This is a genomic window from Streptomyces sp. NPDC008092 (assembly GCF_042957285.1).
Lineage (GTDB): Bacteria > Actinomycetota > Actinomycetes > Streptomycetales > Streptomycetaceae > Streptomyces.
In genome coordinates, this window is the sequence record NZ_JBIBHY010000003.1 from 280,086 (window position 1) to 333,862 (window position 53,777).

General features: G+C 69.2%; 65 protein-coding genes and 1 pseudogene (2 of these 66 cut by a window edge). 40 read left to right on the top strand and 26 right to left on the bottom strand.

Annotated features, from left to right (window positions below; all coding sequences use genetic code 11):
* Positions 1-2,513, top strand: partial view of a DNA-directed RNA polymerase subunit beta' gene (locus tag ACFZB3_RS10475; RefSeq protein WP_391372773.1) — the 3' portion only. The gene continues 1,387 nt to the left of window position 1, outside the view; 2,513 of the gene's 3,900 nt are visible here — the last part of the coding sequence; the start codon falls outside the window, past its left edge; it ends in the stop codon at positions 2,511-2,513.
* A 61-nt stretch (positions 2,514-2,574) separates the two neighbouring features.
* On the opposite strand, the gene ACFZB3_RS10480 is transcribed toward ACFZB3_RS10475, so the two are convergent.
* The 8 genes from ACFZB3_RS10480 to ACFZB3_RS10515 form a co-directional block, all read right to left on the bottom strand.
* A complete protein-coding gene (locus ACFZB3_RS10480; protein ID WP_391372775.1) occupies positions 2,575-2,838 on the bottom strand; it encodes a hypothetical protein in 264 nt (87 codons plus the stop codon).
* Positions 2,825-3,052, bottom strand: a complete 228-nt coding sequence (locus tag ACFZB3_RS10485; protein WP_391372777.1) for a hypothetical protein — start codon at positions 3,050-3,052, stop codon at positions 2,825-2,827. Before ACFZB3_RS10485 ends, ACFZB3_RS10480 begins: the two co-directional genes overlap by 14 nt.
* A gap of 27 nt (positions 3,053-3,079) precedes the next feature.
* Positions 3,080-3,946, bottom strand: a complete 867-nt coding sequence (locus ACFZB3_RS10490; RefSeq protein ID WP_391372780.1) for a peptidoglycan-binding protein — start codon at positions 3,944-3,946, stop codon at positions 3,080-3,082.
* 166 nt (positions 3,947-4,112) lie between these two features.
* On the bottom strand, positions 4,113-4,397 hold the full coding sequence (locus ACFZB3_RS10495; RefSeq protein ID WP_391372782.1) for a hypothetical protein: 285 nt from the start codon (positions 4,395-4,397) through the stop codon (positions 4,113-4,115).
* On the bottom strand, positions 4,390-6,753 hold the full coding sequence (locus ACFZB3_RS10500; protein WP_391372785.1) for a hypothetical protein: 2,364 nt from the start codon (positions 6,751-6,753) through the stop codon (positions 4,390-4,392). The genes ACFZB3_RS10495 and ACFZB3_RS10500 overlap by 8 nt, the downstream gene beginning before the upstream one ends.
* Positions 6,740-7,579 carry a hypothetical protein gene (locus ACFZB3_RS10505; protein ID WP_391372788.1) on the bottom strand — a complete coding sequence of 280 codons (840 nt, stop codon included), beginning with the start codon at positions 7,577-7,579 and terminating at the stop codon, positions 6,740-6,742. The genes ACFZB3_RS10500 and ACFZB3_RS10505 overlap by 14 nt, the downstream gene beginning before the upstream one ends.
* 127 nt (positions 7,580-7,706) lie before the next feature.
* Positions 7,707-8,717 carry a hypothetical protein gene (locus ACFZB3_RS10510; RefSeq protein WP_391372791.1) on the bottom strand — a complete coding sequence of 337 codons (1,011 nt, stop codon included), beginning with the start codon at positions 8,715-8,717 and terminating at the stop codon, positions 7,707-7,709.
* 127 nt (positions 8,718-8,844) lie between these two features.
* A complete protein-coding gene (locus tag ACFZB3_RS10515) occupies positions 8,845-9,519 on the bottom strand; it encodes a hypothetical protein (protein ID WP_391372794.1) in 675 nt (224 codons plus the stop codon).
* 41 nt (positions 9,520-9,560) lie between these two features.
* Here ACFZB3_RS10515 and ACFZB3_RS10520 point away from each other — a divergent pair, with 41 nt between their 5' ends.
* The gene (locus ACFZB3_RS10520; RefSeq protein WP_391372796.1) at positions 9,561-9,905 is read left to right on the top strand and encodes a hypothetical protein; all 345 of its coding nucleotides are present in this window, start codon (positions 9,561-9,563) and stop codon (positions 9,903-9,905) included.
* Positions 9,906-9,972: 67 nt separating this feature from the next.
* Complete coding sequence (locus tag ACFZB3_RS10525; RefSeq protein WP_391372798.1) at positions 9,973-10,617, top strand: VWA domain-containing protein; 645 nt, start codon at positions 9,973-9,975, stop codon at positions 10,615-10,617.
* An 8-nt stretch (positions 10,618-10,625) separates the two neighbouring features.
* Here the strand turns inward: ACFZB3_RS10525 and ACFZB3_RS10530 are convergent, their stop codons facing one another.
* The 7 genes from ACFZB3_RS10530 to ACFZB3_RS10560 form a co-directional block, all read right to left on the bottom strand.
* Positions 10,626-10,949 (bottom strand): hypothetical protein, encoded by a 324-nt coding sequence (locus tag ACFZB3_RS10530; protein WP_391372800.1) that lies wholly within the window; start codon positions 10,947-10,949, stop codon positions 10,626-10,628.
* A 118-nt stretch (positions 10,950-11,067) separates the two neighbouring features.
* Positions 11,068-11,718 carry a hypothetical protein gene (locus ACFZB3_RS10535; RefSeq protein WP_391372803.1) on the bottom strand — a complete coding sequence of 217 codons (651 nt, stop codon included), beginning with the start codon at positions 11,716-11,718 and terminating at the stop codon, positions 11,068-11,070.
* 41 nt (positions 11,719-11,759) lie between these two features.
* On the bottom strand, positions 11,760-12,101 hold the full coding sequence (locus ACFZB3_RS10540) for a hypothetical protein (RefSeq protein ID WP_391372806.1): 342 nt from the start codon (positions 12,099-12,101) through the stop codon (positions 11,760-11,762).
* Between the two features lie 65 nt (positions 12,102-12,166).
* Complete coding sequence (locus ACFZB3_RS10545; protein ID WP_391372809.1) at positions 12,167-12,454, bottom strand: hypothetical protein; 288 nt, start codon at positions 12,452-12,454, stop codon at positions 12,167-12,169.
* Positions 12,455-12,540: 86 nt separating this feature from the next.
* Positions 12,541-13,119: a phage tail protein gene (locus ACFZB3_RS10550; RefSeq protein ID WP_391372811.1), complete on the bottom strand. Its 579-nt coding sequence runs from the start codon at positions 13,117-13,119 to the stop codon at positions 12,541-12,543.
* A 157-nt stretch (positions 13,120-13,276) separates the two neighbouring features.
* The gene (locus ACFZB3_RS10555) at positions 13,277-13,684 is read right to left on the bottom strand and encodes a hypothetical protein (protein ID WP_351709121.1); all 408 of its coding nucleotides are present in this window, start codon (positions 13,682-13,684) and stop codon (positions 13,277-13,279) included.
* A 387-nt stretch (positions 13,685-14,071) separates the two neighbouring features.
* Positions 14,072-14,269 carry a hypothetical protein gene (locus ACFZB3_RS10560; RefSeq protein WP_391372814.1) on the bottom strand — a complete coding sequence of 66 codons (198 nt, stop codon included), beginning with the start codon at positions 14,267-14,269 and terminating at the stop codon, positions 14,072-14,074.
* Positions 14,270-14,672: 403 nt separating this feature from the next.
* Between ACFZB3_RS10560 and ACFZB3_RS10565 the strand changes: the two genes are divergently transcribed.
* Positions 14,673-15,458, top strand: a complete 786-nt coding sequence (locus ACFZB3_RS10565; protein WP_391372817.1) for a hypothetical protein — start codon at positions 14,673-14,675, stop codon at positions 15,456-15,458.
* 334 nt (positions 15,459-15,792) lie between these two features.
* Here the strand turns inward: ACFZB3_RS10565 and ACFZB3_RS10570 are convergent, their stop codons facing one another.
* Positions 15,793-16,263 (bottom strand): helix-turn-helix domain-containing protein, encoded by a 471-nt coding sequence (locus ACFZB3_RS10570; RefSeq protein ID WP_391372820.1) that lies wholly within the window; start codon positions 16,261-16,263, stop codon positions 15,793-15,795.
* Between the two features lie 334 nt (positions 16,264-16,597).
* Here ACFZB3_RS10570 and ACFZB3_RS10575 point away from each other — a divergent pair, with 334 nt between their 5' ends.
* From ACFZB3_RS10575 to ACFZB3_RS10585, 3 genes are read left to right on the top strand one after another with little or no spacing between them, the layout of a single operon-like run.
* On the top strand, positions 16,598-16,909 hold the full coding sequence (locus ACFZB3_RS10575; protein WP_391372823.1) for a WhiB family transcriptional regulator: 312 nt from the start codon (positions 16,598-16,600) through the stop codon (positions 16,907-16,909).
* Positions 16,902-17,612 carry a hypothetical protein gene (locus tag ACFZB3_RS10580; protein WP_391372827.1) on the top strand — a complete coding sequence of 237 codons (711 nt, stop codon included), beginning with the start codon at positions 16,902-16,904 and terminating at the stop codon, positions 17,610-17,612. Before ACFZB3_RS10575 ends, ACFZB3_RS10580 begins: the two co-directional genes overlap by 8 nt.
* Complete coding sequence (locus ACFZB3_RS10585) at positions 17,609-17,800, top strand: hypothetical protein (protein ID WP_391372830.1); 192 nt, start codon at positions 17,609-17,611, stop codon at positions 17,798-17,800. Before ACFZB3_RS10580 ends, ACFZB3_RS10585 begins: the two co-directional genes overlap by 4 nt.
* A gap of 84 nt (positions 17,801-17,884) precedes the next feature.
* On the opposite strand, the gene ACFZB3_RS10590 is transcribed toward ACFZB3_RS10585, so the two are convergent.
* Complete coding sequence (locus tag ACFZB3_RS10590; RefSeq protein WP_391372833.1) at positions 17,885-19,141, bottom strand: glycosyltransferase family 39 protein; 1,257 nt, start codon at positions 19,139-19,141, stop codon at positions 17,885-17,887.
* A 571-nt stretch (positions 19,142-19,712) separates the two neighbouring features.
* Here ACFZB3_RS10590 and rpsL point away from each other — a divergent pair.
* From rpsL to ACFZB3_RS10615, 5 genes are all read left to right on the top strand, one after another.
* On the top strand, positions 19,713-20,084 hold the full coding sequence (rpsL, locus tag ACFZB3_RS10595; protein ID WP_003948652.1) for a 30S ribosomal protein S12: 372 nt from the start codon (positions 19,713-19,715) through the stop codon (positions 20,082-20,084).
* A 2-nt stretch (positions 20,085-20,086) separates the two neighbouring features.
* Positions 20,087-20,557, top strand: coding sequence for a 30S ribosomal protein S7 (rpsG, locus tag ACFZB3_RS10600; protein WP_003992340.1), 471 nt, complete (start codon positions 20,087-20,089; stop codon positions 20,555-20,557).
* 39 nt (positions 20,558-20,596) lie between these two features.
* Positions 20,597-22,723: an elongation factor G gene (gene fusA, locus ACFZB3_RS10605; protein WP_391372836.1), complete on the top strand. Its 2,127-nt coding sequence runs from the start codon at positions 20,597-20,599 to the stop codon at positions 22,721-22,723.
* A gap of 170 nt (positions 22,724-22,893) precedes the next feature.
* Entirely contained in the window at positions 22,894-24,087 is a 1,194-nt protein-coding gene (tuf, locus tag ACFZB3_RS10610; protein ID WP_362601054.1) for an elongation factor Tu, read from the top strand.
* Positions 24,088-24,292: 205 nt separating this feature from the next.
* On the top strand, positions 24,293-27,382 hold the full coding sequence (locus ACFZB3_RS10615; RefSeq protein ID WP_391372840.1) for a glycosyl hydrolase 115 family protein: 3,090 nt from the start codon (positions 24,293-24,295) through the stop codon (positions 27,380-27,382).
* Positions 27,383-27,417: 35 nt separating this feature from the next.
* Here the strand turns inward: ACFZB3_RS10615 and ACFZB3_RS10620 are convergent, their stop codons facing one another.
* From ACFZB3_RS10620 to ACFZB3_RS10640, 5 genes are all read right to left on the bottom strand, one after another.
* Positions 27,418-28,803, bottom strand: a complete 1,386-nt coding sequence (locus tag ACFZB3_RS10620) for a S41 family peptidase (RefSeq protein ID WP_391372843.1) — start codon at positions 28,801-28,803, stop codon at positions 27,418-27,420.
* A gap of 109 nt (positions 28,804-28,912) precedes the next feature.
* Positions 28,913-29,758 (bottom strand): FkbM family methyltransferase, encoded by an 846-nt coding sequence (locus ACFZB3_RS10625; protein WP_391372846.1) that lies wholly within the window; start codon positions 29,756-29,758, stop codon positions 28,913-28,915.
* A gap of 133 nt (positions 29,759-29,891) precedes the next feature.
* Positions 29,892-30,788 (bottom strand): hypothetical protein, encoded by an 897-nt coding sequence (locus tag ACFZB3_RS10630; RefSeq protein ID WP_391372848.1) that lies wholly within the window; start codon positions 30,786-30,788, stop codon positions 29,892-29,894.
* 57 nt (positions 30,789-30,845) lie between these two features.
* Positions 30,846-31,637 (bottom strand): helix-turn-helix domain-containing protein, encoded by a 792-nt coding sequence (locus ACFZB3_RS10635; RefSeq protein ID WP_391372850.1) that lies wholly within the window; start codon positions 31,635-31,637, stop codon positions 30,846-30,848.
* Positions 31,638-31,974: 337 nt separating this feature from the next.
* Positions 31,975-32,358, bottom strand: coding sequence for an ATP-binding protein (locus ACFZB3_RS10640; protein ID WP_391372853.1), 384 nt, complete (start codon positions 32,356-32,358; stop codon positions 31,975-31,977).
* 80 nt (positions 32,359-32,438) lie between these two features.
* On the opposite strand from ACFZB3_RS10640, the pseudogene ACFZB3_RS10645 reads away from it, so the two are divergent.
* The 3 genes and pseudogenes from ACFZB3_RS10645 to ACFZB3_RS10655 form a co-directional block, all read left to right on the top strand.
* Positions 32,439-32,885: pseudogene (locus tag ACFZB3_RS10645) on the top strand (Scr1 family TA system antitoxin-like transcriptional regulator); the annotation flags it as partial.
* A complete protein-coding gene (locus ACFZB3_RS10650) occupies positions 32,885-33,151 on the top strand; it encodes a DUF397 domain-containing protein (RefSeq protein WP_391372856.1) in 267 nt (88 codons plus the stop codon). The pseudogene ACFZB3_RS10645 and the gene ACFZB3_RS10650, both read left to right, overlap by 1 nt.
* A gap of 590 nt (positions 33,152-33,741) precedes the next feature.
* Positions 33,742-34,293: a hypothetical protein gene (locus tag ACFZB3_RS10655; protein ID WP_391374013.1), complete on the top strand. Its 552-nt coding sequence runs from the start codon at positions 33,742-33,744 to the stop codon at positions 34,291-34,293.
* On the opposite strand, the gene ACFZB3_RS10660 is transcribed toward ACFZB3_RS10655, so the two are convergent.
* Positions 34,279-34,821 (bottom strand): isochorismatase family protein, encoded by a 543-nt coding sequence (locus tag ACFZB3_RS10660; protein ID WP_391372858.1) that lies wholly within the window; start codon positions 34,819-34,821, stop codon positions 34,279-34,281. The genes ACFZB3_RS10655 and ACFZB3_RS10660 overlap by 15 nt on opposite strands.
* A gap of 29 nt (positions 34,822-34,850) precedes the next feature.
* Entirely contained in the window at positions 34,851-35,201 is a 351-nt protein-coding gene (locus ACFZB3_RS10665) for a hypothetical protein (protein ID WP_391372860.1), read from the bottom strand.
* A 79-nt stretch (positions 35,202-35,280) separates the two neighbouring features.
* Here ACFZB3_RS10665 and ACFZB3_RS10670 point away from each other — a divergent pair, with 79 nt between their 5' ends.
* From ACFZB3_RS10670 to ACFZB3_RS10680, 3 genes are all read left to right on the top strand, one after another.
* Positions 35,281-35,928, top strand: coding sequence for a hypothetical protein (locus ACFZB3_RS10670; RefSeq protein ID WP_391374016.1), 648 nt, complete (start codon positions 35,281-35,283; stop codon positions 35,926-35,928).
* Positions 35,929-35,932: 4 nt separating this feature from the next.
* Positions 35,933-36,391 (top strand): hypothetical protein, encoded by a 459-nt coding sequence (locus ACFZB3_RS10675; protein WP_391372863.1) that lies wholly within the window; start codon positions 35,933-35,935, stop codon positions 36,389-36,391.
* Between the two features lie 781 nt (positions 36,392-37,172).
* Entirely contained in the window at positions 37,173-37,691 is a 519-nt protein-coding gene (locus ACFZB3_RS10680) for a hypothetical protein (RefSeq protein WP_391372866.1), read from the top strand.
* A gap of 232 nt (positions 37,692-37,923) precedes the next feature.
* Here the strand turns inward: ACFZB3_RS10680 and ACFZB3_RS10685 are convergent, their stop codons facing one another.
* Entirely contained in the window at positions 37,924-38,247 is a 324-nt protein-coding gene (locus ACFZB3_RS10685) for a transposase family protein (protein ID WP_391374018.1), read from the bottom strand.
* Between the two features lie 199 nt (positions 38,248-38,446).
* Positions 38,447-38,755: a hypothetical protein gene (locus ACFZB3_RS10690; RefSeq protein WP_391372869.1), complete on the bottom strand. Its 309-nt coding sequence runs from the start codon at positions 38,753-38,755 to the stop codon at positions 38,447-38,449.
* 189 nt (positions 38,756-38,944) lie between these two features.
* Between ACFZB3_RS10690 and ACFZB3_RS10695 the strand changes: the two genes are divergently transcribed.
* The 22 genes from ACFZB3_RS10695 to rpmD all read left to right on the top strand — a co-directional run.
* The gene (locus ACFZB3_RS10695; RefSeq protein ID WP_391372871.1) at positions 38,945-43,477 is read left to right on the top strand and encodes an RHS repeat-associated core domain-containing protein; all 4,533 of its coding nucleotides are present in this window, start codon (positions 38,945-38,947) and stop codon (positions 43,475-43,477) included.
* Positions 43,478-43,487: 10 nt separating this feature from the next.
* Entirely contained in the window at positions 43,488-44,102 is a 615-nt protein-coding gene (locus ACFZB3_RS10700; protein ID WP_391372874.1) for a hypothetical protein, read from the top strand.
* Between the two features lie 450 nt (positions 44,103-44,552).
* Positions 44,553-44,861, top strand: a complete 309-nt coding sequence (rpsJ, locus tag ACFZB3_RS10705; protein ID WP_003948644.1) for a 30S ribosomal protein S10 — start codon at positions 44,553-44,555, stop codon at positions 44,859-44,861.
* Between the two features lie 16 nt (positions 44,862-44,877).
* Positions 44,878-45,522, top strand: a complete 645-nt coding sequence (rplC, locus tag ACFZB3_RS10710; RefSeq protein WP_062706771.1) for a 50S ribosomal protein L3 — start codon at positions 44,878-44,880, stop codon at positions 45,520-45,522.
* A gap of 7 nt (positions 45,523-45,529) precedes the next feature.
* Positions 45,530-46,186, top strand: a complete 657-nt coding sequence (rplD, locus tag ACFZB3_RS10715) for a 50S ribosomal protein L4 (protein ID WP_391372876.1) — start codon at positions 45,530-45,532, stop codon at positions 46,184-46,186.
* On the top strand, positions 46,186-46,605 hold the full coding sequence (gene rplW, locus ACFZB3_RS10720; RefSeq protein WP_391372879.1) for a 50S ribosomal protein L23: 420 nt from the start codon (positions 46,186-46,188) through the stop codon (positions 46,603-46,605). The genes rplD and rplW overlap by 1 nt, the downstream gene beginning before the upstream one ends.
* A gap of 38 nt (positions 46,606-46,643) precedes the next feature.
* Positions 46,644-47,480, top strand: coding sequence for a 50S ribosomal protein L2 (gene rplB / locus ACFZB3_RS10725; protein WP_093499642.1), 837 nt, complete (start codon positions 46,644-46,646; stop codon positions 47,478-47,480).
* A 12-nt stretch (positions 47,481-47,492) separates the two neighbouring features.
* Complete coding sequence (rpsS, locus tag ACFZB3_RS10730) at positions 47,493-47,774, top strand: 30S ribosomal protein S19 (protein ID WP_003948639.1); 282 nt, start codon at positions 47,493-47,495, stop codon at positions 47,772-47,774.
* A 44-nt stretch (positions 47,775-47,818) separates the two neighbouring features.
* Positions 47,819-48,166, top strand: coding sequence for a 50S ribosomal protein L22 (rplV, locus tag ACFZB3_RS10735; protein WP_003974262.1), 348 nt, complete (start codon positions 47,819-47,821; stop codon positions 48,164-48,166).
* The gene (gene rpsC / locus ACFZB3_RS10740) at positions 48,166-48,993 is read left to right on the top strand and encodes a 30S ribosomal protein S3 (protein ID WP_093499641.1); all 828 of its coding nucleotides are present in this window, start codon (positions 48,166-48,168) and stop codon (positions 48,991-48,993) included. Before rplV ends, rpsC begins: the two co-directional genes overlap by 1 nt.
* A 5-nt stretch (positions 48,994-48,998) precedes the next feature.
* Positions 48,999-49,418 (top strand): 50S ribosomal protein L16, encoded by a 420-nt coding sequence (gene rplP / locus ACFZB3_RS10745; RefSeq protein ID WP_030788270.1) that lies wholly within the window; start codon positions 48,999-49,001, stop codon positions 49,416-49,418.
* A complete protein-coding gene (rpmC, locus tag ACFZB3_RS10750; protein WP_030174543.1) occupies positions 49,418-49,642 on the top strand; it encodes a 50S ribosomal protein L29 in 225 nt (74 codons plus the stop codon). The genes rplP and rpmC overlap by 1 nt, the downstream gene beginning before the upstream one ends.
* On the top strand, positions 49,642-49,929 hold the full coding sequence (gene rpsQ / locus ACFZB3_RS10755) for a 30S ribosomal protein S17 (RefSeq protein ID WP_391372884.1): 288 nt from the start codon (positions 49,642-49,644) through the stop codon (positions 49,927-49,929). Before rpmC ends, rpsQ begins: the two co-directional genes overlap by 1 nt.
* Positions 49,930-50,029: 100 nt before the next feature.
* Positions 50,030-50,398, top strand: coding sequence for a 50S ribosomal protein L14 (gene rplN / locus ACFZB3_RS10760; protein ID WP_003992364.1), 369 nt, complete (start codon positions 50,030-50,032; stop codon positions 50,396-50,398).
* 2 nt (positions 50,399-50,400) lie between these two features.
* Positions 50,401-50,724 carry a 50S ribosomal protein L24 gene (rplX, locus tag ACFZB3_RS10765; RefSeq protein ID WP_030967306.1) on the top strand — a complete coding sequence of 108 codons (324 nt, stop codon included), beginning with the start codon at positions 50,401-50,403 and terminating at the stop codon, positions 50,722-50,724.
* Positions 50,724-51,281, top strand: coding sequence for a 50S ribosomal protein L5 (rplE, locus tag ACFZB3_RS10770; RefSeq protein ID WP_123974794.1), 558 nt, complete (start codon positions 50,724-50,726; stop codon positions 51,279-51,281). The genes rplX and rplE overlap by 1 nt, the downstream gene beginning before the upstream one ends.
* 5 nt (positions 51,282-51,286) lie before the next feature.
* Positions 51,287-51,472, top strand: coding sequence for a type Z 30S ribosomal protein S14 (locus tag ACFZB3_RS10775; protein WP_003948630.1), 186 nt, complete (start codon positions 51,287-51,289; stop codon positions 51,470-51,472).
* A gap of 214 nt (positions 51,473-51,686) precedes the next feature.
* Positions 51,687-52,085, top strand: coding sequence for a 30S ribosomal protein S8 (gene rpsH, locus ACFZB3_RS10780; protein ID WP_089099428.1), 399 nt, complete (start codon positions 51,687-51,689; stop codon positions 52,083-52,085).
* 24 nt (positions 52,086-52,109) lie between these two features.
* Complete coding sequence (gene rplF / locus ACFZB3_RS10785) at positions 52,110-52,649, top strand: 50S ribosomal protein L6 (protein WP_089099427.1); 540 nt, start codon at positions 52,110-52,112, stop codon at positions 52,647-52,649.
* 3 nt (positions 52,650-52,652) lie between these two features.
* Positions 52,653-53,036: a 50S ribosomal protein L18 gene (gene rplR, locus ACFZB3_RS10790; protein WP_030860987.1), complete on the top strand. Its 384-nt coding sequence runs from the start codon at positions 52,653-52,655 to the stop codon at positions 53,034-53,036.
* Positions 53,037-53,072: 36 nt separating this feature from the next.
* Entirely contained in the window at positions 53,073-53,678 is a 606-nt protein-coding gene (rpsE, locus tag ACFZB3_RS10795; protein WP_019753099.1) for a 30S ribosomal protein S5, read from the top strand.
* Positions 53,678-53,777, top strand: partial view of a 50S ribosomal protein L30 gene (rpmD, locus tag ACFZB3_RS10800; protein ID WP_006376032.1) — the 5' portion only. 83 nt of this gene lie beyond the right edge of the window; the window shows 100 of its 183 coding nt (coding positions 1-100); it begins with the start codon at positions 53,678-53,680; its stop codon lies off the right edge, out of view. The genes rpsE and rpmD overlap by 1 nt, the downstream gene beginning before the upstream one ends.

Sequence of the window (53,777 nt, forward strand, 5' to 3'; positions counted from 1 at the left end):
TGAACCACGCGCAGAACATCAAGTCCGCCAAGCGCATGGTGGAGCGCGGCCGCACCGTCGTGTACGACGTCCTCGAAGAGGTCATCGCCGAGCACCCGGTGCTGCTGAACCGTGCGCCCACCCTGCACCGCCTCGGCATCCAGGCCTTCGAGCCGCAGCTGGTCGAGGGCAAGGCCATCCAGATCCACCCGCTCGTCTGCACCGCGTTCAACGCGGACTTCGACGGCGACCAGATGGCCGTGCACCTGCCGCTGTCCGCGGAGGCGCAGGCCGAGGCCCGCATCCTGATGCTGTCCTCGAACAACATCCTCAAGCCCGCCGACGGCCGTCCGGTGACGATGCCGACCCAGGACATGGTCCTCGGTCTGTTCTTCCTGACGACCGACAGCGAGATGCGCAACGTCAAGGGCGAGGGCCGTGCCTTCGGCTCGGCGGCCGAGGCGATCATGGCCTTCGACGCGGGCGAGCTCTCGCTCCAGTCGAAGATCGACATCCGCTTCCCGGTGGGCACCATCCCGCCGCGCGGCTGGACCCCGCCGGCCGCCGAAGAGGGCGAGCCGGAGTACCAGACCGGCGACAGCTTCCGGCTGCGGACCACGCTCGGCCGTGCGCTCTTCAACGAGCTGCTGCCCGAGGACTACCCGTTCGTCGACTACGAGGTCGGCAAGAAGCAGCTCTCCGAGATCGTCAACGACCTCGCCGAGCGGTACCCGAAGGTCATCGTGGCGGCGACGCTCGACAACCTGAAGGCGTCCGGCTTCTACTGGGCGACCCGTTCCGGTGTCACCGTCGCCATCTCCGACGTCGTCGTTCCCGAGGCGAAGAAGGCGATCGTCGCCGGGTACGAGGCCAAGGACGAGAAGGTCCAGAAGCAGTACGAGCGCGGTCTGATCACCAAGGACGAGCGCACGCAGGAGCTCATCCAGATCTGGACCCAGGCGACCAACGAGGTCGCCGAGGCGATGAACGAGAACTTCCCGAAGACCAACCCGATCTTCATGATGGTGAACTCGGGTGCACGAGGCAACATGATGCAGATGCGTCAGATCGCCGGTATGCGTGGTCTGGTGTCGAACGCCAAGAACGAGACGATCCCGCGTCCGATCAAGGCCTCCTTCCGTGAGGGCCTGTCGGTGCTGGAGTACTTCATCTCGACCCACGGTGCTCGAAAGGGTCTGGCGGACACCGCCCTGCGTACCGCCGACTCGGGTTACCTCACCCGTCGTCTGGTCGACGTCTCCCAGGACGTCATCATCCGCGAGGAGGACTGCGGCACCGAGCGCGGCCTCAAGCTGCACATCGCGGAGGTCGGCGCGGACGGCGTGCTGCGCAAGGCGGACAACGTCGAGACCAGCGTGTACGCACGTGCGCTGGCCGAGGACATCGTCGTCGACGGCGTGGTGCTGGCCCCGGCCAACACCGACCTCGGTGACGTCCTCATCGACGAACTGGTCGCCCGTGGCGTCTCCGAGGTCAAGACCCGCTCGGTCCTGACCTGCGAGTCCGCCGTCGGCACCTGCGCCATGTGCTACGGCCGTTCGCTGGCCACCGGCAAGCTGGTCGACATCGGTGAGGCGGTCGGCATCATCGCCGCCCAGTCCATCGGTGAGCCCGGTACCCAGCTGACGATGCGTACCTTCCACACCGGTGGTGTGGCCGGTGACGACATCACCCAGGGTCTGCCGCGTGTCGTCGAGCTCTTCGAGGCCCGTACCCCGAAGGGTGTCGCCCCGATCTCCGAGGCCCAGGGCCGCGTGCGGATCGAGGAGACCGAGAAGACCAAGAAGATCGTCGTCACCCCGGACGACGGCAGCGACGAGATGGCCTACCCCATCTCGAAGCGCGCCCGTCTCCTGGTCAGCGAGGGCGAGCACGTCGAGGTGGGCCAGAAGCTCACCGTGGGTGCCACCAACCCGCACGACGTGCTGCGCATCCTGGGTCAGCGTGCCGTCCAGGTCCACCTGGTCGGCGAGGTCCAGAAGGTGTACAACTCGCAGGGTGTGTCGATCCACGACAAGCACATCGAGATCATCATCCGGCAGATGCTGCGCCGCGTGACGATCATCGAGTCCGGCGACGCCGAGCTGCTGCCCGGCGAGCTGGTCGAGCGCTCGAAGTTCGAGCACGAGAACCGTCGTGTGGTCCAGGAGGGCGGTCACCCGGCTTCGGGTCGTCCGCAGCTCATGGGTATCACCAAGGCCTCGCTGGCGACGGAGTCCTGGCTGTCGGCCGCCTCCTTCCAGGAGACGACCCGAGTCCTGACGGACGCGGCGATCAACGCCAAGTCCGACAGCCTCATCGGCCTCAAGGAGAACGTCATCATCGGTAAGCTCATCCCGGCCGGTACGGGTCTGTCCCGCTACCGCAACATCCGGGTCGAGCCGACCGAGGAGGCCAAGGCCGCGATGTACTCGGCCGTCGGCTACGACGACATCGACTACTCGCCGTTCGGCACCGGCTCCGGCCAGGCCGTCCCGCTGGAGGACTACGACTACGGTCCGTACAACCAGTAGTAGTTGGTTCTGAAGGGCGGTCACCCCGTTGCGTACGGGGTGACCGCCCTTCGGCGTCCGGTCAGCGTGCGGAGATCTCCAGTGCCGTGACGACCACCGCCGCCACGGCGGCCAGCGCGCCGACGCTCGCCAGCGGCCAGCGGGTCCGCTCCAGGGCGTCCAGCCGCTTTTCGTGGTCGGCGAGCTGCCGGTCGGTCTGGTCGCTGCGCTGGACCAGCAGCGCGAGCGAGCCGTCGACCCGGGCGAACCCGGCCTCCAGCGTGCCCCGCAGCCGCTCCAGTTCCAGGGCGACGGTGATCGGGTCGTTCGGATCAGCGTCGGTCATCGGCACCTCCCGTCCGCAGCCACGAGGGCAGCAGCGCCTGTACGGCGGGTACGGCCATCACCCGGGTGACCGCGGCGGCGACGGCGAGCGCGCCGGCGGCCCAGGGCAGGGTGTCCGGGATGCCGGCGGCGTCGACGACCGCCGGCAGCAGGACGCACAGGCCGACAGCGGTCTGTACGACGGTACGGAGGGTGTGCTTGGCGGCCTCGGACATCGTGAACCTCGTTTCTCCGAAGGGCTGTCAGCCGCTGTACGGGACCTTGAGCGCGGCCCAGGACTTCGCCCCCGGCCAGCCGTCGGCCGAGGAGCCGGTGTAGCCGAGCCGGCGCTGCCACCTGGCGTACGAGGCCCGGTCGGCGTCCGTCCACTGCGGGCCGGGGCCGGACGTGTAGGCCGAGCAGCCGCTGGCGACCAGCCGCTTGCCCATCGCGGTGACGATCGCCGACCTCGGCTTCTTCCGGAACCACTCGGCGCCGGGGAAGGGCTGGTAGGCGGGCGTGCCGGGCGAGGTCCCCGTCTGCAGCCGGGCGGCGACCCGGCCGCGGAAGTCGGCCATCGCGAAGCCCTTGGGGTCGATCTTGGTGTTCGTCCACTCCTTGTGACCGATCACCGACCGGGCGCTCCAGCCGTGCGCCCGGCACAGCGCGGCCGACGCCCGGACCATGGCGTCCAGCTGGATGTCGGGCCAGGGGTCCTTGCCGTCGCCGAGGTTGACGCACTCGAAGCCGTAGAAGTGGACGTTGCCGTCGGTGTCGTTCCGGTCCGGAGCCGGCAGCGCGGCGCTCTCGGCGACGACGGCGGCCAGGACGTCGCCGTCGCCGCTGCCGGCGTGGTTGGCGCGGCCGTTGCCGACGAGGTGGACCGTGCCGTCCTTGGCGATGACGCCGTGGCAGAGCGGGCCGGGCAGGTCGGAGCGGCCGTTGAAGCACATGCTGACCGAGGTGCTGGTGCCGGAGGTGACGGTGTGGTGGATGATCACGCCGTTCACCGGGCCCCAGGCGCCGTGCCCGGCCCTGTTGTGGGTGCGCCAGCCGTCGTGCTCGACGACGGTGACGCCTTCGGCGCGCAGGGCGGCGACGAGGGCGTCGGCGGAGAGGGGTGTGGCCATGGGATGCCTTCCGGGATGGGGACGGGCAGATGGGGGCGGGCAAATGGGGGCGGGCATGAAAAAGCCCCGGCCGGAATCGGCTCGGGGCGGGGTGGGTGGGGCCGGGCGGGGGCCGGGCGTGCGGGCGCGGGCTCGGCGGCGGGCCGGGCCGGATCGGGACGGAGGGCTACTCCTCCGGCGAGGCGGGGTCCGGCGTCGTCTCCGGCGCGGAGGCCACCGGCAGCGGGACCTCCTCGGTGGGAGCGGAGGTGTCGGTGCCGTCCCCCTCCCCGGGGTCCGCCGGTTCCTCCGCCGGCGGTTCGGTGACGGCCTCGGTGACCTCCGTGGGCGTCGCCGTCCTGGGTTCCGGTGCCAGGTAGTCGGCCAGCCCGGCCGCGACCGCGGCGGCCAGCTGGGCGAGCTGCTCGTCGTCGAGGGTGACGGCGACGGGATCGGCGGCCGTCTCAGACATACGCGGACTCCATGATCTCGGCCCAGGTCCAGCCCGGGGCGGTGAGTGCGGACAGGGTCGGGAAGGCGGCGGCGACCGAGGCGTACGTGGACAGGGTCACCGTGGGCGGGGCGGCGGGGGCGTCGGGGGTCAGCCCGCTGTCGGCGGGCGTGCCGTTCGGCTCGGTACCGCGCAGGGTCAGGGTCTGCTGCACGCCGCCGTCGGCGGCCGCCGTCGTGCTGATGCCGATGACCCAGGCCAGCGTGTCCAGGAGGGTGCCGGAGGCGTCGGTCAGCCTGATCACGTCCCCCAGCTGGACCCGGGGGTCGTACAGCACCTCGACGTCCCCGATGACCGGCACCGGGTTCACCCCGGCGGTGTACAGCGCGTCGGCGATGGCCTGTGCGGAGGACAGCTCCTGGATCCAGTCGGTGTTGTCGCCGGTGTGCTCCTGGCGGCCGTAGAACCTCTCGCTGGCCGTGCCCGCCACGTAGGCGACGGCCGACCGGTCGACCGGATCTGCCTTCGGCTTCAGCGTCTCCAGATACACGGACGGCTTGCCGTCCTTCTTCGCCGTGTACAGGGCCTGCGAGGTGCGGTTGGAGAACCGGACCACCAGGTAGCCGTCCTCACGGCGGGTCAGGACGTCGACGGCTCCCTTGACCGCCGTGGTGCCGGCCGCGGTGGTGGCGAAGCGCACCTGGCTCCCGGCGGTGGTGACCGAGTCGTCGTCGGTGCTCGGCGGACCGATGTCGAACTCCTCGTCCGCCATGACGTACGACACCGTCAGCGTCCTGTTCGCGGGGACCGTCCGGACGACCGTGTCGGTGTACGTCGTGCCCGAGTCGACGCCGAAGTCCTCCCAGACCTTGGCCGGCTGGGCGACGTAGTTGCGGCAGGCGTCGATCTCCTCGGTGAGGGTGAGGGAGGCGATGTCGCGTACCGAGGTGAGGGTGAGGTCCGGGGTGGTCGGCGTGGTGGCGAAACGGGTGTGGTTGCGCCAGCGGAAGACGCCCCGTTCGTCGAACTCGGCGGTCGACACGGCGGCCTTGGCGATCTGCCCGACGACCTCCCACTGCGAACCGGACACCCGTGGCACCGAGTACAACGGCAGGATCGCGTCGTCCAGTTCGACGGCCTTCGTCCAGGTGCCCGACTGGTCGAAGACCGACGCCGAGGGCATGCCGGTGAGCCCGCTGGTGAGCTGGACGCCCTCCACGGCCAGGTCGGTGACGAGCTTCAGCTCGCGCAGCTCGGAGGCCGGCTGGATCCCGTAGTCGTTGGTGATCGTGTACAGCGACCCGATGAACACCGTCCCGTCCGGGCCGGTCAGCCGGGGCTGCACGGTCGGGTAGACGGTGGTGCCCGTGGTGACGGTGTCGATGAAGACCCCGATGTGCCAGACGCCCTTGAGCGTCTGCACGGAGGTGATGTCGTTCCAGTTGGCGTTGAGGAAATCGCCGTCGGTGGTGCCCGAGCCGACCGTGAGCTGGCCGGTCGCGAAGTTCACCTGGAGCCGCAGGGTGCCGGTCGCGCCCCCGGTGCGGTCGAGCACGAGGTCCATGCGGACGGTGTCGCCCTCGCCGATCGCGGGATTGACCCACGCCTCGAGCAGCAGCCGGCTTCCGGGCACGGTGACCCGGGAGCGCGGGAACCAGCTCGCGGTGACGCCGGTCGTCAGCGGCAGCAGCGCCATCTCGTGCGGGGCCTGGTCCCGCGTCCAGGTGTACTGCTCCGCCTCGGGCAGGGTCTCCGGCTGGCCGTACGGCGTCGCGAAGCCGCCGTGCAGGGTGGCGTGGACGAGGGTGAGCGGCTGGCCCTCGGCGAAGTCCGGGTAGCGGGGCGGCGGGCTGGAGTACACGCCCGCCTGGCGCAGCAGCTCGTCCACGCACCAGGTCGCGGTGGCCACCGGACGGCCCAGGCGGAAACCGGCGTACGGCTTCGGCAGCAGCGCGGGGCCGCGCAGCCGCTCGGCGCCGTCCAGCGCGGTGAGCTGCACGGTGTCCGTGCCGGCCTGCGCGGACCGGGCACGGACGGTGCCCCGGAAGGCGGGCAGCGTGGCGCCGGCTCCGACCCCGCTCCGCTGCACGACCGACTGGCCCGGGCGGGCGATGTCCCCGGTGGCCCGGTCGGCCCAGGGGGCGTACAGGGTGGGCGCGGCGGTGCCGTTCGTGCCGGACACCTGGAGCTGGAGCTGGGCCGAGGACGACCCCGCGAAGGCCCGCATGGCGGGCGGCAGATCGGTGGCGTACGAGCGCTCCAGCTGCCAGGACTGCACCTGCGCGGAGACCTCCGTGCCGCCGAGCCGGGTGCTGTGGGCGGTCGTGCGCTCCCCGGCGGCGAGCGCGGCGGTCGTGGCGTCGTCAGCCTGCTGCACCGGACACCTCCACCAGGTCGAGACCGATGTTCCGGTACGGCAGCGGCCGGCCCGGGTTGTCGCTGTAGCCCGTGATCGCCAGTGGCGGGAGGCCGTCGCCGGGGACGCCGTCCTCGGCGGTGCCGCCGTAGGTGAGGCAGGCGCCGGCGAGGGAGTAGGTGCCGGCGACGCCGGGAGCGACGGTGGGGGTCGCGTAGACGGCCCCCGCGGGGGCGGTACCGGTGACGAGGGGCCCGTAGACGGTGGACGAGCTGAGGTAGGTGCCGTCCGCCTTCTTGTAGTCGATGCCGGTCTTGGCCGTGGTGCCGAGCGCGGCGATCGCGGTCGGGGCGCGGAAGGAGACGGTGAGACCCGGGGCGACGGGGAAGTTCCCGACGGTCGCGGTGCAGCGCCAGGCCACCGTGCTGGTGGTGTCGGCGGCGGTGAAGGTGAAGGATCCGGCGGCCGTCGTGCTCTCGGCGACGGTACCCGTGGAGGTGGTACGGAACCACTGGGCGAGCCCGGTGATGCCGGTGGCGCCGGACACGCCGAGGCCGAGGGCCTGGCCGGGGGTGAGGACGTTGCCGGCGGCCGGGTCGAAGACGTACACGGGACCGGAGCCGTCGACGCGGCGGGCGAGGCGGTCCAGGGCGCGGGCGTGGACCGGGGCGAGCAGGTCCCAGGACAGCTTGAGGCGGCGGACGGGTGCCTGGTTGCGGGTGACGGTGACCCGGCCGCCGAGCGACTTGAACTCGCTGACGCCGAGGTCGGCACTGCGGTCGAAGGACTTGGCGGCCTGGTCGATCTCGGTCATGGAGCCGGGGCGGCCGATCCAGAGGTTTCCCATGGGGACTCCTGAATGTTCCTGGCGGAGGACTGGCGGAGGACTGGACGAGGACTGGACGACGACTGGCGGAGGGCATGAAAAAGCCGACGGGGCGGCCGTCGGCGTGGGTGCGGGGAGTCCGGTCCGGTCAGCGGCGGGCGAGCTGGCGCTGGCCCAGGAACACCGCGCGGGCAATCTCCTGGGAGTCGACCTGGACGACGACCGGGCGTTCGGCGAGCTTCTCCACGGCCGCGGTGAGGGTGCGCAGGCCGCCGCCGTGGCCGAGCATGCGCTCCAGCTTGGACAGCGGGATGACGGCCTCGTTCTCACCGGCCTCGCCGAGCAGGGCGAGGGTGCCGCCGGTGCGGGCGGTGACGATGCCGCCGGTGGCGAGGTGGGGGACGGGGACGCTCAGGCGGGGGAAGCCGAAGGAACGGCCGCCGAACTTCGGGACCCAGTCGGGGATGCTGATGTGGATGCCGGCGAGCGCTCCGAGCAGGCCGTTCAGGGCGGTGGCGAGGCCGGTCATCGGGGCGAGCATGGCGTTGCCGAGTCCCCTGAGCAGCGGGCCGGCGTTCTTCACGAGGCTGCCGACCGCCGTGCCGATGTGCTTCATGGCGTACGAGACGCCCTTCTGCAGCAGGGCCGTGATCTTGTCCATGTTGATGAACTGGGCGATGAGCGGGGTCAGCAGCGTCATCACCAGGCCGAAGGGGTTCGCCGCCATGGCGAGGTTGAGCCCCTTCTGCGCGAGGGAGGCGCCCTTGACGCCCTTGCCGAGGCTGCCCATGGACTTGCCGCCGGTCTCGGCGTTCTTCGCGGCCCTGCCGACGGAGGTCTCCACGGCGTCGGCCTGGCTCTTGACGTTCTGCAGCTCGCCGTGAGCCCCCTTGGCGGCCGACTTCAGCTTGTCGAAGGACGACTTGAGCTTGTCGGTGCCGGTGCGGGCCTTGCCGAGCCCGCCGTCGGCACCGCCGGCCCCCGACTTGACCTTGTCGAGGCCGGAACCACCTTGGGCGGCGGTGGTCTTGAGCTTGGTGAGGGAGGTGCTGAGCTGGTCGGAGCCGGTCTTGACCTTGGTCATGGACGGGACGACCTGGCCGGCGTTGGTTCTGATCCTGTCGACGGCGGTGGAGGCACTGCCGGTCGCCTGGCGCAAGGTGCCCAGACTGCTCGACGCCTGGCCGAGGGCTGTCCGAAATCTGCCTACGCTGGCTGTCGTCTGGTTGAGCGATTCCTTGAGGCCCATTTTTCTGTCTCCGGTTCGTCAGGGGAACAGGGGGTGGTCATGTTTGGGTGACAGCGCCTTGCAGGGCTTCCTCGAACCTTTCCAGGGCCCTTGTCGCCTCGTCGAAGATCGCCTGTGGCTTTACCTTCTTCACATCCTCTTCAATTCTGGTTGCTTTCCTTTTGAGGTCGGTTACCTTTTCATGCAGTGCATTGACTTCGGCTTCGGCGCGGTCGTACGCCCGCTGCGCGTCTCGGTGGGCTTCCGCACTCTGGGCCAGCTCGGTGAAGTCAGCCGATGTGGAATTCGCGCGGCGACTGCTTGTTCTGGCTGATTCCAGTCGTGCGTTCGCCGCGGCGAGATCGGTCTTCGTTCTTTCTTTCGTGGCCTGCGCCGTCTCGAGGGCGCCTATCTTCTTTGCGAATTCGAGCTGTTTTCGGTCGAGCTGTGTCTGGTGGTGCTTGACCTCGTCCGCGAACTTGGTCGCGTAGATCTGCCGGCCGCGCCAGGAGATGCCCTTCTCGTCGACTTTCAGGAAGGTGTAGTCGAGCTTGACCAGGCCCGCTCCCGCGGAAAAGGCGGCGACACCGGCGAGTTCGGCCTTGAGAAGTGTCATGTCGTACTTGATGGCAGTTATCGAGCTGGAGAAGGTGTAAGCCTTCTCCTTCGCTCTTTCCCAGTCGTTCTTGCTGATCCAGGTGATAGCATCGACGATATCGCCCTCGTTGGCCATTTGACCTCCTTGGTCAGCCGTGAGACGGATGATGGGAATTCATGATGTCCGATGAAACGTCCTGGTATGTCCTCGTCGAAGAAGAGGCGATGGGTGACGAATTCCGTCTTTCCCGTGTCCTGCATGTGGAGGGGAATGCGGAGCGTGCCAGGGAAAAGGCGCTGGAGGTCGCGAAGGAGTATGACCCCTTCCGGGCGTTCAAGGGGCCGCGAACCACTTTCCGTATCGGCGCGGACTCGTTCATGACCGTCTTGACGCACGACGGTTGGCGAAATATGAGATTTCGCGTCACCGTGGCAGAACTCATCCATACGGAGGAGTATGTCGAACCTCCGGCACCGGACGAGGAAAAGGGTGGTCGGGGTATCTTCCGCAAACGAAAGTAGCCGTGAAGGGCGTTTTTCCGTGGTTTTGGCGGCCTGGCGCGGAGGTGTGCGTCGGAAATCGGCCCGCGTGGTGTTCGCCTTTCCCGGGGGTGCCCGCTATCCCCTGGAGAACGGAAAGGTGGCCGATATGGCGCGTCGGGCCGCCGTCCTGGGGGCGATTGTGGCCGATACCTCGGAGGTGGATGCCTGGGTCTACAACTCGCAGGCGCACCGGCTGCCGCCCCTCCGGCCGGCGGAGGCTTCAGGCTGGATCGAGGACTGGGCGTTGCTGCCGAAAGAGCCCCTCTTCACTCAGGACGCGGCTCCGGGCAACCTGCTCGCCCAACAGGCGGACACGTATGGTCTCGACCAGGATGGCGAGGACGTGGCCGCGGCGGTCCGCGACATCGCGCGGAGCGTCCCCCGGGGCGGTGTCCCCACCTTGGTGCTCTTCTATCTGTGGGCCGCGCGCAGCGACGGGCCGACTTCGGGCGACCGGCTGCACGAGGCGGCGGACGACAATGTGTTCTGGCAATTCCTCGGAGAAGACAGCCCCGGCAACACCGTGCAGACGCTTCTCGAAAGGCTGCCCGGCGAGGCGCCGCACATCAGGAACGTCCATGTCTGCACCGGGTGGGAGCAACTCAGGGACACACCTGACCATTTCTTCTTCCGCGGTGTCCTGAAACCCTTCGCGCGCCGGTGCAGGTCACGCCGGGCGGAGGTGGAGTAGCCGCCGGGTCAGTGCCGTTCGTCGTCCGGGTGCGGGCGGGCGGCCGATGGTCCGGAGTGCTGAGGAGGAAATGCGAGGACCGTGGCGTCGACGGGCGAGGGAGGACGGCGCGTTTTTGCCCGCGCCGCCTCCGCCCTGCGGCGCTCGTCGTGTTCGCCGCGGTCCCGCCAGCCCGCGCCGTATGCCTTGAACTCCCGCTGTTCGACTTCGGTACGGGTGGTGATCACGAGGTCCGGTGGCAGAGGGCGGCCCTTGAAGTGGGCGGCCACGGCCTGCCGCAGCTCCGCGGTCGCCGCGGTGTCGTCCTGTGCCGTGCTGTCGTCCCTCGCCATGAGGCCCCCATTCCTCTGCACCGCCCGAATCTCCGGAAACCATGACTCGAACATGTGAGCGATAGCCGTAGCAGGGTACTCCACGCACCTGTGTACGGGAGGGGAAAGCGGAGCCGGTTCAGGCCACTTCGTACGTACCGCCGATCCGGATGACGTTGCCGCTCACGTAGGTCGTGCCGAGCACGCCGCCGCTGCCGAGCTGGGTGGCGGTGGAGCTGGACGCGGAGGCCGGGCCCCAGATGGTGTACGCGGTCGCGCCGGTGGTCGCTCCGGGCTGGCACGAGATCAGGGCGCGGCCTCCGGCGACCGCCGCCACTCCCTGGAACTGCGGAAGCCCGCCCAGCGCGCCGGCCGTGACCGGAAGGCCGAAGCTGTAGTTGCCGCTGCCGTAGGTCGTCGCCGCGCCGAAGGTGACCAGCGTGGTGAAGTGGCAGACCTTGCCGACCACCGCGTACCTGCCGGTCAGCGTGCCGTCGCCGATGGACGGGTTGGTGGTGGTGGCCGTCCAGGTCGGGGTGTAGGCGTTCCAGGCGCCGAGCGCGATCCACGCCGAGCCCGTGTAGTAGCTGAGGGTGCCGGGCGTGGTCAGCCAGGCGACCATTCCGGCCACCGGAGTCGTGACGGTCGTGTCCCGGTCGGCGGCCGTCGAGTAGCGCAGGATCGTCCGGCTGTCGATGCCCTCGGCGAGGGACTGGAGGTGGAGGGGGAGGTTCGCGACGTCGGTGGGCTGCGGGTACGGGAGTTTGCCGAGCGGGGTGGTGAGGGTCATGGCGCATCACTCCTGTGCTGGGGATGCCGGGATACCGGCGGTCAGTTGAAGAACCGGGCCAGTTCGGCGGGGCCGGGGTTGTGGACCTCGGTGGCGGCGGCCTCGGGGCCGGGTTCCGGAGCGGCCTGCCCGGAGCCCGGCCGCGGGACCGGCCTCGGGTACTCCAGCGGCTCCGCGTCCTCGTCCCGGTTGACGGTGGCGAACATCCAGTTCGCCTCGGTGAGTTGGTCGACGGCGGCGGCGAGCAGATGGTCCGTGACCGACCAGTCGGCCGCCTCCCCGTGCACTTCGCGCAGGGTCGCGCTGTCGCGGGGCAGATACCTGACCAGTACCGCGAGCCGGCGGGAGGAGAGCCGGCCGCGGTGCCAGTCGAGCAGGTCCATGCCGTAGTGGCGGAGCAGGTCCGCCTCCAGCGCCTCGGCGTGCTCGTCGACGAACTCGCCGAGGCTCAGCCTTCCCCCAGGCCGAGCCCGGTCTCCTTGCCGTACGCCTCCAGGATGGCGGCGATGTCCTGCATGGTGACGTCGAGACGGTCGAAGCGGGTGAACTGGGCGTCGCCCAGCAGCACCTGCAGCAGGCCGTCCACGTCGTTGTCGTCGAGTTCCCGCAGGGCGCGGGCCGTCCTGCGGGTGAGTTCGGTCGGGAGGGTGAAGGTGTCGCCGTCGATGGTGAAGGACCAGGTCCGGCCGAGCGCCTCCTGGCGCTGGGCACGGGCGGCGCTGACGTCGAAGGACATGCGTCGACTCCTGTACAGAGGAAGGTGGTCGGCGCGGGCGGGCCGGGGTGGGGAGGCCCCGGCCCGCCCGCCGGGGAGGGGACCGGTCAGGAGACGGTCGAGTACGCCGGGTCCTTCATCAGGAAGGTCGCCAGCGGCTTGGTGTTGTCGACCGCCAGCGCGGTGAAGGTGACGCCGAGCTTGATGGAGGCGGTGCGGGTCAGCGACAGCTCCTCGGTCTCGGTGACCTGGCCCCGGGCGACGACGAAGCGGTACGTGACGTCGGTCCCGTCGGAGAACTCGATGCCGAGCGCCTTCTCGTTGAACTTCGGGTCGGCCGACAGGTCGTACTTGTAGATCCCGGAGTTGGCGGCGGTCTCGGCCACCGCGTCACCGCCCATGAAGAACGGCAGCGTGTCCTCGTTCAGCTGGAGCAGCTGGAACTTCACGGTCAGGTCGCGGTCCGAGTAGATGAACCGGGCCGGGGAGACCGACTGCCAGGTCTCGACCGGGTCGAGCTTGTCCTTCTTGGCCAGCTTGATGCCGTCCTGGGAGGTGTAGCCGAGGTCCTTCCAGCCGGCGGCCCACGCGGTGCTGACATCGGTCGGCGCGGTCGTGCCGACCGGGGCGACCAGGATGCGGCCGGTACCGGCGACGCGGATCTCGTTGGCGTTGCTGCCTGCCATGCGTAACTCCTTCTCGGTGGGTTGGTTGCTGCGTCGTTGCGACGCTGTGCCGTGCCTGGGCATGGCGAAGGCCCCGCCGTACGGTCTTGCCGGCGGGGCCTGTTCGGGGGAGCGGGCCGGTTGGGGGCCCGCAGGGAAAGGGCTTCGAACCGGCGGATCAGGCGGGGCGGATGTGCAGCCTCACCGTCGCGTAGTAGCGGTTCGCCGCCGAGCGGTTCCAGTCCGGCAGCCAGCGCGGACCGTCGGCCTCGACGACGTCCGTGACGTGCGCGGTGCCGTACGCGGTGCCGCGCAGGGTGAGGACGGCGGAACGGACGAGCAGGGCCAGGGTGTGCGCGGTGGTCTTGTCGGGGCCGTAGACCTCGAAGTCCACCAGCGGCTGGTCCAGGTGCTGGTCGTCGATCCAGGCCCCGCCGGCGCGGGAGACCAGGACGACCTGCTGGGTGCCGTCGAATCCACTCGGCGGGACGTTGTCCACGGTGGCGGCGGCGAGTTCGGTGCGGTCGGTCAGGAAGTCGACGACGAGGCGTTCGACATCGGGGAAGGTGACCGTCGGATCGGCCACGGGGTGACCTCCCTTCGCGGAGGGGTACCTGGTGTGTCGGTGGGGCTGCCCATGAGCGTGCGGCGGGCCGTTGTCCCGTCGTGGGCACAGCTCCGCCGCTGCACCAACTGTGACACGTTGCGAGCGCGCGCGCAACAAGTTGGGTGGCGGGGTGCCTGGCGGGCGTCCGCCGGGGGTCCGGGCGGATGCCTCGACTGCCGGCCGGCGGCGACCCGTTGAAGGGTGGCGGGAGGGGGGGGGCTGTGGCTGGCCGGGGCGGTCTTGTGGCGGTGGGTGGGGTCGGGCGAGGTGGTATCGGACGCGGCGGCGGCAGGTGAGGCGGGGTGAGGGGGCGGCGTGGTGCGCGTTCCTCGCGTGAGTGCCGAGTGCCGAGTTACGGGTTGTGGGTCAGTGGTGGCCGTGGCGGGCCTCCGTCAGTGCGTCCGTCCAGCCGGCCGCGTAGGCCATCGACTCGCGGGTGAGCAGTTCCTCGTACAGCCGGTCGAGCAGTGCCTCGCGGTCGGGCGCGGGGGAGTGCAGGAGGTGGGCGAGGCGGGTGTAGGTGTCGATCGGCTGGTGCGGGAAGTTGCTCGTGCCAGTCGCCATGTCGGCCTGCTTTCCGGTCTGTCCGCTGGGCTGGTGGTACGGGTGCGCACACCGGCGCGTTCGAGCGATTGTTCGAACTAGTGTACGAGTAATCCGGTGGTGTCGCTCCGTGTTTGCCGAAGTGGACTTATTTCACTCTCCGTTGTCGCCCGGTCTGGACCTGCGGTGATGTCGGAGTCCAGTGGATCTTGTGTCAGATCCGTGGAGTAGGATCCGGCCGTCCTTCCGTCGGTGAATCGAAAGTGAACGGTGTGGCCTTGCAACGGACCTGAGGGCCTGTCATGCGACGGTGGACGGCCACAGGGCGGCCGTCCTCGCGCGGGGGGCGCGACGGGGCAGGGACGAGAGCAAGGCCTATGGGGTGGACGGGGACGCGGACGCAGGCAACGCGCGGCATCGGCATGTGATCGATTGGCTCGAACAGGCCTCCGACCTGCCACATCTCATCGCTCGTGTCTCCGAGCTGGTCCTGAGCCTCGATTACGAGCCCCAGGACCTGGTGGTCCTTCCGCGCGCGGAACTCGACCGGCGCGAGATGGCCGCCTACAGCGCCGGCTGGGCCGATGTGGTCGACGAGCGGCTTCCGGCCGTGCGGCGGGCGTACGAGCAGCGGATCACCGCCGCCTATGTGCAGGGGCAGGAGGATGCCCGGTCCGGGCGGCGGCCGCGGCGCGCTCGACGGCCGGAGGGCGGGCGGGAGCGGGAGGACGGGGGCGAGGTCATTCCGCTGCCCTATGTCCAGTTCCTCCGGCCGCCGTCCGAATTGACGCGGGTAGAGCAGCGTGGGGAGCAGGAGCGGTCCGTCGCGGACGGGGCGCCGTGGGACGGCGGCGGCCACGCGGCCGCCGACCTCGACGGAATCGCTGACGCCGACACCGCCGACGACCGTACGGATGCCGGGCCCGGAGCCGACACCCTGCTGTCCGCGCGCGAGGTGCGCGAGAAGCGCGTGGTGCGGGCCGCCGCCGAACGGCGTTCGGTCGTACGGCGAAACGGGCGGCCCAGCGTGCCTCCGCTGAAGCGCGATGCTGCGGGCGGCGTCCGGGACAAGGGGCGTCGGGCCGACGGCGGTGGGGAGCGAGATCAGCAGGAGCCCGCCGACATCCCCGGTGCCCGGCTCTCCGACAAGGCGCGAGCCCTCGCGGAGGAGCTGGAGGAGCGGGCCTCCGGCCGACGCCGGGACGAGTGAGCGGACCGGCCGGTGTGCGGTACGGACGGCTCGGCCGAGGGGAGGGACCGGCTGCTGTGCGGCCGGCGGTGCCGCATCGTGGGCGGCCGGGTGCCGGGTGCCGGGTGGCGGTGGCGGCGCCTGGCCGGGTGGTGGTGGTTCCTGGCCCTCGTAGCCCTCGTAGCCCTCGTAGCCGCCGCAGCCGTCGTACGGGCCCTCGTGCAAGGGTTCGGCAAGCAGGGCGCGGGATTCGGCTCGGCCTCTTCGGGGCGGGACGTGCTGCGCCACCCCCGTGGAGAACACCCGTCGGCCCGCGGGCGTCCTCGATGGCGCGTCCGGCGATGGAGGGGGCAGCTCAGTCCGCGGTCGTCGTTGCCGCGTCCGCCAGGGGGCGGGGGTCCTTCTGGTCGTGCACGTCGTTCGGCAGGAACTGCTCCACGACGCGGACGAACATCTCCCGCCGGTCGGCCGGCACCCCCAGCAGGTCGGCCACCTCCTCCAGCGTGGGCCGGCGGGCGAACTCCGCGCTCGGTGCGGGCGCGGCCAGGTGGTCGTTCGGGTCGGCCAGTTCCTCGGCCGTCAGGCGGCCGGAGCGGATGAGCATCTCGCGGACCGGGACGCCCAGCACGCGGGCGAGCCGGCGCGTGGTCTCCAGGTCCGGCATGCTCTGGCGCTGCAACAGGCGGGTCACGGCGGCCCGGTGGACCCCCGCCTCGTCCGCTATCCGCGACTTGCCGCCGCCGCGCGGGCTGTCGATGTCGTACCCGCGGTCGCGCATCAGGTCTTCGACCCACGCGGCGAACGCGTCCAGATCCTGGCTGGTCATCTGAGGGCTCGCTTCCTTTAGAGGGCAGCAAGTTTAGCTTGCTTGCGCGCACGGAATTACGTGCTCTCGTGCAAGCACTGCGGAAAGTCTGTGCAATACGCGGGGATTTGGCGGTGGTTGGCGCCCGGATGAGGTCCGCACGGGGTCTGTGCGGGGTCTGCGCGAGGTCCGGATGGTGTCCGGGTGGCGTCCGGGTGGTGTCCGAGTGGTCACGATCCCTCCGTGATCTTCCGAAAGGGTCGCTGGCATATTTGTTGCGAGCGCGCGCGCAATCTGTAAGTCTGGACGGCGCTCGCCTCACACCAGCCCCACCGGAGCCACCTTGGGAGGCCCCATGTCCGTCATCGGCAGCTCATGCCCACCACCCGCCTGGCAGGCCGCGGCCGCCTGCGCCGGGCTTCCGCCCCGGGTGGTCTTCTCGAAGAAGGTGCAGGAGGCCGCCCCCGCGCTGCGGGCCTGCGCCCGCTGCCCGGTCCGGCGCGACTGCGAGGAGGCCGTCGCCCCCGCCGACAACTGGTTCGACGGTGTCTGCGGCGGCCGGCTGTGGCGCCGCGGTCGCCCCGTCGAGATCCCCGCCCGTCTCCTCCCGGCCATGCAGAGCCCGGTCGTCCAGGGCGCCCTGCGCCGCGGAGGCTCCGTTGCCTGACCGTCGTACGACCCCTGCAAAGCCGCCTTCCACCCCTGCACACCCGTTCGCCGAGGACCGCCCCGCCGACCACGCCGCCCTCTGGATCGGCCTGCTCCTCCAGCAGTTCCCCGAGCTGGCCGTCGAGCTGGCTCCCGGCCGCGGCGCCACCCCGGACCGCCGGCCCACGCCCGCCCCGCCCCCCGCGGACCTCGCCGACCGGCTCCGCGAGGAGCGCGCCGAGGCGCTGCTGCTCCAGCGGGCCCACGGACTCCTCGCCCCCGGTCACAGCGCCGCGCCGCTGCGGCTGCACATCTCGGACGCCATCCGCGACATCACCGACGGGGTCATGGAGCTGGAAGAGGCGGTACGCGACCGGCTCGGGCTGCCCCGCGTCCGCCGCGCCTCCGTGCCCGAGCGGCTGCGCCGGATCGGCGGCCTCCTCGACGGCATCGCCGCCGACCCCGTCCTCGCCGCCCACGTCCGGGACGAGACCCGCCGGATGGCCCGGCGCTGCGCCCGCGCCCTGGGCGACACCGAGACCGTCGTCCGCGTCTCCGGGCGCTGCCCCTGGTGCGACTCCGTCTCCCTGCGCGCCTTCCCCGACCGCGCCGCCGTCCTCTGCGTGAACCCCGCCTGCCGGTGCACGGACCCCGACTGCGGCTGCCACGACGACCCGGCCTACCGGCACACCTGGGACGAGGGGGAGTGGGGCCACCGATGAAGCAGCAGGGCCTGCCCACGCTCATCCCCGGCCCGCTCGCCGCCCGGGAGGCCGGCGTCGCCCCGGCGACCATCCGCAAGTGGGTCCAGCTGGGCCACCTCACGGCCGCCGGCAAGGCGGGCCGGGCCGCGCTCTTCCGCCTGGAGGACGTCTTCGCGGCGGAACGCGCGGCCGCCCGCCGCCCGTAGCGGACCCGGGCGGGGGCCACCCCGGCCCCCGCCCCTCGCGCCCCCGTCCCTCGCGTCGAGCCCCGCGCGCCCCGCCTCGCGTCCCTAGGGGATCCCCAACTCGAAGATCACGTAGTGCGCGTACCACCCCGATGCCACCGCGGCGGTGGAGAAGAACACGACGAGGGCCGGCCACCGCAACCGGCTCATCGCCGCCGCCGGCGCCAGCAGCAGCGGGAAGACGGGCAGCAGATAGCGCGGGGTGTTGCCGAACATCTGCTGGGTGCCGAGGATCGTCACGATCGAGGCGACGGTGTACGCCGTCAGCACCAGTGGCGGCCGCTTCCGCAGCAGGAGCGCGACGAGGAACGGCAGCGCCACCACCACCTGCACGGCGATGAGGTCGGGGACCGAGTAGGCGAAGAGGTAGTCGCCGTGCCCCACGGCCACGTTCCGCAGCACGTCCAGGGTGTAGGCGCCGAAGTCGAAGTAGTGCGCCCAGGCCTGGCGCTGGAGAGAGAAGTAGGCGCCCGGATCCCCCATCGACCAGCCGACCCAGGCGATGTAGGTGAGCAGGCCGAGGGGCGCGGCGACCGCCGCGTACAGCGGGGCCGCGACGCCCTGCTCGCGCCGGCTGTCCCGGCGTACCAGCGTCACTAGGGCGGCCAGGCCGACCGCGCCGATCAGCACGGCTGCCGTGGGCCGGCTCAGGCCGGACAGGAAGGCGAGCAGGCCCGCGGTCACCCAGCGGCGCTTCATCACCGCGTGGCAGGTCCACGCGGCGATCGCCACGAACAGGGACTCCGTGTAGACCGCCCACTCGACGCCGGCGGCGGGGGCCACGGCCCACAGGCCGGCCGCGAGGGTGCCGGCCCGGGCCCCGGCGAGCACCGAGACCACCGCGTAGATGCCGGCCGCCGCGACGAACGAGCACACCACCGAGACGAGGATCGCCGCCCCGTACAGGCCGAGGCCGGTGACTTCCGAGACGGCCCGGACCAGACCCGGGTACAGGGGGAAGAACGCGACCGAGTTCTGCTCGGCGCTGAACTGGCCGCCGGGGGCGAGGGGCCGGAGGGGCTCGGGGTGGTATCCCTTCTGCGCGACCTGGAGGTACCACCAGCCGTCCCAGGTGGACAGGACGTCCCACCAGTGGGCACCGCCGCCGAAGCGGGGGTCCTTGCTGCGGTAGTCGCCGGCGTACGTCAGCAGCCAGGCGAAGACGAGGAGGCCGGTGAGCTTGGCGGCGCCGTAGAGGGCGAGGGGCGGGAGATAGGGGCGGGCGGCCGGGGGGACGCGGAGTGCACGAGGCCGCGGCGCCGGCTCGGCGGTGGTCGCGGTGTTGCTCTGAGCTGCGCTCATGCGTGTGCTGCCCCCCAAAGAAGCGCGCCGTTCGCAGTGCCGCGAGTGGCCTTCGGGCGGCTGCGGGTCCGTCCTGGCTGGTCGCGCGGTTCCTGCCCCCCCCAACCTTCGGCTGGGGGTGTCCCCGGCGCCCCCGAAGGGGCACTGAGGAGCACTGAAGGAGCACTGAAGGAGCACTGAAGGCGACCGGCGATCAGAAGATCTGATCAGCGTCGCACAACTGTGAATCCGATCGGCGTCGGCTCGCGCCGCTCTCCGTTCGCGTGTCGTTCGTCTGCGTGGTATATCGGAGTCCGCCCTCAAAACCGCAGCTCACGGCCCCCGCAACCGGTCCCCGTCCTTTTGTTTTGACCGGAGTGATTGCGCTAGGTACGCTCAGACCTTGTGCCTGGGGTGTGCCCTGACCCTCGTGCGTGCCTTCAAACCGCACCGGAGTGACGAAGCGGCCACCGCGATCCGCGCCCCCTTCTGCCTTGCGGCAGGAGTCCGCGGAATCCGACACACCCGACCGCGTGGGTCGGCGATGTTCCAGGTTAGCTTCACCATTCGGCACACAGAAACCGGAGAAGTAGTGCCTACGATCCAGCAGCTGGTCCGTAAGGGCCGGCAGGACAAGGTCGAGAAGAACAAGACGCCCGCACTCGAGGGTTCGCCCCAGCGTCGCGGCGTCTGCACGCGTGTGTTCACGACCACCCCGAAGAAGCCGAACTCGGCCCTGCGTAAGGTCGCGCGTGTGCGTCTGACCAGCGGGATCGAGGTCACCGCTTACATTCCGGGTGAGGGACACAACCTGCAGGAGCACTCCATCGTGCTCGTGCGCGGCGGCCGTGTGAAGGACCTGCCGGGTGTTCGCTACAAGATCATCCGTGGCTCGCTCGACACCCAGGGTGTCAAGAACCGCAAGCAGGCCCGCAGCCGCTACGGCGCCAAGAAGGAGAAGTAAGAATGCCTCGTAAGGGCCCCGCCCCGAAGCGCCCGGTCATCATCGACCCGGTTTACGGCTCCCCTCTGGTGACCTCCCTGATCAACAAGGTGCTGCTGAACGGCAAGCGCTCCACCGCCGAGCGCATCGTCTACGGCGCCATGGAGGGTCTGCGTGAGAAGACGGGCAACGACCCGATCATCACGCTGAAGCGCGCGCTGGAGAACATCAAGCCGACCCTTGAGGTCAAGTCCCGCCGTGTCGGTGGTGCGACGTACCAGGTTCCGATCGAGGTCAAGCCCGGTCGCGCCAACACCCTCGCGCTGCGCTGGCTCGTCGGCTACTCCCGCGCCCGTCGCGAGAAGACCATGACCGAGCGTCTGCTCAACGAGCTTCTCGACGCTTCGAACGGCCTCGGTGCGGCCGTCAAGAAGCGCGAGGACACGCACAAGATGGCCGAGTCCAACAAGGCCTTCGCGCACTACCGCTGGTAGTCGCTACCCCCATCGAGACCGAGAGAAGACCGAAGCCTTATGGCTACCACTTCACTTGACCTGGCCAAGGTCCGCAACATCGGGATCATGGCCCACATCGACGCGGGCAAGACGACCACCACCGAGCGGATCCTGTTCTACACCGGTGTGTCGTACAAGATCGGTGAGGTCCACGACGGCGCTGCCACCATGGACTGGATGGAGCAGGAGCAGGAGCGTGGCATCACGATCACCTCTGCTGCCACCACCTGTCACTGGCCGCTGGAAGACGTCGACCACACCATCAACATCATCGACACCCCGGGCCACGTCGACTTCACCGTCGAGGTGGAGCGTTCGCTGCGCGTGCTCGACGGTGCCGTGACGGTGTTCGACGGCGTCGCCGGTGTCGAGCCGCAGTCCGAGACGGTGTGGCGTCAGGCGGACCGCTACGGCGTTCCGCGCATCTGCTTCGTCAACAAGCTCGACCGGACCGGTGCCGAGTTCCACCGCTGCGTGGACATGATCAAGGACCGTCTGGGCGCGCAGCCGATCGTCATGCAGCTCCCGATCGGTGCCGAGGCCGACTTCCAGGGCGTCGTGGACCTCGTCCGCATGAAGGCGCTCGTCTGGTCCGCCGAAGCCACCAAGGGCGAGATGTACGACGTCGTCGACATCCCGGCCACCCACACCGAGGCTGCCGAGGAGTACCGCGGCAAGCTTCTGGAGGCCGTGGCCGAGAACGACGAAGAGATCATGGAGCTGTACCTGGAGGGCGAGGAGCCCTCCGAGGAGCAGCTGTACGCCGCGATCCGTCGTATCACCATCGCGTCCGGCAAGTCCAAGGACATCACGGTCACCCCGGTGTTCTGCGGTACCGCGTTCAAGAACAAGGGCGTTCAGCCCCTGCTCGACGCGGTCGTGCGCTACCTCCCCTCCCCGCTTGACGTCGAGGCCATCGAGGGCCACGCCGTCAACAACCCGGAGGAGGTCGTCAAGCGCAAGCCGTCCGACGACGAGCCGCTGTCCGCGCTGGCGTTCAAGATCATGAGCGACCCGCACCTCGGCAAGCTCACCTTCGTCCGGGTCTACTCGGGCCGCCTGGAGTCCGGCACCGCCGTGCTGAACTCCGTCAAGGGCAAGAAGGAGCGCATCGGCAAGATCTACCGCATGCACGCGAACAAGCGTGAGGAGATCGAGTCGGTGGGCGCCGGCGACATCATCGCCGTCATGGGTCTGAAGCAGACCACGACCGGTGAGACGCTGTGCGACGACAAGCAGCCGGTGATCCTGGAGTCCATGGACTTCCCGGCCCCGGTCATCCAGGTCGCCATCGAGCCCAAGTCGAAGGGCGACCAGGAGAAGCTGGGCGTCGCGATCCAGCGCCTGGCCGAGGAGGACCCGTCCTTCCAGGTCCACTCGGACGAGGAGACCGGCCAGACCATCATCGGTGGCATGGGCGAGCTGCACCTTGAGGTGCTGGTCGACCGTATGCGCCGTGAGTTCAGGGTCGAGGCCAACGTCGGCAAGCCGCAGGTCGCCTACCGCGAGACGATCCGCAAGGCCGTCGAGCGCGTGGACTACACCCACAAGAAGCAGACCGGTGGTACCGGTCAGTTCGCCAAGGTGCAGATCGCGATCGAGCCCATCGAGAGCGGCGACGCCTCGTACGAGTTCGTGAACAAGGTGACCGGTGGCCGCATCCCGAAGGAGTACATCCCTTCGGTGGACGCCGGTGCGCAGGAGGCCATGCAGTTCGGCATCCTCGCCGGCTACGAGATGACGGGCGTCCGCGTCACCCTTCTCGACGGTGCCTACCACGAGGTCGACTCCTCCGAGCTCGCGTTCAAGATCGCCGGTTCGCAGGCCTTCAAGGAGGCCGCGCGCAAGGCGTCCCCCGTGCTCCTCGAACCGATGATGGCCGTCGAGGTCGTCACGCCCGAGGACTACATGGGTGACGTCATCGGCGACATCAACTCCCGCCGTGGCCAGATCCAGGCCATGGAGGAGCGGTCCGGTGCCCGCGTCGTGAAGGGCCTCGTGCCCCTCTCGGAGATGTTCGGTTACGTCGGAGACCTCCGCAGCAAGACGTCGGGTCGCGCAAGCTACTCGATGCAGTTCGACTCCTACGCCGAGGTTCCGCGGAACGTCGCCGAGGAGATCATCGCGAAGGCCAAGGGCGAGTAGGTACCGCGTTCCACGCGGCGCGCACAGACGCCTTAGGCTTGACCCCGGAGCCTCACGGGTCGTTCCTCCGCATTCGTGGCGGAACGACCCGGGGCCCGGGACCCAACAGCAAAGATCACCTGGCGCCGATCGAATCAAGGCGTACAGAACCACTCCACAGGAGGACCCCAGTGGCGAAGGCGAAGTTCGAGCGGACTAAGCCGCACGTCAACATCGGCACCATCGGTCACATCGACCACGGTAAGACGACCCTCACGGCCGCCATTACCAAGGTGCTGCACGACGCGTACCCGGACCTGAACGAGGCGACCGCGTTCGACAACATCGACAAGGCGCCCGAGGAGCGTCAGCGCGGTATCACCATCTCCATCGCGCACGTCGAGTACCAGACGGAGACCCGTCACTACGCGCACGTCGACTGCCCCGGTCACGCGGACTACATCAAGAACATGATCACGGGTGCCGCGCAGATGGACGGCGCGATCCTGGTCGTGGCCGCCACCGACGGCCCGATGCCGCAGACCAAGGAGCACGTGCTCCTGGCCCGCCAGGTCGGCGTTCCGTACATCGTCGTCGCCCTGAACAAGGCCGACATGGTGGACGACGAAGAGATCATGGAGCTCGTCGAGCTTGAGGTCCGTGAGCTCCTGTCCGAGTACGAGTTCCCGGGCGACGACCTGCCGGTCGTCAAGGTCTCCGCGCTGAAGGCGCTCGAGGGCGACCCCGAGTGGACCCAGTCCGTGCTCGACCTCATGACCGCCGTCGACGAGGCCATCCCGCAGCCCGAGCGTGACGTCGACAAGCCGTTCCTGATGCCGATCGAGGACGTCTTCACGATCACCGGTCGTGGCACCGTCGTCACCGGTCGTATCGAGCGTGGTGTCCTCAAGGTCAACGAGACCGTCGACATCATCGGCATCAAGACCGAGAAGACCACCACCACGGTCACCGGCATCGAGATGTTCCGCAAGCTGCTCGACGAGGGCCAGGCCGGTGAGAACGTCGGTCTGCTCCTCCGTGGCATCAAGCGCGAGGACGTCGAGCGCGGCCAGGTCATCATCAAGCCGGGCTCGGTCACCCCGCACACCGAGTTCGAGGCCCAGGCCTACATCCTGTCCAAGGACGAGGGTGGCCGCCACACGCCGTTCTTCAACAACTACCGTCCGCAGTTCTACTTCCGTACGACGGACGTGACCGGCGTCGTGACCCTCCCCGAGGGCACCGAGATGGTCATGCCGGGTGACAACACCGAGATGAAGGTGGAGCTCATCCAGCCCATCGCCATGGAAGAGGGCCTGAAGTTCGCCATCCGCGAGGGTGGCCGCACGGTCGGCGCCGGCCAGGTCACCAAGATCAACAAGTGATCTCGGCCCGCGAGGGCTGACCAGGCAGGTCTGAAGGGGCCCGTACGACTCCGGTCGTACGGGCCCCTTTTGCCGTCCCGGGCCGTCGCGCGGGGTTCGAAACTATTCGGCGCCCGCGCCCCCTGGTCCGCACGGGCCCCTCGCCCCACCATTTGTCATGCCGCTGAGCAAATTCGGTGACCGCATTCGGGTGGAGGGGTGGGCCATGTCTGTCAGCCGGAGGACTGTCCTGGGCGCGGTGGGCGCGGTGGGCGCGGTGGGCGCGGTGGGCGCGGTGGGCGCCGGAGTCGCCGCGGTGCCGGCGCTGTCGGCGGGGACCGCGTGGGCGGACGGGAGCGACGGCGGACCGCGGGTCACGGACCCGGGCGCGTACATCTCCTTCACCGGCGGCGCGTTCCCGCTCGTCGGCGCCCCCGTCGTGGTGAGCGCCGACGACCACCCCGGAGTCGTACGGGTGGCGGGCGACCTCCGCGACGACATCGAGCGGGTGACCGGGGTACGGCCGGCCGCGACGACCGCCCGCCGCGCGGTCCTCGTCGGCACGATCGGCCGCAGCCCGCTGATCGACGGCCTGGTGGCCTCCGGCAAGCTGGACGTGACGGGGGTCCGGGACCGCTGGGAGACCTCGCTCCAGACGGTGGTCGACCACCCGATGCCCGGCGTGGACCAGGCCTTCGTCATCGCGGGCAGCGACCCGCGCGGCACGATCTTCGGGGCGTACGACGTCTCGTACGGCATCGGCGTCTCACCCTGGTACTGGTGGGACGACGTGCCCCCGGTCCACCGCGACGAGGTCTGGGTGCTGCCCGGCCGCCACACCCAGGGCACCCCGGCGGTGAAGTACCGCGGCTTCTTCGTCAACGACGAGAACCCGGCGCTCGGCACCTGGGCGCCGGCGCACTTCGGCCCGGGCAAGGCCTCCGGCTATCCGGGCGGCTTCAACGCGGACTTCTACGCCCGCGTCTTCGAGGTGCTGCTGCGGCTGAAGGGCAACTACCTCTGGCCGGCCGTCTGGGGGCGGGCGTTCGCGGAGGACGACCCGGAGAACCACCGGCGGGCCGCCTTGTACGGCGTTGTCATGGGCACATCGCACGAGGCGCCGATGATGCGCGGGATCGAGGAATGGAACCGCCACGCGACGGGCGGCACCGACCCCTACGGCGGCACCGGTGAATGGTCCTACCTCCGCAACGCCGAGGCCGTCCGCGCCTACTGGCGGGCCGGCATCCAGCGCATGGTCGACCAGGGCTTCGAGGGCGTGGTCACCCTCGGCATGCGCGGCAACGGCGACACCGGCCTGCCCGACGGCGACGGCATCGAGCTGATGCGGGAGATCATTGCGGCGCAACGGCAGATCATCGAGGAGGTGACCGGGAGACCGGCCGCCGAGACCCCCCAGGTGTGGACCCTGTACAAGGAGGTCCAGCGCTACTGGGACCGTGGGCTACGGGCGCCCGACGACGTGACCGTGGTCCTGACGGACGACAACTGGGGCAACATCCGCAAGCACCCTTCCCCCGCGGAGCCGCGCGACGGCGGGTACGGCCTCTACTACCACTTCGACTACGTCGGAGCCGGCCGCAACTACAAGTGGGTCGACACCGCCAACCTCCGCAACGTCTGGGACCAGCTCCACCAGGCGCACGCCTACGGCAACCACGGCCTGTGGGTGGCCAACGTCGGCGACCTGAAGGGGAACGAACTCCCGACCGAGTTCTTCCTGAACTATGCCTGGAGTCCGGAGCGTTGGACCTTCGACCGGCTGGGGGAGTGGGAACGGCGGTACGCCCGCCAGAACTTCGGCGCCGCGACGGCCCCGGAGATCGCCGAACTGCTCGCCCGTTACGGCCGGTTGCAGGCGCGCCGCAAGCCGGAGCTGCTGAACCGCCGGATCACGCTGGCGGACGACGGCCAGGTCGTCTACGACGACCGGCAGACGCCCTTCTCCTTCGGCCACGGTGAGCTGGAGCGGGTGACGGCGGAGTGGCAGGAGCTGGGACGCCGCGCGACGCGGATCGCCCGGCGGCTCCCGGCGGCCGCCCAGGACGCGTGGTTCGAACTGGTCGGGTACGAGGTGACGGCCACCGCGAACCTGTACGCGCTGCGGGCCGCCGAGTTCACGAACCTGCTGTACGCACGGCAGGGCAGAGCCGCGACGAACACCCTCGCCACGCTGGCGGAGCAGGCCCTGGAACGGGACCTCGCCCTGGCCGACCGCTTCAACTCGCAGGTGGCGGGCGGCAAATGGCAGGGTTTCCAGACCCAGCCGCACATCGACTACGGGGACGTGGACCGGTACGGCCCCAACGCGCCCTGGCAGCAGCCGGAGAAGGACAACGTGGCACTGCCGGACGTCCTGTTCCCGGCCGTACGGCGGATCGAGGTGCCGGAGGCGGCGGGGCTGGGGGTGTCGGTGGATGCGGACGCTTCAGGGACTGGGACTGGGACTGGGACTGGGGCCCGAGCCGGAGCCGGAGTCGCGGCCGAGGGAGCCATGACCCTGCCGCCGTTCAGCCCGTACCAGACTCGTCCGCAGCAGTACGTGGAGATCTTCAACCGGGGTCGTACGCCGTTCGACTACCGGGTGTCGGCGTCGGTGCCGTGGCTGACGGTGGACCGTCCGCGGGGGCGGGTGGCGGAGCAGGTCAGAGTGGAAGTGCGGGTCGACTGGTCGCGGGCACCGGCCGGGCGGTCCGCCGGGTTCCTGACGGTCGGCGGGGCGGGGGAGTCGGTGACGGTCCGGTGTGTCGCGGAGCGGCCGTCGGCCCGTGGCCTGCGGGGGTTCGTGGAGGCGGGCGGCTATGTGGCGATCGACGCGGAGCACTACGACCGGGCGGTCGGGCAGTGGCGCCGGCTGGACGGGATCGGCCGCACCGGCGCGGGGATGACGGCGTGGCCGGTGACGGGCGGCTGGGGCGGCTCCTGGCCCCGCCTGGAGTACGAGGTGAGCCTGCTGTCGGCGGGCGAGGTGACGGTGTGGGCGTACCTGTCCCCGCGGAACCCGGCGCTGCCCACGGGCACCGGTCTGCACTACGCCCTGTCCCTCGACGACGAGGCGCCCCAGCAGGTCGACATCACGGCGGGCGCGGACGACGGCCTGCTCAACACGGTGTGGGCCCGCAACACCTCCGACCACGTCAACCGGACGGCGACCCGCCACACCCTGGCGTCCGCCGGGGTCCACCGCCTGACGTTCTGGTCGGTGGACCCCACGGTGGTGGTGCAGCGCCTGGTGCTCGACACGGGCGGGCTGACGCCGACGTATCTGGGGCCGCTGGAGAGCCGACGGATCTAGGAGGAGGGAGGGGAGGGGAGGCTGGGGGCCGGTGATCAGCGGGCGGACCGCAGCAGCTCCACGGCCCGGTCGAACGCCGAGTCGCGGTGGTGTGCGAACTCCTCGTCCGTGAAGACCGGTTCGCTGATCTGCGGCGGGATCCCGGTGCCGTCGAAGGTGCGGCCGGTCCGGGTCAGGTACTCCTCGTTGGGCAGCCAGACCGTCATGCCGTTGGGGAGGCTGCGGACCATGACGTCGGAGAAGACGCCCTGGGTCGCCTGCCCGATCCGGAGGGTCCGTCCCGGCCGGTCGATCAGGGCCTGGGTGAAGGTCTCGCCGGCGCTGACGGTGGAGCCGCCGGTGAGGAGGGCGACCGGGCCGGTGTAGCGGGGGCCGTGGAACGGCGTGACCGGGATCGGCTCGGGGCGGGTGTGCCTGGTCGGGTCGGCCGGGTCGTTGCGGGCGCGCTTGGCGTAGGCGACGTAGGGCGTGTCGGTGAGGCGTTCGGCGATGCGGATGCCGAGGGCGTCGGAGCCGCCGCCGTTGACACGGAGGTCGATGACCAGGCCGCGGAGGGCGCGGGTGCGGGCGGGGGTGAGGACGGTGTCGAGCGCCCGGTCGAGTTCGGCGAGCTGGGCGGTGTACGACGGGTCGTCACCGTCGTATCCGTCGAAGCGCGCGATCCGGAGGTAGCCCAGGCCCTGCTGCTTCAGGTCGGCGTACGTGATGAGGCCACCCGCGAAGTCCTGCCGACCGGTGGCCTGCGCGAGGTCGCGTTCGACGACGAACTTCTTCACCTTGTCGTCGAGTTCCTCGGTGGGGATCACGGTGCCCGGCCTCGCCACCCCGTAGTGCCGGTCGCCGTCCTGGACGAGGACGTGCGCGTCGTGCAGCGGGGTGATCATGCGGCTGAAGATGTCGAAGAGCTGGGCCCGGGTGGTGTTCCTGTGGACGAGGGGCCGGTAGCGGTCGCGTACGGCGTGCCAGTCGATGCCCTTGGCGGCGAAGAAGGGGTAGTTCTCCTCGAACGACTGCCAGAAGACGTCGAAGGCGGTGCGCGGGTCGGTCGGGGCCGGGCGGGTGCAGGCGGCGGGCAGGGAGCCGATCCGGCGCAGCTGCCGGTGCCCCACCGCGACGTCGACGCCGAACCGGGCGTGTTCCCCGTCCGGGGCGGGCCGCACGGTGAGCACGGCACCTTCGACGTCGTACGTCCCCGGTGCCGCGGCCGCCTTCGCGAAGTACCCCTTCAGGCAGCTGACGGCGGTCGTCTGGTACTCCTGCGCCCCTTGTCCGTCGATGGCGAGGACGGTCCCGTAGCCGTCCATGCGCCACAGCCCGGTGGCGGTGGCGGTGGCTGCGGTGGTGGCCGGTGCCGCCGCCGCGGCCGGTACGGCCAGGGCCAGGGCGAGGAGAGCTGCTGTGGTCCCGACGGCGTTGCGCACGATGGCGTCCTTCCCCCTGCACGTGAGTGACGTTTCCGTCCTTCACGGTGCCGGACGCCGAGGTGCCCCGACCATCCGGCAGACGGGTGGGCCGGGGGTGGGGACAGCCTCAGGCCTGCGGCGCGAAGAGCAGGTTGCGGGTGTGCGGCGGCCGGGGCTCGTACCAGGGGACCAGCGTGCCGTCGTGCTCGGCGATCCAGTGGACCTCGTAGCCGAGGGGCTCGAACTCGCCGACGAGGTCGTCGAGGGAGGCGTCGACCAGGGCCTCCATCACCAGGGTCGGCCGGTCCCGCTTCAGCACCTGCCGGGCGCCGTGGAGCACCGACATCTCGTGTCCCTCCACGTCGATCTTGACGAGGTCCAGCTTGGTCTCGGCGAACACCTCGTCGAGGGTGAGGAGCTTGATGCGCTTGTGCTGGGCGTCGGGGGCGGCGCCGCCTTCCAGGGTGGAGCCGGTGGAGAGCAGGTTCCCGGAGAAACGGACGCTGATGTCGGCCCAGCCGGGCTCGCTGGAGACGCCGGCCTGGTGGAGCTTGATGTTCTGGACGCCGTTGGAGCGGACGTTCACCGAGAGCCGGGCGTGGATCTGGTCGACCGGTTCGAAGGAGTGCACCTTCGCCTTCGGGTTGGCATGCGCGGCGATCATCGAGAAGTAGCCGACGTGGGCACCGACGTCCGCGATGGTCGAACTCCGAGCGGCCAGCCGCGACCAGGTGGCGAGCGTGCCGGGCTCGTAGCCGAACGTCCCGTTCCACAGGGTGTCCATGGCCACCGCATCGTCGTTCACGCAGAACATCACGAACGGCGGACAGTACGGCGACTCGATCTCCACGTAGCCCCGGTACGGGAACTTCTTGCGGTGCACGCGGATGATGTCCCCGGTGGCGACCGGCCTGACCGATGGCGCGTGGGCCAGCATGCGGGCGTTGGCGGCTTCGACCTCGGAAATACGCATTGGGCGATGGTAAAGCCAGGGTCAGAAAATGTCACAGGGTTTGGAAATGATCAGTGAAGGAAAATCACAGATTTCCGCGAGCGGTATTTCCGGAGTTCGTTCATTTCGAATAACCCGGAATTAACCCGTCCTTTTACTTGGGCTGCTCGAAGAGCTCGGCCGTGGTGGTGGCGGTGGCGGCACGGGTCAGCCAGGTGGTGAGGGTGTCGTGGTCGTCGCAGGCGGTGATGCGCTCGCGGGCTTCGTCGCTGACGTCGATGCCACGGCCACCGAGGACGACGAGGAGAGCTTCGGCGAGACCTTCGGAGAGCCCTTCGAAATGACCTTCGGCGCGCAGGGCCTGGGCCGTCTGGGACTGGAAGATGGAGAGGTCGACGGCCATGAGGTGCCTCCAGAGGTCCGCGGCCGGCGTCTTGCCCAGGCCTTGTTCGGTGAGCTCGATGTAGATGCTCGCGGTGTCTTCGTCGTCGGCCTGCAGGCCCTTCAGGGCGGCTGCCAGTGCTTTCAGTATGGCATCGGACTCCGGCGCGCGGCTGTGCAGCGCGGAGGACAGCACCGCGAGGGAGATGTCCTTGGCGGCTGCCTCCGGAGTGTCGATGACGGGCACGGTGTCCGGACCCAGGACGAGCGGGCGCAAGGTGAGGGTGGGCCACTGCGGGGGACCGAGGCTGACCTGCTGTGCCGCCCAGGCGGCCGCGTGCCTGTCCCGGCAGACGACCAGCAGTACGGCCGGCATTTTGTACTTGGCGTAGAGATACGCCAGGTAGTAGGCCCAACTGGCGGGCTTGTCGGCGTCCTGCCCTCCCTGGGCCTCCACGGCGAGCAGGAAGCTGCCGTCTTTCGCCGTGTCGAGGCGGAGGAGGGTGTCGACGCGGCGTTCCAGGGGACGGTTCTCCGTCAGGTCGGTCGGAAACGGTGATGCCGAGACCGGATCGCTGAACGAGACGCCGAGCGCCCGTACGGCCCGGGGGAAGAGCCCCGGATCCTGCTGGAAGATCCGGTGCATCGCTTCGTGCGGGGAGCTGACCATGAGGGGAATCGGGGCCTCTCGTCGTAGTCGTAGCGGTAGGGCCTGGGAGTGGGGTGGTCAGGCCGCTCTCTGCTGCGGCCGGTGGGTGCGGCAGTCCCGGCAGCGGCCGGGCTCTGCGGCGCGGAACGGGCGGTCGCAGCCGTCGCAGTCCTGGAAGGGGAGCGGACGCGGCGGGGCGGGCGGTGGTGGCGGTGGTAGGTACTCCGTGAGGCGGTGGGCCAGGAGACCTGCCGGGTGGCGGAGCGGCTCGGCCGGGAGGCAGGACGTCAGGGTGCGTCGTACGGCATCGGGTGAAGCCCCGCGTTCCAGCCAGGCGTCGACGGCCGGGGCGAGCCGTCGTACCTCGCGTTCGGGGAGGAGGAGGCGGGGGTCGTCGTGGTGGAGGCGGGAGAGGAGGGTGGTGGCCGTGTGCCGCGGATCGGGCGTGCCGCGCGTGGGTTCCGGCAGCGGCGGCTTCGGCGGGCGCGGCGGCGGTGCTGCCGGGGGCCGTGTCCGCTCCGGTCGGGGCGGCTGCGGAGGTGGGGGTGGCGGCGTAACCTCTTGTACCTCCTCCGCCCCCGTCGGCCGGTGGTACGACACCGTCCGCGAGACCACCCGGCCGTTCGGCAGCTGCTCGCGCGTCCGGTACAGGTAGCCGTGGGCCTCCAGTTCGCGCAGCGCCGCCGCGACCCGCACCTCACCCTCCGGGAAACGCGCGGTCAGCGACTTGATGTCGACGCGGGCGCCGGTCGGCAGCGACTGGATGTGGCCCGCGAGGCCGATCGCGGTGAGGGAGAGTTCGCGGTGCTGGAGGAGGCGGTTGTCGACCACCGTGTACCGCGTGGTGAGCCGGACGTTGACGTGGGTCACCCCGGAGGAGGGGTTCGGCCCGGGAACGGCTGACCGGGCGCGCGAGGGCGCGCTAGTGTGCTCTGCATCCATCGGGAAGGTTGTGCTTCCTAGGTGGTCAGGCCCTCGATCGGGATCGCTAGTCCCGGCCGGGGGCCGTCGTATGCGCGTGGCGGGTGACCGTGTGTTGCCCTGACCGTCACCCGGCGTCGTCGCGGCGAGCATATGCCGGGCAACCGGCACCAAATCCACCCCAGTTGGCGATGTTCACTCCGTAGGGTGACGGGCGGCGGCGGGGAGGAGGGTGGGGTTGGGGAGGGGGATTTCCCTGGATTTCTTTACTACTTGGCGTCGGGCGTCACCGCCTGGCGGCGGACCGCGTGACGGTCAGTTCGGCCCAGACGGTCTTGCGGGGGCGGGGCCCGAGGGAGACGCCCCAGCGGCCGGCGAGGGCCTCGACGATCACCAGTCCGCGGCCGTTCTCGTCCTCCGGTGAGGGGAGTTGCGGGCGGGGGTGACGCTCCTCGCAGGTGTCCGTCACCCCGGTGCGGACCGTGGTCCCGACGACGTACACCAGCAGCCGGAAGCCGCGGCCCGTCATCCGCCCGTGCGGCGCCGCGTTGGCCGCCAGTTCCGCGACGACGTGCGCGGCGTCCTCCGACGGCAGCCCCCACGACCGCAGTTGCCCGTTCGCCGGCAGCCGTGCCAGGCGGGCTCCTCTGCACGTGGGTGACAGCAGCACGCTGAAGGTGCGGATCGGACAGTCGAGGGGGGGTGGAGATTTCCTGATTCACGTCACTCAGCGTGGCCGCGCGTGCTTGCCGTATGCGTCGCCCGGCGTGCAGCGGGGACGAGATGGAGCGGTTCATCGCCGCGCGCGTGGCCCGTAAGGCCGTCTTCGAGCGGGACCCGGCGCCCGAACTCGGTTTCGTGCTGGAGGAATGGACGCTCCGGCGTCCGCTCGGCGGGCGGGTGGTGCTCCGTCCGCAGCTGGAACACCTGCTGGAGGCAGGGCAGTTGAGGAAGCTCAAGTATCAGATGATGCCGATGGATCGTGAGGAGCACGTGGGGCTGGCCGACGGAATCGAGGTGCTGAAGTCCGAGGTCGGCTCGGCGGTGGGGCGTTCACCGGCAGTGGCCAACGGCCGCCCGGTGTCCGATGCGAAGCAGCTCCGTATCCTCGAACTGCGGTACGGCATCGTGCGGGCGCAGGCGCTCACGCCGCGTGAGTCGACGGCCTTCATCGAACAACTGCTGGGGGAGACATGATGCGCACGACCACGGCCGAGGACGCCTCCGGTCTGACGTGTCTGACGTGGTTCAAGAGCAGTTACAGCAGATACAGCAGCTCCCACAGCAGCTCCTACAGCAGTGGCAGCGAAGGCGACTTCTGCGTCGAAGCCGCCACCACCCCCGCCACCGTCCACGGCCGCGACTCCAAGAACACCGCGACCCCGTTCCGCGGGCCCCACCTCACCTTCCCGCCCGCCACCTGGACGACCTTTCTCTCCCACGCGGCAGCCACCGGCGAGTGAGATACGCCCGCGAGCTGTTCGCTCCGCTCGGCGCGGTCGTGGCCGTGGGCGCGCTGAACGCCACCGGCACCTGGTCGTTCGCCGACGTGTCGGTGGGCGCGTTCCTGGCGGGCAGGCGGCAACAGTGGGACCGTCTCTTCGCCGCCGTCTGCTCGCTCTGTGCCTTCGACCGTGAGGAGGCCCAGGCGGTCGCCGACGAGACGGGCTACTTCCGCGACTACGACCTGTCCGCGCCGCTCCTCGTCCTCTGGTCCGCCGGGGTGACGGGGGCCGAGAGCCTCCACGATCCGTCGCCCTCGGCCGTGCACCGGATGTGCCGCATGGCGGCCGACCTCCAACTGGCCGAGTTCCTGGACATGTTGGTGGCGGTGGCCCTCGACGCCGGTACGGACGCGGCCACGGGCGCACCCCGGGTCACCGAGATCCTCGCCACCGCCTGCGACCTGGCGGACCCGACCGGGTACGTCACTCCGCACCACGTCCACCGCATGTGGAGAGTCGCCCGCCTGCCGTCGACGCTCCGCCCGAACTCACCCACGCCGGACCACGTCAAGGCAGGGTTCCGGTCGTACGACGGGATACTGGAGGAACTGCTCGGCGGCGCCCCGCCGGAGCGCGGCTACCGCTACGTCGGCCCTGCCGAACTCGCCGTCGCGGCAGGGCAGTCCGCGGCCACCGGAACCCTGATCGCGTCCGTGGCCGACTTCGAGTCGTGGGCCGGGCGGCAGTCACCGGCCGAGCTGGCCGAGCCGTTCACGTACGTCGTCGGCATCGACGGGCTGCTACGGCTGGCGCCCCGCCGCAGCGAGCACGTGGCCTGCGCCGGCGGAGCAGCCGTACTCGGTGCCGGGGAGATCACCTTCGTACGCGAGGCGGGGCGCCGGGTGGTGGGCGAGGTCAGCAACCAGTCGACGGGCTACTGCCCCGACGTCACGTCCTGGCCTGCGGTGGCCCGCGCACTGGACCGCATCCCGCTCGGCCGCCCCACCGCCTTCACCCACGAGATCGTGTTCCGTCGCTGCCCGGCCTGCGCGGAACACAACATCGTCCGGGAGGCCGACTTCGTCTGCGTCTTCTGCGGCGGTGAACTGCCCCAGGCGTGGAACATCGTGGCCGACACCGACCGATCAGGTCGCCCCTGAGACGTCGAAGCGGATCTCTGCCGCCGGAGCGACGGTGACCGACCGGCCCGCGTACTGGATGACCGAGAAGATCCCGTTGTGGTGGGCGACGATCTGCGCGGCCGTGGGCCGGGCGCCGGCCGGGCGTTCCATCGTGGTGTGGCCGTCGGCGACGAGGACGAGGTCGTAGCCGTGGGAGAGGGCGCTGCGGCTGGTGGAGTCGACGCAGTAGTCGGAGGCGTAGCCGGTGACGACGAGGCGGTGTGCGGCGAGTTCGGCCAGGACCTCGCCGAGCGCCGTGCCGAGGAAAGAGTCCGCGCTGTCCTTGTCGAGGACGACGTCCCCCGGCCGGGGCGTCAGCGTCGGATGGACTTCGAGCCACTCCGGGGGCACCTGGGCGAACTGCTGCCGCAGGTAGACGACCGGCACCCCCGCGGCGCGGGCCCGGTCGGCGAGTTCGGCGACCCTCCCGAGGCAGGCCTCGCCGTCGTGGGCGTCCTTCAACAGGGCACGCTGCATGTCGATGATGAGCAGTGCGGTGTCCGGCATGCCGTGAGTCTGTCCCCGTGGAACGCGGACTACTCCGCCTTGTTCCCGCCACCACCCTGTTGCTGCGGCTGCCCCTCCTGCCGTACCGCGTCCTTCGCCTTCTGCGCGAGGTCGTCGTCCAGCTTCTTGAACTCGCGGACCACGGTGTCGGACATGTCGGCGAGGGAGTCGATCTGCTTGGTGATGTCCTCGCGCCCGTCGTGCCAGTTGGACTCGAAGTCGTCGAGGGCGTCGTAGACCGTGCCGCTGCCGACGTCGTCCCTGTACGACTCGAACATCTTCTTGGTGTGGTTGAGGCGCTCCTTGATGGAGCGCAGCTTGCGGCCGTAGTCCTCAAGCTCGCTCAGCGGTATGGCGAGATCGCTCTTGCCGTTGCCCACGTGACCGTCCCCCGTTCGCGCGTCTCGTAGTCTGGGCCGCACCGTATATCAGATCATCGGGGGAGGGGTGGCGTACAGCATGGCCCGCTACATGGAGACGCTCACGATCGAGCGCGGCGGATTCCGGATCAAGGTGCCGGAGTCGTGGTGGGAGTTCGACGTGCGGCCGGAGTCGCGGGACGACTCGATCCGGCGGATGGTGAACGAGCGCGTCGCCCAGTACCCGGAGCTGGCCCAGTACCGCGACACGTACATCGCGTTCCTCCGCAAGTCCGCGGCCGACGCCTGGAAGTCGGGCGCGATGTACTGCGGCTGCATGGCGGAGAGCTTCGGCGGCGACACCCCGATCACCGGCTCGGTCACGGTGTCGCTGGTCGGCGGCCGCACCCGCGAGGGCGCGCCCCTCTCCAACGACCCGGCCGCCATCGCCGCCCAGCTCGCTCCCAAGGAGGCCCACCGGGAGGGCGACTCCTGGCGCAAGGTGACGACCGTCGACATCCCCGGCGTCGGCCCCGCCGCCCGCACCTACGGCGTCGAGGACATCCCGATCCCGGAGGACAGCCTGGGCCGCACGATCCGCGCGGTCCTGATGCAGACCTTCATCCCGGTCCCCGGCCAGGAGGGCAAGGTCGCCCTGGTCGCCGGCAGCAGCCAGGTCCTCGACCTCGCCGACTCCTTCTTCGACATCTTCGACGCGATCACGTCGACGTTCCGGTTCGCGGACTGACCCCGTGCGCTGGGAGACCGGCGAGGGACTGCTGGGGCTCGACGACCCCGCGGAGTGGGACGCCGCGTTCGAGCGCGGCGAGGACCGTCTCGGCACGGCGGTGATCGGGCTGGCGTTCCACTGCCCACTGGAGGAGGCGTCGCCCCGGATCGTCAGGATGACGGGGCTCCCGCACGGCCTCCAGCGGACGAACGCCTTCGTCGCGGCCGGGCACGCGGCACGGCTCAACGGGCGCCTGACCCCGGAACTCTTCGCGGCGTTGCGGGCCGAGGGCCTCGGCGGCGTCGCGGAGCACCCCATCAGGGACACCCTCACCTTCGTGCCGTTCCGGGACCTGCCGCCCTGGTTCAAGCGCCGGTGGGTGTATCTGACGGTGCGCGACAAGCTGGAGTACTGGTGGCTGCGCTCCGTGGACGCCATCGACGAAGGCCGGCGGATCCTGCGTGGCTGCCGCCACCGCTGAACGGACGGAGACACGTTGACGGCCGCACGAGAAGAGCTGCTGCGTCTTCGCACCGGATCCGGATCCTGACACCGTCCGCCGCCGACCGCGGGCGCGGCGCCCCGACCACTTGATGCCAGAAGGAGCACCTGGTCGAGAACCGAGGAATTTCTTGTCGAACTCGACGACCGGATGCTGGAGTTCTTCCAGGACATCGCCGAAGTACTCTGAGTCCGGCCGAAACGTGCGTCCCGCGCCACCGAAGCATTCACGCTTGTGGACCATCGGCCAAGGCCTCGGCCAAGTCACATGATGTCCGGTTTGTGGTCATGTGAGACCGGAGAGAGCACGCGGGTGGCGGATGTCGCGGGCGTTGTGTCGGAGAGCGCCGGCGACGTCCGGATGCTGGCGAGGCGCATGGCCCCGATGGCGAGGTTGCGCCGGCGCCAGCTCGCCACGGCCCGTCCGCAGCTGAGAGGCGTCCTCGGCGAATGTCGTGTCCCGACAACCAGTGGCAAGGAGGAGCTTACCGGTCCCCGCCACGCGGCCACCGTTGCCAGCGAGTGGGGATCCTCGCCCCTGGGCGCGATGGCGGGCGCGCGCGGGGAGGGTACGTCGGCGTCGCTCATACCCCCAATCTCGGGCGCCAACCGGCGGCTACAACGGCATACCCACCGGGGTCGGCTGGTGGTATTCGGCTAGCAGGGCAACGAGAACGGTGTTTGCATTGGAGTAACGGAGTGAGTTCGCCAGAACGTTGTGGCAATGCCGAGGGTTTCCGCCGGGCGAAGGGAGTCGTCCCATGGTCATGACCAAGGTAGACGTGCCGTGCAACTCTGAGATAATCAAAACCGGGACTACGAGGCTCGTCCCGGTCAACCAACCCCAATTCCCACTGGCCATGTCCATGCTGGAAATTGACGCGACCGCGCCTACGATGTGGAGTGGCGTCGATTTCGACGAGATCACGATGTACATCGACCTCCTGGAGCCCCAAGACGCCCAGCTCGTCGAAGTCGCGCAGGTCAATTACTTCTGGGGCACTCCCGACGGCTCGGGAGGCTGGACGGAAGCCCCTAACAGCCCGCTCCCGCCGACACGGAACCTTCGAATCCGAGCCAGGACGAAACATCTCGTGGTGAACGGCACCAACGGCATTTCGTTCCACGTGGGCATCCACTACCCCGAAGGTCAGGTAGGGGCCCCGTTGACGATGCACGTCCACACCACGGCGAAGCAAGTAGTCGCTGCGACGAGTGGTTGCGGCATCACGTTCAGTGAATTCAAGATCGACGACTCGGTGACCGGTCCGCTGGGCTGAACTCAGAGGCTTTCGCGCAAAGCCCTGCCGAGGGAATCATTCGGGCGGGTGCCGGGGTGGTGCCCGTACGCGGCATGCACGGTCAGGCCGCCGACGGCGAGGCGCGTGGCCCCGATGGCGAGGTTGCGCCGGCTCGCCATGGCCCATGGTGCGTCGCCAGTTCGCAGCTGAATTGCCCGGGCCGCGTCGCGAAGACTCTTGCCGTCCACCGCGATACCCCGCGGTCCGCGGCTCATTGGCTGCGGCTTTGCGGTTTACCGTGGCCGTTCAACCAGTAGCCGAGTGCCCGGTCGAGCGCATCGGCGTCAATGCGGGCGAGGATCCGGCGGATAGTTGCTTCGTTCGGCACGGGACAGAGCCCGGTCAGCGGATCGCATCGGCCGTCGAGGGCGGCGAGAACAGGCTCGGGCGCGGCGGCGGCCCACTCGCCGACCGCGACCAGCGAGGTTGCCCCGGTCAAGACCGCGGCCGCCACCAGCGCGAGGACGAATTCAAGTGTGTGTCGTATCCCGCGTGGGTGCCGAGGATCGGGGACCTGCGCCAGGCATGCGAGCAGGTACGGGTACTCGTCGGGATGGACGCGGCCTGGCTGCGGAGCTGGTCAAGGACAAGGGGGAATCGGAGAGGATGCAGGTGCAGGCACGGTCTTCCGTAGGGTTCATGGGAACTCGACACTCACATGATCTTGGAATTCGGTGCCGGCCTCGTTTCATCTTGTCCGCACCGCGTCGCAGGGACGCAGCGGTGCCGAACCGTCAGGCACCTGGGATAAGGCTGCCGTTGAAAGCTCTCGCCCACAGCAGGTGCAGCCACTCGTTGGCGTCGGGAGCGGGCTGGACAGTCAGCACCGGATTCGGGCCCGTCTCGATGAGGTGCAACAGCGTCCAGGCGACGCCGTAGCAATCATCCGGGCCGAAGCACCCGACCAAGGACCTGGCCTCTTCCGGTGTCACCGGTCTGGAAATCGCTGTGAGCTGCTTGCCCCGCCGGTCGATCTCCTCCGAGCTGGCGTCCCAATCGGGCAAAGGGCCGTCGGCGATGAACGCCTGCACTTCAGATCGCACCTCCGAATGATCAGCCGTTACCACCAGCCTGGCAAGGCTGACTGGCGAGCGCCGACCGGAGTTCCCTCAAATCGGACCCGCCCCACGGCCCAGCCCGCACGCCACCCTTCACCTCGAACGGCCGTTCCTTGTAAGTTCGCGTGTGCACAGGTTTGTTGACGGGGCGTACGCGACGGGGGTTGCGGGACTATGGCGGGGTACCGACCGGCGGACTGGCATCCACTCGACCTGGACAGGGACCCCACCCCCGGCGACCCGCAGCGCGTCCGTACCCTCGCCGCGCAGCTGCACGACTTCGCCGACGACGTCTCCGACGCGCTCCGCCTGGTCAAGGGCATGGCCGGCGAGGACACCCTCCTCCAATGGGCAGGCAAGTCGGCCGAGGTGTTCAAGGAGCAGTTCAAGGACGTCCCGAAGAACCTGAAGAAGCTGAAGAAGTCGTACGAGATGTGCGGCGATGCCCTCGCTGATTACTGGCCGAAGCTGGAGCGGGCGCAGGCGCTGGCCGACAAGGCTCTCGCGAAGGCGAAGGAGGCGCAGGCCGACCTGTCTTCCGCCAAGTCCCGTCTGTCGTCGGCGGATTCGTGGGTGACGCGGGCCGCGAAGGAAGCGGACAGGTACAAGGACGACCCCACCGGCAGCAAGTCGAGCGCCGACAAGCCGGACGAGGGGAAGGTCCGGGCCGCTGCCCGGGACGTGCAGAGTGCGAAGTCCGCGCACACGCAGGCGCAGTCGGACGTCACCACGGCCCAGAGCGCGCTGGACGCGGCGAAGAAGATGGCCGAGGACGCGCGGAAGATGCGCGACGACGCGGCGGGTGAGGCGAAGCGGAGGATCGACGAGGCCTCCGATGCCGGGATTCCGAACCGGCACTGGTGGCAGGACGTGGGGCACTGGTTCGAGGACAACTGGGACACCATCGTCACGGTCTGCAAGGTCGTCGTCGCGGTCGTCGGGATCATCGCGATGATCATCGGTGGGCCGATCCTCGGCGCGATCGTGCTGGTCGCCGCGCTCGTCGTGCTCGCGGACACGCTCTACAAGTACTCACAGGGCAGAGCATCTCTGTGGGACGTGGCGTTCGCGGCCCTGGACTGCATACCCGGCGGCAAGGGCATCACCTCCCTCGGCAAACTCGCCAAGGGGCTGCGCACTTTCGGGAAGACCGGGCTCAAGGGCATGGCGTTGGGGGTGAAGGGGTTCGGCAGAAGTCTCCGTGGACTCGGGCGGCCGATGAAGAAGCTCTTCACCTGCGGTGACCCGATCGACATGGCCACCGGGCAGATGGTCATGCATGAGACGGATGTCTCATTCGACGGAGCCCTGCCGCTGATTCTGGAGCGCAGCCACCGTACGGGCGTGGCCACCGGCAGACTCTTCGGCTCCACCTGGACCAGCACACTCGATCAACGGCTGCTGCTCGACTCCGCCGGCGTACGGTTCGTCTGCGCCGACGGCATGGTTCTGCACTACCCGATGCCCGACCCCGACGTCCCCGTCCTTCCCGTCGCGGGACCTCACTGGCCGCTGAGCATCGACGGGGCGGCCGGAAGCGCGTTCACGCTGGAGCAACGCGAGAGCGGCCGTACCCTCACCTTCCGGCCGCAGCCCGGCGCGGCCGCGGACGAGGTGCCGTTGTCCGTGATCAGCGACCGCAACGACAACACGATCACGCTGCGGTACGCGGACGGGCTGCCCGCCGAGATCGTCCATCACGGTGGTTACCGCATCGACGTGACCTGTGCGGAGGGGCGGATCACCGCCCTGGCGCTTGCCGGCCACCCCGACGGGCCGAGCCTCGCCCGTTACGGTTACGACCGGCACGGAGACCTCGTCGAGGTCCACGACCCCAACGGGCTTCCCCTGAAACTCGCCTACGACGCCGACCACAGGGTCACCGGCTGGGAGGACCGCAACGGCGCGTGGTACCGGTACTCGTACGATTCCGCCGGGCGGTGTGTCACCGTGCGCGGCATCGACGGAATCCTCGACTACACCTTCGAGTACGACGAGGAGTCGCACCGGACGGTCGCCGTCGACTCGCTCGGAAACGTCACGCGGTACCAGTTCAACGACGTCTATCAGATGGTCGCCGAGACCAACCCGCTGGGCCACACCGTCAAACACGAGTGGAGCAGTCGCGACCAGATGCTGTCCCGCACGGACGCTCTGGGACGCACCATGACCATGGACTGGGATCATGCCGGACGTCTCGTCGCCGTCCGGCTGCCCAACGGGCGCGCCTCCACAGCCCGGTACGACGACCTCGGGCTGCCCGTCGAGATCACGGACTACGACGGCACGGCAATCCACCAGGAGTGGGACGCGCGGGGCAACTGCCTGTCCCTGACGGAAGCCGGCGGAGGGACCACCCGCTTCACGCGCGACTCGACGGGGGCCGTGGTCTCGATGACGGACGCCCTGGGCGCGGTGACCCGGTTCGAGAACAACGCGGCAGGCCTGCCCGTACGGGTGACCGATCCGCTCGGCGCGCAGACCCTGCTGCGCTACGACACCCTCGGACACAACACGGAGATCGTCGACCCGCTGGGCAGGACCACCCGCCAGACCTGGACCGTCGAAGGCCGTCGCACCTCACGGACCACCCCGGACGGGGCCCGCGAGACCTGGAGCCACGACGCGGAGGGCAACCGCACGGCCCACAGCGACGGACTGGGCCGGATCACCCGGTTTGAATACGGCGGGTTCGACATGCTCTCCGCGCGCATCACTCCGGACGGCTCGCGATACGCCTTCCGCTACGACAGCGAACTGCGTCTCACCCAGGTCATCAACCCCGACGGCCGCACCTGGGACTACACCTTCGACGCGGCCGGCAACCTCCTGAGCGAGTCCGACTTCGACGGCCGTACCGTCGGCTACGCGTACGACGCGGCGGGACAACTCGTCGGTCGCACCAATGCCATGGGCCAGACCGTCCGATTCTCCTACGACTCGGTGGGCAATCAGACCGAGAAGACGGTGGACGGCCTGGTCACCGTCTACCGACACGACGAGGCGAGTCGGCTCACCGGCGCCGCCGGACCGGTCAGCAGCCTCGCACTGCGCTACGACAGCGCGGGCAACATCGTCGGCGAGGCCGTGGACGGACGTGAACTCACCACGGACTACGACGCCCTCCACCGTCCCGTGCGGCGCGCCACCCCGGCCGGCGTCGTGACGACGTACTCCTACGACCCGGCCGGCAACCGGATCGCCCTGAGCACCGAGGGCCATGTCCTGACCTGTGCCTACGACGCCGTGGGCCGGGAGACCGCGCGTCGGCTCGACAGCGACTGCGAGCTCTCCTTCGGCTGGAACACGGGCGACCGTCTCGCGGAGCAGAGCCTGACGCGCCGCGGATCCGCCGATTCGGCGCTGCACCGCTCCTACGCATACGCGGCCGACGGCAACCTGACCGCCGTGCAGGACCGGCTCCGCGGCCGGAGGTCCTTCAGCCTGGACCCGATGGGCCGGGTGACCTCGGTCCAGGCCGAGAGCTGGACCGAGGCCTACGCGTACGACGCGGTCGGCGGCATCACACGAGCCGACTGGCCGGATCCGCAGCCCGAATCGGAGGCCCGCGGCGACCGGGCCCATTCGGGCGGGCGGGTGATCCGGGCCGGCTCCCTCCACTACGAGTACGACGCCGCGGGCAGGGTGGTCCTGCGGCGCAGGACTCGCCTGTCCCGAAAACCTGACCTGTGGCGTTACGACTGGGACGCCGAGGACCGGCTCGTTGCCTGCACCACACCGGACGGCACCCGCTGGCGCTACCTGTACGACGCGCTCGGCCGTCGGGTCGCAAAGCTCCGGCTGGGACCGGACGGGCAGACCCCGGTCGAGGAGACCCGCTTCGTGTGGGACGGTCCGCACCTGGTGGAACAGACCACCCGGACGCCGGACGACGAGACGACGCTCACCTGGGAGCGCGACGACATGAAGCCCCTGACCCAGTCGGAACTCCGCAGGCCGGATGCGCTGCCCCAGGGTGAGGTGGACCGGCGTTTCTACGCCATCGTCTCGGATGTGGTCGGCACCCCGACGGAGATGGTGGACCACGACGGGCAAACCGCCTGGCGGGCACAGGCCACACTCTGGGGACTCACCCGCACCGAAGCCGCCGCAGGAACCGGTACCCCCTTGCGGTTCCCGGGCCAGTACGAGGACCCCGAGACAGGTCTGTACTACAACTACTTCAGGCACTACGACCCGGCCACCGGGGTGTACATCAGCCCGGACCCACTGGGCACGGACGCCGGCCCTCGGCCGCACGGCTACGTGGTGAACCCGCTGACCTGGGTGGACTACCTGGGACTGAAATCCTGCTCCCAGATTCTGCGGGAGAACATGGTCAGGGAGGGCCGGCTCGTCAACCCGGGGCAGGCGGCTGCCCACATCGTCCCCTCGGGCTTCAACCGCTCGGGCGGGCCCGGGATGAGGGCTCTCCTCTCGAAATACAAGGTCGACGTCAACGACGCGGCCAACGGCATCGCGCTCGGCCACCCCCGGCCGCACAACTTCACCCACACCGACCGGTTCCTGGGCCGCCTCGACGTCCACCTCCACAACGTGGTGGCCGACCGTGTCGCGCGCGGATTCGGGGACCGTGCCATCCGTACCGTTCTGCGCCGGGAGCTGCGCAGCGTCGGACGGCAGATCGAGGGCGAGCTGGCAGGTGTCACGCACACCGTGCCGAGCACCGCCTACTGGACGGCATAAGGATGACTCCATGACCTCTGACCCGACTCCGGCACCGAACCCCTCGGTCCCTTCGGCCGTGTACCGCCTCCTGGCCGGCACGGGGAACCTGAGGACGCTGCGCTTGGGCGATTCGCTGATCGATCTCAAGCGCCGGCAGTTCCAGGGACCGAAGGTCGCCCTGCCGGACTCGTTCGAGGCCGAGTGGACCGGTGACCCCAAGGCACGCAAGGCCGACTTCGCCTCCGACTACCCGGGCGCGCCGATGCTGAGCCGAGCACTGGTCGACAGGGTCGGGCGGGAGCGGCTGGAACAGGCCGGTCGGCTGGTTCCCGTCCGCACACCGGGCCCGGAGCCCGACGACTACGCTCTGTACGTGGTGGAGCCTCTCGTGGACTGCGTGGACACCCGCAGGTCGGCCCAGCCGAAGAAGGCCACCGGAGAGATGCGGAAGATGGTCTTCCGACCGGAGGCGGTGCCGGTCGGGTTGCCGGCGTTCCGGGTTCCGCAGTTTCCCGTCGCGGTGTGCTGGAACGGCTGGATGCGTGATCTGCTCGACGAGGTCCTCGGAGGCGATCTGGAGGCCCGTCTGCTGTGGTCGTCGGAGCCGTCGGCCGCGCCGCACCCCGATCCCTGGGGATTCTGACCCCCACCGCCAAGCTCCGCCCCCACACCTCCACCCGAGCCTGTGTTTGACCTCTGCCCCCCTGGGGGTATCCTCTCCGCCCCCCGATTGGCCAGCCCCCCGGCCCGTATGGCAGACTGTCGGAGTTGCTCGGTCGAGTGTTGATGCTGCGCGCCTCCCGCCGGGAGGACCGGAAGCGAGTCCCACAGTACTCGTCGCCCTAACTGCCTGCGGGCAGCACTGGGGCGGACGTACGGGAATCTTTCGGGAAGTGGAGTGCGGCACCGACCAGGCACCCGGTGGGCCTTCCGCCCTCGGCTTGCGGTTCCGGAAGGGCCGTGCTTTCCCTGCAGGGATGTTCGAACAAGGGGCATCTGTGTCGGTGAGAGCGCGACACACCCGACCGCGTGGGTCGGAGAAGAAGCAGTCACCGGGTTCCAGAGCGTGCAAAGACAGGACTACTGAGTAGCCATGGCGGGACAGAAGATCCGCATCCGGCTCAAGGCCTACGACCACGAGGTCATCGACTCCTCGGCGAAGAAGATCGTCGAGACGGTGACCCGCACTGGTGCGTCGGTCGCGGGCCCGGTGCCGCTGCCCACTGAGAAGAACGTGTACTGCGTCATCAAGTCGCCGCACAAGTACAAGGACTCGCGCGAGCACTTCGAGATGCGCACCCACAAGCGCCTGATCGACATCCTCGACCCGACGCCGAAGACCGTTGACTCCCTGATGCGACTCGACCTCCCGGCCGGTGTCGACATCGAGATCAAGCTCTGAGGCCGGTGATCTGAGAATGGCTAAGCAGATCAAGGGCATCCTGGGCGAGAAGCTCGGCATGACGCAGGTGTGGGACGAGAACAACCGTGTTGTTCCGGTCACCGTCGTCAAGGCCGGCCCCAACGTCGTCACCCAGGTCCGTACCAACGACGTCGACGGCTACGAGTCGGTCCAGATCGCCTTCGGCGAGATCGACCCGCGCAAGGTGAACAAGCCCCTCAAGGGCCACTTCGCGAAGGCCGACGTCACCCCCCGCCGTCACCTTGTCGAGATCCGTACGGCCGACGCCTCCGAGTACACCCTCGGTCAGGAAGTCACCGCCGAGGTCTTCGAGGCCGGCGTGAAGGTCGACGTCACCGGCAAGAGCAAGGGCAAGGGCTTCGCCGGTGTCATGAAGCGTCACAACTTCAAGGGCCTCGGCGCCGGTCACGGCACCCAGCGCAAGCACCGCTCGCCCGGTTCCATCGGTGGCTGCGCCACCCCGGGCCGCGTGTTCAAGGGCCTCCGCATGGCGGGTCGCATGGGCAACGAGCGTGTCACCACCCAGAACCTGACCGTCCACGCCGTTGACGCGGAGAAGGGTCTGCTGCTCATCAAGGGCGCGGTTCCCGGTCCGAACGGCGGCCTCGTCCTGGTCCGCACCGCGGCCAAGGGGGCCTGAGGTACCGATGAGCACTGTTGACATCCTTTCGCCTGCGGGCGAGAAGACCGGCACCGTCGAGCTCCCCGCGGAGATCTTCGGCGTGGAGAACATCAGCATCCCGCTGATTCACCAGGTCGTCGTCGCGCAGAACGCCGCTGCCCGTCAGGGCACGCACAAGACCAAGACCCGCGGTGAAGTCCGTGGTGGCGGCAAGAAGCCGTACCGCCAGAAGGGCACCGGCCGCGCCCGTCAGGGTTCGACCCGTGCGCCGCAGTTCGCCGGCGGTGGCGTCGTCCACGGCCCGCAGCCGCGTGACTACTCGCAGCGGACCCCGAAGAAGATGAAGGCCGCGGCCCTGCGCCACGCCCTCACCGACCGGGCCCGCCACAACCGCATCCACGTCGTCACCGGCGTGATCGAGGGCGAGACCCCCAGCACCAAGGCCGCTCGCACGCTGTTCGGCAAGATCTCGGAGCGCAAGAACCTGCTCCTGGTCGTCGACCGCGCCGACGAGGCCGCGTGGCTCTCCGCCCGCAACCTGCCCCAGGTCCACATCCTGGAGCCGGGCCAGCTGAACACGTACGACGTGATCGTCTCGGACGACGTGGTCTTCACCCAGGCCGCTCTCGAGTCCTTCGTCGCCGGCCCGAAGGCCAACGACACCGAAGGGACCGAGGTCTGATGGCCATCCGTCACCCGAGCATCGCCTCGAAGGCCGCCAAGGCGGCCAAGGCCGCGCGCGTCGCCAAGGCGCGCCGCCACGAGGCCGAGGGCAAGAACACCGTCGAGACGCCGATCAGCAAGTCGTACACGGACCCCCGTGACGTGCTGCTGAAGCCGGTCGTCTCGGAGAAGAGCTACGCGCTCCTGGACGAGAACAAGTACACGTTCGTCGTCGCCCCGGGCGCCAACAAGACCCAGATCAAGCAGGCCGTCCAGGCGGTCTTCTCGGTCAAGGTCACCGGGGTCAACACCCTCAACCGCCAGGGCAAGCGCAAGCGCACCAAGACCGGGTTCGGTCAGCGCGCGGGCTCCAAGCGCGCGATCGTGACCCTCGCCGAGGGCGACCGTATCGACATCTTCGGCGGTCCGACCGCGTAAGCGGGTCGGATCGTCCGATATCGGACGAGGACTGAGAAATGGGAATCCGCAAGTACAAGCCGACTACGCCGGGCCGTCGTGGCGCCAGCGTCGCCGACTTCGTCGAGGTCACGCGGTCCACGCCGGAGAAGTCGCTGGTCCGCCCGCTGCACAGCAAGGGCGGCCGTAACAACGCCGGTCGTGTGACCGTTCGCCACCAGGGTGGCGGACACAAGCGCGCCTACCGAGTGATCGACTTCCGTCGTCACGACAAGGACGGCGTGCCGGCGAAGGTCGCGCACATCGAGTACGACCCCAACCGCACCGCGCGCATCGCGCTGCTGCACTACGCGGACGGCGAGAAGCGCTACATCCTCGCCCCGCGCAACCTGCAGCAGGGCGACACCGTGGAGAACGGTCCCGGGGCCGACATCAAGCCGGGCAACAACCTGGCCCTCCGCAACATCCCGGTCGGTACCACGGTCCACGCGATCGAGCTCCGTCCCGGCGGTGGCGCCAAGTTCGCCCGTTCCGCGGGTGCCTCGGTGCAGCTGCTCGCCCGTGAGGGCGCCATGGCGACCCTCCGTATGCCGTCCGGCGAGATCCGCATGGTGGACGCGCGCTGCCGCGCCACCGTCGGTGAGGTCGGCAACGCCGAGCAGTCGAACATCAACTGGGGCAAGGCCGGCCGCAAGCGGTGGCTGGGCGTCCGCCCGACCGTCCGTGGTGTCGTCATGAACCCGGTCGACCACCCGCACGGTGGTGGTGAGGGCCGGACGTCCGGTGGTCGTCACCCCGTGTCCCCGTGGGGCAAGAAGGAAGGTCGTACTCGTTCGCCCAAGAAGGCGTCGAACAAGTACATCGTCCGCCGCCGCAAGACGAACAAGAAGCGTTAAGGACTGGTTGAGATGCCTCGTAGCTTGAAGAAGGGGCCCTTCGTCGACGACCACCTGATCAAGAAGGTGGATGTCCAGAACGAAGCCGGCACCAAGAACGTCATCAAGACCTGGTCCCGTCGCTCGATGATCGTCCCGGCCATGCTCGGCCACACGATCGCGGTGCACAACGGCAAGACCCACATCCCGGTGTTCGTCACCGAGTCGATGGTCGGCCACAAGCTCGGCGAGTTCTCGCCGACCCGCACCTTCCGGGGCCACGTCAAGGACGACCGGAAGTCGAAGCGCCGCTAGCAGCGGATCGCATTCAGACACGTAAGTAACTGAGAGGGACAACCATGGAAGCCAGGGCCCAGGCGCGGTACATCCGCGTCACGCCCATGAAGGCCCGCCGCGTGGTGGACCTGATCCGTGGCATGGACGCCACGGAGGCTCAGGCTGTTCTGCGATTCGCTCCGCAGGCAGCCTCCGTGCCGGTCGGCAAGGTGCTCGACAGCGCCATCGCCAACGCCGCGCACAACTACGACCACACCGACGCCGACAGCCTCTTCATCTCCGAGGCGTACGTCGACGAGGGTCCGACCCTGAAGCGGTTCCGGCCGCGCGCCCAGGGCCGTGCCTACCGGATCCGCAAGCGGACCAGCCACATCACCGTGGTCGTCAGCAGCAAGGAAGGAACCCGGTAATGGGCCAGAAGGTAAACCCGCATGGGTTCCGGCTCGGTGTCACGACCGACTTCAAGTCGCGTTGGTACGCCGACAAGCTGTACAAGGACTACGTCAAGGAAGACGTCGCCATCCGTCGGATGATGACGTCCGGCATGGAGCGCGCCGGCATCTCCAAGGTCGAGATCGAGCGCACCCGTGACCGCGTCCGCGTGGACATCCACACCGCGCGTCCGGGCATCGTCATCGGCCGCCGCGGCGCCGAGGCCGACCGCATCCGCGGTGACCTGGAGAAGCTGACCGGCAAGCAGGTCCAGCTGAACATCCTTGAGGTCAAGAACCCGGAGACGGACGCTCAGCTGGTGGCCCAGGCCGTCGCCGAGCAGCTCTCCTCCCGCGTCTCCTTCCGCCGTGCCATGCGCAAGAGCATGCAGTCGGCGATGAAGGCCGGCGCCAAGGGCATCAAGATCCAGTGCGGTGGCCGCCTCGGCGGCGCCGAGATGTCCCGCTCGGAGTTCTACCGCGAGGGCCGCGTGCCCCTGCACACGCTCCGCGCGAACGTGGACTACGGCTTCTTCGAGGCCAAGACGACCTTCGGCCGCATCGGTGTGAAGGTCTGGATCTACAAGGGCGACGTCAAGAACATCGCCGAGGTCCGCGCCGAGAACGCCGCAGCCCGCGCCGGCAACCGCCCGGCCCGTGGCGGTGGCGCTGGTGACCGCCCGGCCCGTGGTGGCCGTGGTGGCGAGCGGCGCGGTCGCAAGCCGCAGCAGGCTCCCGCTGCCGAGGCCCCCCAGGCCGAGGCCGCTGCCGCTCCGGCTGCTGAGAGCACCGGAACGGAGGCCTGACCGACATGCTGATCCCCCGTAGGGTCAAGCACCGCAAGCAGCACCACCCGAAGCGTCGCGGTGAGGCCAAGGGCGGTACCACGGTCGCGTTCGGCGAGTACGGCATCCAGGCCCTCACGCCGGCGTACGTGACCAACCGCCAGATCGAGGCGGCCCGTATCGCGATGACCCGCCACATCAAGCGTGGCGGCAAGGTCTGGATCAACATCTACCCGGACCGCCCGCTGACGAAGAAGCCTGCCGAGACCCGCATGGGTTCCGGTAAGGGTTCTCCGGAGTGGTGGATCGCGAACGTGCACCCGGGCCGGGTCATGTTCGAGCTGTCCTACCCCAACGAGAAGATCGCCCGTGAGGCCCTGACTCGCGCAGCCCACAAGCTGCCGATGAAGTGCCGGATCGTCAAGCGCGAGGCAGGTGAAGCGTGATGTCGGCCGGTACCAAGGCGTCCGAGCTGCGCGAGCTGGGCAACGAGGAGCTTCTGGGCAAGCTCCGCGAGGCCAAGGAAGAGCTGTTCAACCTCCGCTTCCAGGCGGCGACGGGTCAGCTCGAGAACCACGGCCGTCTGAAGGCGGTCCGCAAGGACATCGCGCGGATCTACACCCTGATGCGCGAGCGTGAGCTGGGCATCGAAACGGTGGAGAGCGCCTGATGAGCGAGAGCAACGTGACTGAGAAGAACGAGACGCGGGACAGCTTCCGCAAGACCCGTGAGGGTCTCGTCGTCAGCGACAAGATGGACAAGACCGTCGTCGTCGCCGTCGAGGACCGCGTCAAGCACGCGCTGTACGGCAAGGTCATCCGCCGTACGAACAAGCTCAAGGCGCACGACGAGCAGAACGCCGCCGGCGTCGGCGACCGTGTCCTCCTCATGGAGACCCGGCCGCTGTCCGCCACGAAGCGGTGGCGCATCGTCGAGATCCTCGAGAAGGCCAAGTAATTCTCCTGCGGGGCATCCCTCGCAGGACAGTTCCGCCAGGCTCCGGGGGCCGTTCCTCTGAACGGCCCCCGGGGAACCGGCAGACAAACAGGAGATAGACGTGATCCAGCAGGAGTCGCGACTGCGTGTCGCCGACAACACTGGTGCGAAGGAGATCCTTTGCATCCGTGTGCTCGGTGGCTCCGGTCGCCGCTACGCGGGCATCGGTGACGTCATCGTCGCCACCGTCAAGGACGCGATCCCCGGCGGCAACGTGAAGAAGGGTGACGTCATCAAGGCGGTCATCGTTCGCACCGTCAAGGAGCGCCGCCGTCCGGACGGCTCGTACATCCGCTTCGACGAGAACGCCGCTGTCATTCTGAAGAACGACGGCGACCCTCGTGGCACCCGTATCTTCGGCCCGGTCGGCCGTGAGCTGCGCGAGAAGAAGTTCATGAAGATCATCTCGCTGGCTCCGGAGGTGCTGTAAGCATGAAGATCAAGAAGGGCGACCTGGTCCAGGTCATCACCGGTAAGGACAAGGGCAAGCAGGGCAAGGTCATCGCGGCCTACCCCCGCGAGGACCGTGTCCTGGTCGAGGGTGTCAACCGGGTCAAGAAGCACACCAAGGCCGGCCCGACCGCTCGCGGTTCGCAGGCCGGCGGCATCGTCACGACCGAGGCGCCCGTCCACGTCTCCAACGTCCAGCTGGTCGTTGAGAAGGACGGCAACAAGGTCGTCACGCGTGTCGGTTACCGCTTCGACGACGAAGGCAACAAGATCCGCGTTGCCAAGCGGACGGGTGAGGACATCTGATGGCTACCACCACTGCTCCGCGTCTGAAGCTGAAGTACCGCGAGGAGATCGCGGGCAAGATGCGTGACGAGTTCAAGTACGAGAACGTCATGCAGATCCCCGGCCTCGTCAAGATCGTGGTCAACATGGGTGTGGGCGACGCCGCCCGCGACTCCAAGCTGATCGAGGGCGCCATCCGCGACCTCACCACGATCACCGGCCAGAAGCCGCAGGTCACCAAGGCCCGCAAGTCCATCGCGCAGTTCAAGCTGCGTGAGGGCCAGCCGATCGGTGCCCACGTCACGCTCCGTGGCGACCGCATGTGGGAGTTCCTGGACCGCACCCTGTCGCTCGCGCTGCCGCGCATCCGCGACTTCCGTGGTCTGTCCCCCAAGCAGTTCGACGGCCGTGGCAACTACACCTTCGGTCTCACGGAGCAGGTCATGTTCCACGAGATCGACCAGGACAAGATCGACCGTACCCGGGGTATGGACATCACCGTGGTGACCACGGCGACCAACGACGCTGAGGGCCGCGCGCTCCTTCGTCACCTCGGCTTCCCGTTCAAGGAGGCGTGAGCGAGATGGCGAAGAAGGCTCTGATTGCCAAGGCTGCTCGCAAGCCCAAGTTCGGTGTGCGTGGCTACACGCGCTGCCAGCGCTGCGGCCGTCCGCACTCCGTGTACCGCAAGTTCGGCCTGTGCCGCGTGTGCCTTCGTGAGATGGCTCACCGTGGCGAGCTGCCGGGCGTGACCAAGAGCTCCTGGTAATCCCGCTTTTTAGGGATTCCGGAGGCTCTCGGTAAGCAATGGGCGTGTCAGGCGCCCACCCCTTCATGGCTTAGGCTTGGAGGGTTGGGCGCCTGACAGTCGCCCGTACGACTTACTACGCCGTAGGTCCACCGCGCCGCACCCGTCCCGTCTCGGATCGGGGAGAGGGATGGCGCACCAGGAAACCCCGGCGAGAGAGGCCACAGGCCAATTCATGACCATGACTGATCCGATCGCAGACATGCTGACGCGTCTGCGGAACGCGAACTCGGCGTACCACGACTCCGTGACGATGCCGGCGTCCAAGATCAAGTCTCACATCGCGGAGATCCTCCAGCAGGAGGGCTTCATCACGGGCTGGAAGGTCGAGGACGCCGAGGTCGGCAAGAACCTCGTCCTGGACCTGAAGTTCGGTCCCAACCGTGAGCGCTCCATCGCGGGCATCAAGCGGATCTCCAAGCCCGGTCTCCGGGTGTACGCGAAGTCCACCTCCCTGCCGAAGGTGCTGGGCGGCCTCGGCGTGGCGATCATCTCCACGTCGCACGGGCTCCTCACCGACAAGCAGGCCGGCAAGAAGGGCGTAGGCGGGGAAGTCCTCGCCTACGTCTGGTAGCAGAAGGGAACGGAGGAAACAGCTATGTCGCGTATCGGCAAGCTCCCCATCGCGGTTCCCGCCGGCGTGGACGTCACCATCGACGGCCGCACGGTGCAGGTCAAGGGCCCCAAGGGCGAGCTGACCCACACCATCGTGGCTCCGATCGACATCGCCAAGGGCGAGGACGGCACTCTCGCGGTGACCCGCCCCAACGACGAGCGTCAGAGCAAGGCCCTGCACGGCCTGTCCCGCACGCTGGTGGCGAACATGATCACCGGCGTGACCCAGGGTTACGTGAAGAAGCTCGAAATCAGCGGTGTCGGTTACCGCGTGACCGCCAAGGGCTCGAACCTCGAATTCGCGCTCGGTTACAGCCACCCGATCCTGGTCGAGGCCCCCGAGGGCATCACCTTCAAGGTCGAGGCTCCGACCCGTTTCTCGGTCGAGGGCATCGACAAGCAGAAGGTCGGCGAGGTCGCGGCCAACATCCGCAAGCTGCGCAAGCCCGACCCGTACAAGGCCAAGGGCGTCAAGTACGAGGGCGAAGTCATCCGCCGCAAGGTCGGAAAGGCGGGTAAGTAAGCCATGGCATACGGGCAGAAGATCCTCAAGGGCGACGCCTACAAGCGCGCCGCGATCAAGCGCCGTCACATCCGGATCCGCAAGCGGATCGCCGGTACGGCGGAGCGTCCCCGTCTGGTCGTGACCCGCTCCAACCGCCACATCGTGGCGCAGGTGATCGACGACCTGAAGGGCCACACCCTGGCCTCCGCGTCCACCCTGGACGCGTCGGTCCGTGGTGGCGAGGGCGACAAGTCCGCGCAGGCCAAGCAGGTCGGCGCCCTGGTCGCCGAGCGTGCCAAGGCCGCCGGTGTCGAGGCCGTGGTGTTCGACCGTGGTGGCAACCAGTACGCCGGGCGCATCGCCGCCCTGGCGGACGCCGCCCGCGAGGCCGGGCTCAAGTTCTGAGCCGCTTGTAGCTAGCGGAAAGAGAGAGGTAATCCAATGGCTGGACCCCAGCGCCGCGGCAGCGGTGCCGGTGGCGGCGAGCGGCGGGACCGGAAGGGCCGTGACGGCGGCGCTGCTGCCGCCGAGAAGACCGCGTACGTTGAGCGCGTCGTCGCGATCAACCGCGTCGCCAAGGTTGTGAAGGGTGGTCGTCGCTTCAGCTTCACCGCGCTGGTCGTGGTGGGCGACGGTGACGGCACCGTGGGTGTCGGTTACGGCAAGGCCAAGGAGGTGCCGGCCGCCATCGCCAAGGGCGTTGAGGAGGCCAAGAAGCACTTCTTCAAGGTCCCGCGTATCCAGGGCACCATCCCGCACCCGATCCAGGGTGAGAAGGCTGCCGGCGTCGTTCTCCTCAAGCCGGCCTCGCCGGGTACCGGTGTTATCGCCGGTGGTCCCGTGCGTGCCGTCCTGGAGTGCGCCGGTATCCACGACGTGCTGTCGAAGTCGCTCGGCTCCGACAACGCGATCAACATCGTGCACGCGACCGTGGAGGCCCTGAAGGGCCTGCAGCGTCCCGAGGAGATCGCGGCCCGCCGCGGTCTGCCGCTTGAGGACGTCGCCCCCGCGGCTCTGCTTCGTGCGCGTGCGGGAGCGGGTGCGTAATGGCTCGCCTCAAGGTCACGCAGACGAAGTCGTACATCGGCAGCAAGCAGAACCACCGTGACACTCTGCGGTCGCTTGGTCTCAAGGGGATCAACACCG

Bases quoted from the DNA above. Each gene is read 5' to 3' on its own strand.
- ACFZB3_RS10480 (WP_391372775.1), bottom strand. From the start codon at position 2,838: ATGACCGACGCTGATCCGAACGACCCGATCACCGTCGCCCTGGAACTG.
- ACFZB3_RS10485 (WP_391372777.1), bottom strand. From the start codon at position 3,052: ATGTCCGAGGCCGCCAAGCACACCCTCCGTACCGTCGTACAGACCGCT.
- ACFZB3_RS10490 (WP_391372780.1), bottom strand. From the start codon at position 3,946: ATGGCCACACCCCTCTCCGCCGACGCCCTCGTCGCCGCCCTGCGCGCC.
- ACFZB3_RS10495 (WP_391372782.1), bottom strand. From the start codon at position 4,397: ATGTCTGAGACGGCCGCCGATCCCGTCGCCGTCACCCTCGACGACGAG.
- ACFZB3_RS10505 (WP_391372788.1), bottom strand. From the start codon at position 7,579: ATGGGAAACCTCTGGATCGGCCGCCCCGGCTCCATGACCGAGATCGAC.
- ACFZB3_RS10515 (WP_391372794.1), bottom strand. From the start codon at position 9,519: ATGGCCAACGAGGGCGATATCGTCGATGCTATCACCTGGATCAGCAAG.
- ACFZB3_RS10520 (WP_391372796.1), top strand. From the start codon at position 9,561: ATGATGTCCGATGAAACGTCCTGGTATGTCCTCGTCGAAGAAGAGGCG.
- ACFZB3_RS10530 (WP_391372800.1), bottom strand. From the start codon at position 10,949: ATGGCGAGGGACGACAGCACGGCACAGGACGACACCGCGGCGACCGCG.
- ACFZB3_RS10535 (WP_391372803.1), bottom strand. From the start codon at position 11,718: ATGACCCTCACCACCCCGCTCGGCAAACTCCCGTACCCGCAGCCCACC.
- ACFZB3_RS10540 (WP_391372806.1), bottom strand. From the start codon at position 12,101: ATGGACCTGCTCGACTGGCACCGCGGCCGGCTCTCCTCCCGCCGGCTC.
- ACFZB3_RS10545 (WP_391372809.1), bottom strand. From the start codon at position 12,454: ATGTCCTTCGACGTCAGCGCCGCCCGTGCCCAGCGCCAGGAGGCGCTC.
- ACFZB3_RS10550 (WP_391372811.1), bottom strand. From the start codon at position 13,119: ATGGCAGGCAGCAACGCCAACGAGATCCGCGTCGCCGGTACCGGCCGC.
- ACFZB3_RS10560 (WP_391372814.1), bottom strand. From the start codon at position 14,269: ATGGCGACTGGCACGAGCAACTTCCCGCACCAGCCGATCGACACCTAC.
- ACFZB3_RS10570 (WP_391372820.1), bottom strand. From the start codon at position 16,263: ATGACCAGCCAGGATCTGGACGCGTTCGCCGCGTGGGTCGAAGACCTG.
- ACFZB3_RS10575 (WP_391372823.1), top strand. From the start codon at position 16,598: ATGTCCGTCATCGGCAGCTCATGCCCACCACCCGCCTGGCAGGCCGCG.
- ACFZB3_RS10585 (WP_391372830.1), top strand. From the start codon at position 17,609: ATGAAGCAGCAGGGCCTGCCCACGCTCATCCCCGGCCCGCTCGCCGCC.
- ACFZB3_RS10590 (WP_391372833.1), bottom strand. From the start codon at position 19,141: ATGAGCGCAGCTCAGAGCAACACCGCGACCACCGCCGAGCCGGCGCCG.
- rpsG (WP_003992340.1), top strand. From the start codon at position 20,087: ATGCCTCGTAAGGGCCCCGCCCCGAAGCGCCCGGTCATCATCGACCCG.
- fusA (WP_391372836.1), top strand. From the start codon at position 20,597: ATGGCTACCACTTCACTTGACCTGGCCAAGGTCCGCAACATCGGGATC.
- ACFZB3_RS10615 (WP_391372840.1), top strand. From the start codon at position 24,293: ATGTCTGTCAGCCGGAGGACTGTCCTGGGCGCGGTGGGCGCGGTGGGC.
- ACFZB3_RS10625 (WP_391372846.1), bottom strand. From the start codon at position 29,758: ATGCGTATTTCCGAGGTCGAAGCCGCCAACGCCCGCATGCTGGCCCAC.
- ACFZB3_RS10630 (WP_391372848.1), bottom strand. From the start codon at position 30,788: ATGGTCAGCTCCCCGCACGAAGCGATGCACCGGATCTTCCAGCAGGAT.
- ACFZB3_RS10650 (WP_391372856.1), top strand. From the start codon at position 32,885: ATGCGCACGACCACGGCCGAGGACGCCTCCGGTCTGACGTGTCTGACG.
- ACFZB3_RS10660 (WP_391372858.1), bottom strand. From the start codon at position 34,821: ATGCCGGACACCGCACTGCTCATCATCGACATGCAGCGTGCCCTGTTG.
- ACFZB3_RS10670 (WP_391374016.1), top strand. From the start codon at position 35,281: ATGGCCCGCTACATGGAGACGCTCACGATCGAGCGCGGCGGATTCCGG.
- ACFZB3_RS10680 (WP_391372866.1), top strand. From the start codon at position 37,173: ATGGTCATGACCAAGGTAGACGTGCCGTGCAACTCTGAGATAATCAAA.
- ACFZB3_RS10695 (WP_391372871.1), top strand. From the start codon at position 38,945: ATGGCGGGGTACCGACCGGCGGACTGGCATCCACTCGACCTGGACAGG.
- ACFZB3_RS10700 (WP_391372874.1), top strand. From the start codon at position 43,488: ATGACCTCTGACCCGACTCCGGCACCGAACCCCTCGGTCCCTTCGGCC.
- rpsJ (WP_003948644.1), top strand. From the start codon at position 44,553: ATGGCGGGACAGAAGATCCGCATCCGGCTCAAGGCCTACGACCACGAG.
- rplC (WP_062706771.1), top strand. From the start codon at position 44,878: ATGGCTAAGCAGATCAAGGGCATCCTGGGCGAGAAGCTCGGCATGACG.
- rplD (WP_391372876.1), top strand. From the start codon at position 45,530: ATGAGCACTGTTGACATCCTTTCGCCTGCGGGCGAGAAGACCGGCACC.
- rplW (WP_391372879.1), top strand. From the start codon at position 46,186: ATGGCCATCCGTCACCCGAGCATCGCCTCGAAGGCCGCCAAGGCGGCC.
- rplB (WP_093499642.1), top strand. From the start codon at position 46,644: ATGGGAATCCGCAAGTACAAGCCGACTACGCCGGGCCGTCGTGGCGCC.
- rpsS (WP_003948639.1), top strand. From the start codon at position 47,493: ATGCCTCGTAGCTTGAAGAAGGGGCCCTTCGTCGACGACCACCTGATC.
- rplV (WP_003974262.1), top strand. From the start codon at position 47,819: ATGGAAGCCAGGGCCCAGGCGCGGTACATCCGCGTCACGCCCATGAAG.
- rpsC (WP_093499641.1), top strand. From the start codon at position 48,166: ATGGGCCAGAAGGTAAACCCGCATGGGTTCCGGCTCGGTGTCACGACC.
- rplP (WP_030788270.1), top strand. From the start codon at position 48,999: ATGCTGATCCCCCGTAGGGTCAAGCACCGCAAGCAGCACCACCCGAAG.
- rpmC (WP_030174543.1), top strand. From the start codon at position 49,418: ATGTCGGCCGGTACCAAGGCGTCCGAGCTGCGCGAGCTGGGCAACGAG.
- rpsQ (WP_391372884.1), top strand. From the start codon at position 49,642: ATGAGCGAGAGCAACGTGACTGAGAAGAACGAGACGCGGGACAGCTTC.
- rplX (WP_030967306.1), top strand. From the start codon at position 50,401: ATGAAGATCAAGAAGGGCGACCTGGTCCAGGTCATCACCGGTAAGGAC.
- rplE (WP_123974794.1), top strand. From the start codon at position 50,724: ATGGCTACCACCACTGCTCCGCGTCTGAAGCTGAAGTACCGCGAGGAG.
- ACFZB3_RS10775 (WP_003948630.1), top strand. From the start codon at position 51,287: ATGGCGAAGAAGGCTCTGATTGCCAAGGCTGCTCGCAAGCCCAAGTTC.
- rpsH (WP_089099428.1), top strand. From the start codon at position 51,687: ATGACCATGACTGATCCGATCGCAGACATGCTGACGCGTCTGCGGAAC.
- rplF (WP_089099427.1), top strand. From the start codon at position 52,110: ATGTCGCGTATCGGCAAGCTCCCCATCGCGGTTCCCGCCGGCGTGGAC.
- rplR (WP_030860987.1), top strand. From the start codon at position 52,653: ATGGCATACGGGCAGAAGATCCTCAAGGGCGACGCCTACAAGCGCGCC.
- rpsE (WP_019753099.1), top strand. From the start codon at position 53,073: ATGGCTGGACCCCAGCGCCGCGGCAGCGGTGCCGGTGGCGGCGAGCGG.